Source organism: Marinovum sp. PR37, from assembly GCF_028807375.1.
In the GTDB taxonomy this organism is placed as follows: Bacteria; Pseudomonadota; Alphaproteobacteria; order Rhodobacterales; family Rhodobacteraceae; genus Marinovum; species Marinovum algicola.
Map to the genome: position 1 here is coordinate 1 of NZ_JARAML010000006.1, position 53147 is coordinate 53147.

Consider the following 53147-nt stretch of genomic DNA (forward strand, 5'->3'; position numbering starts at 1 on the left):
GTCTCGCAAAGCCCCCGACGAACACTTATGGGTAACTGCAAGCTAAATCGGGCGGTTACCAGCGCACGCAGGGCTGTACTTCCTGGTATGGCCGGAGGGGCTTTTCGTCGGCGCAAAAGCCTTTCCAGGCGGAGGGCGCGACCCATTCGGAAAAACTGTTCCAACCATAGCCCCGGCTTATTTGCGCAAATCCTGCGTTCGGTGTTTCTTCGGCGACAATAATCGCTCAACAGGAGACCCGAACATGACATCCCCCTTCCCCTTGATCCGCACCGGCCTGCTGGCGGCCTGCCTTGCCGGGCTGGCGCCCGTCGCCGCCCTGGCTGCCGAAGTTTCGGTGCGTCTCGGCCACGTCCTGCCCGAGAGCCACAGCTGGCATGTCGCGGCCACCGGTTTTGCCGAGGAGGTCAACCAGCGCACCGACGGCCGGGTTGCCATCGAGGTCTTCCCTTCGGGCCAACTCGGCAGCGAAAAGGAAGTGATCGAAGGCATGCAGTTCGGCTCGGTCCAGGCCGGTCTGATCGGTTCGGGGTCGTTCCAGGGGATCGAGCCGCGGATGGGCATCATCGAAATGCCCTATGCCTGGGGCGCGCGCGATCAGGCCTTTGCGGCGCTTGACGGCGAACTGGGCGCCGAACTGGCCGGCATGCTCGACGCCAAGGGCATCAAGGTGCTCGGCTGGTGGGAAAACGGCTTCCGCAACATCACCAACAACGTCCGTCCGATCGAGACCCCCGAGGATCTCGCCGGCCTGAAAATCCGCGTCACCCCGGACAAGGTGCGCCTCGCCACCTTTGAAGGCCTGGGCGCCGAGCCTGCGCCGCTGTCCTTCGGCGAGCTGTATTCCGCGCTGCAACAGGGGTTGTTCGACGCCCAGGAAAACCCGCTGGCGATCATCTATTCGGCCTCCTTCTTCGAGGTGCAGAAATATGTCTCGCTCTCCGAGCACATCTGGGGCGCGGCGACGCTGACCATGTCGAACGCCACGTGGAACAAGATCGCGTCCGAGGATCAGGAGATCGTCATGGAGGCGGCCACGTCCTGGGGCCTGCAACAGCGCGACATGGTCGCCGCCGCCAATGACGAGCTGATCGCCAAGCTGAAAGACAAGGGCATGCAGTTCAACGAAGTCGACAAGGCTGCGTTCATCGACGCCGTGGCGCCGATCTGGGAAAGCCAGAAGGATGTCTATGGCGAAGAGCTGCTGAGCGTGCTCGACCAGTACCGGAAATGAGCCTGCGGCCGGAAATAACAGAAGTTGCATCGGTCGAGCCGGTGCAACTCTACGACTTTTCGCAGAAAGTGCTGTTTTCTCCGGCGGCGCGCGGCGAGGGCTTTCTCAAGCTGACCGTGACCACCGGCCGAAAGGGCGCGAAATCCACCGCCCACAGCCATCCCCGCGACGAGGTGACGCTGACGTTGAAAGGCGAGGCGATCCTGCGCGCCGGGGGCGAAACTTACCACATGACCGAAGGCACCGCCGTGCGCCTGCCGCCCGGGCTCGACCACACGGTCGAGGTGATCTCGGATGAATGGGTGGTTGTGGCCGCCTATTGCGACGAATGCACGCTCTGCCGCGGCCCCGAAGGATTTCTGAACCCATGACATTGAAAGACGGGTCGCTGCGCGCGGCCGGAACCATCGACCGCGCCGCGCGCTGGTCCGGCGCGGCACTGGTGGCGGGGTTCGCCGCGATGGTCGTCTATGTGGTGATCTCGCGCTACCTGTTTTCCTCGACACCGCGCTGGGCCGAAGAACTGCCGCGGCTGGCACTGGTCTGGCTGACCTTTGTCGGCGCGATCTCGGGCTTCGTGCGTGGCTCGCATTTTCGCGCCGGGCTGCTCGACCTGATCGCCTTGCCACCGCTTCTGCGCCGCGGGCTGGCGATTCTGGCCTGGCTGGCCAGCGCTGTCTTTCTCGGGGTGTTCATCTGGACCGGCGCCCGGCTGACCGGAATAACCTGGAGCCATCAGACCACCGCGCTCTCACTGCCGGTCGGCCTGTTCTACCTGTCACTGCCGGTCTGCTGCGGGTTCGCGCTGCTGGGTCTGATCCTGAAAGGGGGGCGGGAATGAGCCTTGCGCTTGCACTTCTGCTGATTGTCTTTGCTGTTCTGGTGCTGCTGGATGCGCCGATCGCCGTGGCGCTTGGCCTGTCATCGATGTTCTACCTGCTGATTGCCGATGCCGCGCCGATGATCGTCGTGGCGCAGCGCGCGGTGGCGGGGATCAACAGTTTCACCCTGCTGGCGATCCCGCTGTTCTTGCTGGCCGGGCTGCTGATGGTCCACGGCGGGCTGGCGCCCAGGATCATCGCCTTTTGCGCGGCGCTGATCGGGCGGCGCACCGGCGGGCTGGCGATGGTGATGATCATCGCCTGCATGATGTTCGGCTCGCTTTCGGGCTCGGGCGTGGCCGATGTGGTCGCCATCGGCACGATGATGCTGCCGGCGATGCGCGATCAGGGCTATGCGTCGGGGTTCTCGGCGTCGGCGCTGGGCTGCGCCGGTTCGCTCGGCACGGTGATTCCGCCGTCGATCGTGCTGATCGTCTATGGCACTGCCACCAACAGCTCGATCGGCCAGCTCTTTGTCGCCGCCATCATCCCCGGCATCCTGCTTGGCCTCGGGCTGATGCTGGTGGCCTGGTGGATTTCGCGCCGCAATGGCTGGCAGGGCGGCGAGCCCTTTTCCTGGGGAGAGTTGGGCCGCGCCGCCAAGGGCTCGATCCTGGCCATGCTGGCGCCGATCATCATCGTCGGCGGCATCCGGCTGGGCATCTTCACCCCGACCGAGGCCGCCGGCATCGGCGTGGCCTATGCGCTGTTCATCGGCGTCTTTGTCTACCGTGCACTGACGCTGGCAACGCTGATGCGGCTGTTGCGGGAAACCACCGAGATGACCGGCGTGATCCTGCTGGTCATCGCCTCGGCCTCGGTTTTCGGCTGGATCCTCGCCGCCGAGCAGGTGCCGCAGATGGCCGTCGCCGGCATCACCCAGGCGACCGAAAGCGGCACTGTCGCGCTCTTGCTCATGATGCTGGTGCTGCTGGTTCTCGGCACTTTCATGGAAAGCATCGCGATCATCCTGATCCTGGCGCCGGTTTTCCTGCCGATCCTGGCGCATTACGGCATCGATCCGGTCTATTTCGGCATCCTGCTGACCATCAACCTCGCCATCGGCGCCAATACGCCCCCGCTCGGCATCGACCTGATGGCGGCCTGCCGTGTCGGGGAAATCCCGCTCAGCGCCTCGTTCCGATATCTTGTCCCGTTCCTCGGCGTGATGGTCGGCGTGCTGCTGCTGCTGGTGCTGTTTCCCGTTCTGATTACCGATCTCCCGGCGATCCTGTTCTGATCCCCGGCTCCTGAAAGAAAGAAGGTTCCCATGCCATTGCTCCCCGATACCCGCGTCGACCTTGATCGTTTCTGGTCGACCATCGAAGCCTCTGGCGCGATCGGCAAAGGCCGGCCCGGCGGGTTGTCGCGGCTGACGCTCAGCGACGACGACCGCAGCATGCGCGACCTGTTCCGCCGCTGGTGCGAAGAGGCGGGGCTGGCGGTCGAGGTGGATGAGGCGGGCAATATCTTTGGCCGCCGTGACGGCAGTGACAACGATCTGCCGCCGATCCTGATCGGCAGCCACCTTGACACCCAGATCAACGGCGGCCGCTTCGACGGTATTGCCGGCGTGCTGGCCGGGCTCGAGGTGATCCGCAGCCTGAACGACGCCGGCCATGTCACCAAACGACCGATTGTCGTGGTCGATTGGACCAACGAGGAAGGCGCGCGGTTTTCGCCGCCGATGGTGGCCTCGGGCTGTTTCATCGGCAAATACGACATCGACTGGGTGCATGACCTGGTGGGCGACGATGGCGCGCGCTTCGGCGATGAACTGGAGCGGATCGGGTACAAGGGCGACCGCACCTGCAAGGCCGGCGAGATCGACGCCTATTTCGAGCTGCATATCGAGCAGGGGCCGATCCTCGATGCCGAAAACCGCCAGGTCGGCGTCGTCACCGGCGGCTATCCGGTGCGCGGCATGCGGGCATCGTTCAGGGGCCAGACCTCGCACACCGGGCCGACGCCGATGGACCTGCGCAAGAATGCGCTGGCGGCGGGCGCCCGCTGGCTGACGGCGGTGGACGATATCGGCTGGGATTTCGCGGTGCATGACGGCAAGGCCACCGCCGCGCGGCTGACCGCTTGGCCGAACAAGCCGGGCATTCTGTCGGACACCGCCGAAGCGGTCTGCGACGTGCGCCACCCCGACCCGATCACCACCCGCGCGATGGCGGAAAAGATGCGCCGGGCGCTGTTTGAATCGGCCGCCCGCTGCGGCTGCGACGCGGTGATCGAAGACGAATGGGAATGGGGCGGCGACATCTTTGACGCCGAGATGATCGACGGCGTGCGCAACGAGGCGATCCGCATGGGCTTCAACTGGCGCGACATTCAGAGCCAGGCGGGTCATGACGCCTATTTCCTGGCCACCCATTGCCCGACGGCCATGATCTTTACCCCCTGCAAGAACGGCATCACCCACAACAACGAAGAGCATTGCGAGCCCGAGGATTTCCTCGCCGGGCTGAACATCCTGATGCATGCGGTCGTCAACCGGGCCGACCGATGAGCGTGATGATCGGACATGACGCGCTCGAGGCCGGGCTGGGATGGCCCGAGCTGATCGCGCAACTGCGGGACTGGTATCGCAGCGATGCGGTGACCGCGCCTGACCGGCAAGTGCTCTCCATCGCCCAGCCCGACGGCAGCGAGGCCTCTTTGCTGATCATGCCGGCCTGGGTGCCGGGGGCGCGCATCGGCGTCAAGGTTGTCAGCTTCTTTCCCGCCAATGCCGCCAAGGGCCGGCCGACGATCAACGCCGGCTATCTGCTGTTCGATGGCGAGACCGGCCAGATGAAGGCGGCGCTTGACGGCGATGCGCTGACCGCCCGGCGCACCGCCGCCGCCTCGGCGCTGGCCGCCGGCTATCTGGCGCGCCGGGATGCGGCGCATCTGCTGGTGGTCGGCACCGGCCAGCTCTCGCGCGCGGTGGCCGAGGCGCATTGCACCACCCGCAGCTATGACCGCGTGTCGATCTGGGGGCGCAGCCGCGACAAGGCGGCGGCGGTGGCGGCAGAGCTGGCCCAGGCTGGCCTGCCGGCCGAGGTGGCCGAGGATCTGGAGGCGACCTGCCGGGCGGCGGATGTGATCAGCACGGTCACCGCTTCGACCCGGCCGATCATCCGGGGCGACTGGCTGAAACCGGGCAGCCACCTCGACCTGATCGGCGCCTTCAAGGGCGACATGCGCGAAAGCGACGATCGGGCGATCGCGCAGGCGCAGGTCTTTGTCGATCTGCGCGCCGGGGCGATGCTGGCCGGCGATCTGTCACAACCGCTGGACGCGGGGCGGATCGAGCCCGGGCATATCCGCGCCGACCTTGCCGAGCTGTGCCAGCAGCGGCATCCCGGCCGCAGCGATGCGGCGGCGCGCACGGTGTTCAAATCCGCCGGCATGGCGCTTCAGGATCTGGCGGCGGCCGATCTGGCAGCCGGTCAGGCCATGTCGGGATAAAGCGCCAGAAGCTCCTGCACGATGGCCACGAACTTCTGCTCTGATGGGGAAAGCTTCTCCATCGGAGCATGCACCAGATAGACATCCGCGCCGATCGGCTCGTCCGAGATCTTGAGCGGCCAGAGGTCGCCGCGCCGCACATCCTCGTCCGAGGTCATCAGCGGCAGCAGGCCAATGCCCAGCCCGGCCACGATCATCCGGCGGATTTCCTCGATATTGGTGCTCAGCCCGTTGATCCTGTTGCCCAGTCGCATGCCCTCGCGCAGCACCGTCATCGGCTCCAGCCCCATGCCCTCAGTGGCGCAGGCGAACGAGATGAAGGGCTCGCGCTGAAGATCGCGAAGATTGACCGAGTCCTGGCCGAACAGCGGATGTTCGGCGCCGCAGAACACGCTGAATTCCTCGCGAAACAGCCGGATCGAGGGCAGGTTGACCAGCGGCCGGGCCAGAAGGCAAAAGCCCAGGGTCGCGCGGTTCTGCTGGATCGAGCGGACAATCGACTGGCTGTTCTTCACCTCGCTCTGGAACACCACCGACGGGTGACGCTGGTGATAGAGCCGCAGCATCTCGTCGAGCATCGGCGAGATCAGGTTTGACACGATCAGATAGCGAACCCGCCCGCGCTCTTCCTCTTCGGCGTCACGTCCCAGAAGGTTGATCCGCTCGGCGCTGTGAAAGATGTCGCGGCATTCCTGAAAGATCTTGTCGCCCCGCGTCGTCAGCTCGAAGTGGCGGCTGTCGCGAAACACCAGCTGACATTCGAGCTGGGTTTCGAGCTTTTGCAGCGCATTGCTCACCGAAGGCTGGCTGAGTCCCAGGCGTTGGGCGGCCTTGGTGATGCTTTGTTCCTTGGCAATCACATAGAACATGCGGAGCAGGTTCCAGTTCAGGTCCGATTGCTGATCCATGCGGGGTCTTAACTTTCAGTTCTGTTCAGGGCCGGAGTGCCTGTTCTTGAGGCAACCGTAACATAAGGCGACTCTATTAATGCCATTCTTTCCGGCTATGAAGCCAGCCTGTAAGGAATGTGCAGGGTCGGCTAAGCTTGCCGAAGTTTTAATCAGAAAGCGAGAAGCATGAGCATTACCCGTCTTCACCCCGGCCCCCGCATGAGTCAGGTCGTGATCCACAACGACACCGTCTATCTGGCTGGTCAGGTCGGCACCGCCGGCGCCGATGTCGCGACCCAGACCCGCGATTGCCTGGCCGCTATCGATACCCTGCTGGACGAGGCCGGCAGCAACAAATCCAAGCTGTTGCAGGTCATTATCTGGTTGGCCGACATGGGCGATTTCCAGGAAATGAACGCGGTTTACGACGCCTGGATCGATCCGGCCAACCCGGCGGCGCGCGCCTGTGGCGAGGCCAAGCTGGCGACGCCGGAGTACAAGGTGGAGTTCATCGTCACCGCCGCGCTCTGAGCGGTGCGAAAGGGGGGTTATGGTTGCCATAACCCCCGACTATTTGACCCTGACCGTGCCTGTGCGTCTTCTCTACGGGCAACCCCAAAGGTCAGGACAGGGCATGACGGCACAAGACGATCTCTCTGATGTGGAAACCGCGACACTCGGGCACTTTCTCGAGTCGGGTTTCATGGCCCCCGCGCTTCAGGCGCTGCTGCCCGAGCGCCGTATCTTCGGCCCGGCGCTGACGGTGCGGATGCCCGGTGACGATGGCTCGATCCTGGTCGAGGCGCTGTCGCGTGCCGAACCGGGGCAGGTGATCGTCATCGATCGCTGCGGCGACTTGCGCCATGCCTGCTGGGGCGCGGTCACCACCTGCGCCGCCAAGGCGCGCGGCGTGGTCGGCACGGTGATCGACGGCTTTGTCACCGACCGCTCGGCGATCCTCGCCGAGGATTTTCCGGTCTGGTGCCGTGGCCGTTCGCCGGTCACCACCAAACCGCGCCGTTTGGGCGGCGCCGTCAATGTCACCATCAACTGCGGCGGCGTCGCTGTGCGCCCCGGCGAGCTGGTGCTCGCCGACGAGAGCGGCGTTGTGGTCATCCCGCCCGGTGAGGCCGAGGCCCATATCCGCCGCGCCCGCCAGATGCAGGCCGAGGAACGCCTGCTCCTGGCGCGGCTGCGCGCCGGGGAAACCCTTGCCGATATCACCCGCGCCGCCTGATCCCGCCAGAGACCGGAAAACCGGCCGGCCTTCCCCCTCCCCATCAGCCAACCAACAGAGAGAAACATGACTGACATCTTCAAGACATCCCTGACCGGACTGGCGGCGCTGGCCGCCTGTACCGCCCTGACGCTTGGCACGCCGGCCAGCGCCGACAAGGCCAGCAACACGCTGAACGTCGCCTTCGCCGCCGAGCCCGAGCCGCTCGACACCTACAAGATCGCCGGCCGCCAGGGCCTGATCCTGGCGCGGCACATCTACGACGGCCTGCTCTACAAGAACCTCGACACCGGCGAGATCGTGCCCGCGCTGGCCGAATCCTGGGAATTCACCGGCCCGCTGACCATGGAATTCACCCTGCGTCAGGGCGTCAAGTTCCACAACGGCGCCGATTTCACCGCCGATGACGTGGTGACGACGCTGAACACCGTGATCACCCCGGAATACGGCACCCGCTATTCGATCTCGGTCGACTGGATCGAAAGCGTCGAGAAGCTGGACGATTACAAGGTGCGCATCAACATGTCCAAGCCCTTTGCCGGCGCGGTCGAGATGCTGGCCGATGCGCTGCCGATCTACCCGCATGACTTCTTTGCCGAAAACGGATCAAGCGGCATGGCGGCCACGCCCATCGGCACCGGCCCCTACAAGCTGGTCAGCCAGGAGCCGGGCATTCGCTATCAGCTCGAGCGGTTCGAGGACCATTACGCAGGCAGCCCCAAGGCCGGCGCCACCATCGACGCGATCACCGTGCGCACCATCCCCGAGATGAACACCCAATATGCCGAGCTGATGTCGGGCGATCTTGACTGGATCTGGCGGATTCCGCCGGATCAGGCGGCGCGGCTCGAAGGCCGGGTGCAGATCATCAGCGCGCCGATCATGCGCATCGGCTATGTCGGCTTTGCCCCCGAGGCGCTGGCCGGCGACAGCCCGATCGCCGACAAGAAGGTGCGACAAGCGCTGATCCACGCCACCAACCGCGGCGCGATTGTCGAGGCATTTGCCGGCGGCGCGTCGAAAGTGCTCAATACCCCCTGCAACCCGGCGCAATTCGGCTGCGAACAGGATGTCACCGCCTACGACTTCGACCCGGAAAAGGCCAAGGCGTTGCTGGCCGAAGCGGGCTATGCGGACGGCTTCGAGATGGAGATGGTCTTTGCCGCCATGCCGCGCCCGACCGCCGAGGCCGTGGCCGCCGACCTGGCCAATGTCGGGGTGAATCTGGAGCTGAACGAGCAGCAATATTCCTCCGGCATCGGCAAGTGGCGGGCCCGCGAGCTGCCGGCGTTCTTTTCGAACTGGGGCAGCTACGGCATCGGCGACACCGCCTTTATCCTGTCGAATTTCTTTGGCGGCGGCGCGGATGATCTTGTGCAGGACGCGCAGTTGGCCGAATGGCTGACCGAGGCCGACACCGCCTCGGATCGCGCGGTGCGGGCCGAGAATTATGCGATGGCGGTCAAGAAGATCGCGGAAGAGGCCTATTGGATGCCGATGTACAACTTCAACGTCAATTATGGCCTGTCCAACGATCTAAACTTCACCCCGCACCCGGATGAGTTCGCCCGTTGGTGGATGGCAAGCTGGAAATAGGCTGACCTCACTGACGACCTGTGCCGGGCGGAGCGCTTCCCGCCGCCCGGCACGCCATGAACGGAAAGACCCCATGCTCAGCTTCCTCTCCCGGCGTCTCTTTGTCGCCTTTTGCGTCTGCGTCACGGTTTCGGCGCTCAGTTTCGCGCTGATGTTCCTCTCGGGCGATCCGGCGATCGCCATCGCCGGCGCCGGTGGCCGCGCCGAGGACGCCGAGGCGATCCGCATCGCCTATGGCTTCGACCGGCCGCTGATCGTGCAATATCTCGACTGGATCGGCAGCGCGGTGACCGGCGATCTGGGGCAGAGCATCTATTTCAATCTGCCGGTGACCGAGATCATCGGCAACCGCGTCGGGGTGACGCTGACGTTGGGCTTCATCTCGTTCCTGGTCGCGCTGGCGGTGGCGGTGCCGCTGGGCATCGCCGCGGCACTGCGCCCCAATGGCTGGATCGACCGCATTGCGCTGATCATCGCCGTGTCGGGGCAGGCGATCCCCAGCTTCTGGCTCGGGCTGATGGCGATCGTGGTCTTTGGCGTCTGGTACGGCATGGTGCCGATCTCGGGTGCCGAAAGCTGGCAGGGTTTCATCCTGCCGGTCATCGTGCTGAGCTATTACGCCGTGCCGGAACTGATGCGGATCACCCGCTCCGGGATGATCGACGTTCTGGCCACCGATTACGTGCGGGCGGCGCGGGCCAAGGGGCTGCCGATGCATCTGGTGATCTCGCGCCACGCGCTGCGCAATGCGGTGCTGCCGCTGGTATCGCTGGCGGCGGTTCAGCTCGGGCAGCTTCTGTCCGGCTCGATCGTGATCGAAAGCGTCTTTGCGCTCAACGGGCTGGGGCGGCTGGCCTGGGAATCGCTGTTGCGCAGCGATCTGCCGGTGGTGCAGGCGATCATTCTGGTGCTGTCGCTGCTCTATGTCCTGCTGACCACCTGCGCCGACATTCTGAACGCGGTGCTCGATCCGCGGCTGAGGGGAGCGGCCTGAGATGACCGAAGCAACCATGGAAACAGCGCGCCCCTCGGCCTGGCGCAAGATGCGCGGCAACACCGGGGTGATGATCGGCGGCACGCTGCTGGCGGTGATTGTCGCGATTGCGGTGCTGGCCCCGGTTCTGGCGCCGCATGACCCGCTGGCGCAGGATCTGACCCGCCGCCTGCTGCCGCCGTTCTGGCATGACCGCGCGGTGCCCGAGCACATCCTCGGCACCGATCACCTGGGCCGCGATTACCTGTCGCGGATGATCCATGGCGCCCGGGTGTCGCTGGGTGTCGGGCTGGGCGTGATCCTTGTGTCGGGCGCCATCGGCATCACCCTGGGGTTGCTGGCCGGCTATTTCGGCGGCTGGATCGACATGGTGATTAGTTTTGCCATCACCACCCGGCTCTCTCTGCCCATCGTGCTGGTGGCGCTGGCGGCGGTGGCGCTGGGCGGGGCCTCGCTGACCACCCTGATCACGGTGCTGGGCCTGCTGCTCTGGGACCGCTTCGCCGTGGTGACGCGGGCGGCGGCGCAGGGCCTGCGGCATCAGGAGTTCATCATGGGCCTGCGCGCTATCGGCGCCTGCCGCGCGCGCATCCTGTTTCTCGAGATCCTGCCCAACATGCGGGCCACGATCCTGGTCGTGGTCTCGCTCGAGGTGGCCAATGTGATCCTGCTCGAAGCGGCGCTGTCCTTTCTCGGACTGGGGGTGCGGCCGCCAACGCCGTCCTGGGGACTGATGATCGCCGAGGGCCGCGACAATATCCTGTTCGACCCCTGGCTGATCGCGCTGCCGGGCTCGGCGCTCTGCCTGCTGGTGCTGGCGGTCAACCTGTTTGGTGACGGGCTGCGCGACATCACGGGGCCGGCACGGAAATGACTGACATGATGCTCGATATCCGCGACCTTCGGGTCTCCCTTCCGACCGAGCGGGGCCTGCTGAACGCCGTGCGCGGCGTCGATCTGCAAATCGCGCGGGGTCAGACGCTCTGTCTTGTCGGGGAATCCGGCTGCGGCAAATCGCTGACCGCCACGTCGATCATGGGGCTTCTGACGCGTCAGGCGCAGATCACCACCGACCGGTTCGAAATGGCCGGGCAGGATCTGACCCGCAAACCGGCCGCCGGGCTGGCCCGGATGCGCGGCCGCGACGTGGCGATGATCTTTCAGGATCCGACCAGCGCGCTGAACCCGACGCTGACCGTCGGGCGGCAGTTGACCGAAGGGGTGATGCGCAGCGAAAAGCTGAGCCGCAGGGCGGCCGAGGCCCGCGCCGTAGAGATGCTCGAGCGGGTGGGCATTTCCAATCCCGCGGCGCGGCTGGCGCAATATCCGCACGGCTTTTCCGGCGGCCAGCGCCAGCGCATCATGATCGCCTCGGCGCTGATGGGCCGCCCGAAACTGCTGATCGCGGATGAGCCGACCACCGCGCTCGACGTCACCATCCAGGCCCAGATCCTTCAGTTACTAGGCGAGTTGCAGGCCGATCTCGGGCTGTCGATCCTGCTGATCACCCATGATCTCGGGGTGGTGGCGGCCATCGCCGATGATGTGGCGGTGATGTATGCCGGGCGGATCGTCGAACGCGCCCCGGCCCGCGATCTCTTTGTCCGTCCGCGCCATCCCTACACCCGCGGTCTGCTGGCCGCGATCCCGGTGCCGGGGGTCACGCCGCGCGGCAGCGCCTTGCCGGCGATCCCGGGGCGGGTTCCCGGGCTGATCGGCACGCTGCGGGGCTGCGCCTTCCGCGACCGCTGCGCCCAGGCGGCGCCGGATTGCGCGGCCGATCCGGTGCCGCGCCACGGGATCGGTGCGGGCCGCTTTGTCGAATGTGTCAACCCCGAGGAGGCCAGCACATGACCGCCCCGATGATCCGCCTGCACAACATCCGCAAGGCCTATCGCCTGCGGCGCGGCATGTTCGCCCCGGTCGAAGAGCTGGTGGCGGTCAACGATCTGTCGCTTGAGGTGGCCGAAGGCGAGACCCTGGGGCTGGTCGGCGAATCCGGCTGCGGCAAGAGCACGGCGGTCAGCATCATGCTGGGCCTGCAATCGCCCGACAGCGGCGCGGTCGAGATCGCCGGGCAGAAGATCGGCGCCATGCCGGTGGCCGAACGCGTCCGTCTGATCCAGCCGGTGTTTCAGAATCCTAACGCCTCGCTTAACCCGGTCAAGCGCATCCAGAGCCTGATCGGCCAGCCGCTGCGACTGCACGGTGGCGGCAACGAAGCGGCCGAGGTGGCGCGGATGTTCGATCTCGTCGGCCTGCCGTCGCGGCTGGCCGATTCCTATCCCTCGGAATTGTCGGGTGGCCAGCGCCAGCGGGTGGCCATCGCCCGCGCGCTGATCCTGAATCCGCGAGTTCTGATCTGTGACGAGCCGACCTCGGCGCTGGATGTCTCGGTCCAGGCGCAGATCATCAACCTCTTGCTGTCGCTCAAGCAGGAGCTGGGCCTGACCATGGTCTTTGTCAGTCACAACCTCGCCGTGGTCGAGCATCTGGCCGACCGGGTGGCCGTCATGTACCTCGGGCAGAAGATCGAAGAGGCCGCCACCGACGCCCTGTTCGACCGGCCACGGCATCCCTATTCGCGGGCCTTGCTGGCGGCGACGTTGCTGCCCGATCCCGCGCTTGGCATGCCCGAGCAGAAGCTTGGCGCCGCGGCGGCGGACCCCTTTGCGGCGCAGCGGGGCTGCCTCTTCGCGCCGCGCTGTCCCGAGGTGCAGAGCAGCTGCGCCGGCACGCCACAGCACCTGCGGCAGCTGGCCGAAAGCGCGGTGCGCTGCGACCAGGCGGTCTGACGGCCGCTGGGGTCAGGCGGCATCCGCCGCGATGCGCTGGATCGCCCGGAAGCCTTCGAAGCGGGGATGGCCGTCGTGCAGCGTGGGGCCGGTGCCGGCGCGGGCATGGGCCACGCGGAACTGCGGGCTGCGGGTCCAGGCGGTGAAATGCGCCTCGGACTGCCAGAGCGTATGCGAGGCATAGAGAATCCTGCCCGCCTCTTCGGGGCCTTTCAGCATGTGGAATTCGACGAAACCCTCCATCTCATGCAGCCTGCTGTCGCGGCTCAGCCAGAGCTCTTCGAAATCGGCGGCGTTTTCCAGCGGCACGGTAAAGCGGTTCATGGCAAGGAACATCTGTGGTCTCCTGTTTAAGTCATTCGGCGGCAAGCGTCGCGAGGTGCGGCAGGACAAAGGGCGTGCCCGGCGGGGGAATCTGCCCGACATTCAGGGCACAGCCATAGGCGCGGTTCAGGATGTCGCTGGTCATGACGTCGCCGGGCGTGCCCTGGGCATGACAGGCGCCGGCGGCCAGCAGGATCACCTTGTCGGCGCAGATGGCGGTCAGATTGAGGTCATGCATGACGGCAACCACGCCGCCGCCGGCGCTGGCAAAGTCGCGGGCGATGCGCATGACCTGAAGTTGATGGGCGATGTCGAGGGAGGACACCGGTTCATCGAGAAACAGCCAGCGCGGCACCCCGTCCGCCACCGGCTCCCAGACCTGGGCGAGCACGCGGGCGAGTTGCACCCGCTGCTGTTCGCCGCCCGAAAGCTCCTGGTAGCTCCGGTCGGCATAGGCGCCGAGATCGACCCGGCCCAGCGCCGCTCGAATGCGTTCTGATTGCGCGCCCGAGGTGCCGCGATGCAGACCGATCTGCACCACTTCGGCCACGGTGAAGGGAAAGGCCAGGGTGCTGGCCTGCGGCAACACCCCCCTGAGGGCGGCGAGCTCTCGCGGGGAGAGCCGGGCGATGTCCTGCCCGCCGAGAGCGATGCGCCCGGCAAACGGCAGATCGCCGGTGATCGCCCGCAGGCAGGTGGTCTTGCCCGAGCCGTTCGGGCCGACGATGCAGGTGATCTGGCCAGGGCGGGCGGTCAGGGTCAGCCCGTCGAGGATGGTTTTGCCTCCGAGGGAGACGCGGAGATTTTGCACGTCGAGCATGTCAGAGGTCCACCACGCCGCGTTGCCGCAGCAGGATCCAGAGGAAGACCGGCGCGCCGAGCACGGCAGTGACGATACCGATCGGCAATTCGGCCGGCGTGATGATCACTCGCGCGATCATGTCGGCGCCGACCAGCAGCGCCGCGCCCAGCAGCGCCGAGTTCAGCAGCAGCGCCCGGTGGTCCGGTCCGGTGGCCAGCCGCAGCAGATGCGGCACCACGATGCCGACAAAGCCGATCCCGCCAGAGATGGCGACGGCGGCGCCGCTGGCGGCGGCGACGCAGAGGATGGCGGCGTTCTTCATCCGCTGCACCGGAATGCCGATGTGATGCGCCGTGGCCTCGCCAAGCGCCAGGCCGTTCAACCCGCGCCCCAGGCAGAGCGCCCCGGCGATGGCGGTCAGGATGATCGGCGCAGCGGCTGTCAGCTTGGCCCAGTTGGCGCCGGCGAGCGAGCCCATGTTCCAGAAGGTGAGGTCGCGCAGCTGCTGGTCGTCGGCCTTGTAGATCAGCACGCCGGCCAGCGCCCCGGCCAGGGCGGTCAGGGCGATCCCGGCGAGCAACATGGTGGCGACCGAGGTGCGCCCGGCGCGGGTCGAGACGCGGTAGAGCAGGATCGTGGTGGCCCAGCTTGCGACAAAGGCGGCGCAGGGCACCAGATAGGCGCCGGTCAGCGCGCGCAGCGCTGCGGGCAGCAGGCCGCCCAGAACGATCGCCAGAATCGCGCCCAGCATGCCGCCGGCGGTGACGCCGACAATGCCGGGATCGGCCAGCGGATTGCGGAACAGCCCCTGCATGACGGCGCCGGAAGTGGCCAGCGCCGCTCCCACCAGAAGCCCCATCGCCAGCCGTGGCAGGCGAATGTCCAAGAGCACGACGGATTCGGTGCGGCTCAGCGCATCGCCGCGCAGGCCCTTGGCCAGCACATCGCCCAGCGAGAGGCCGGTCGCCCCCACGGTCAGGCTTGCCAGTGAGACCAGAACCACCAGCAGGGCCAGCAGCAGATGCAGTCGCCGCGCCCGGTCCAGTCGGCGGGGCGGGCGGGTGCCGGGCAGAACGTCGGACAGCGCCACCATTGTGTCAGCCTCCGTAGAGCAGGGTGTTGAGCTCGGTCACCGCCTCGGCCGTGCGCGGGCCGAAGCCGAGCAGTTTCAGCCCGTCGATCTTGATCAGAGTCCGGGTGTCGGCGGCAGGGGTGATCGCCAGCGCCGGCAGCGAGAACAGCACATCGGCGGTGGTGCCATGATCGCCGCCGCGTTCCATCATCAGGATCACGTCGGGCGCGGCCACCGCCGCGGCCTCGTCGGTAAGTTGCTTGTAGCCGTCAAACCCTTCGGCGGCATTCACGCCGCCGGCCAGTCGGATCACCGCATCGGCGCCGGTTTCGGCGCCGCCAACCGTCAGCTTGCCTCCTGCGGCGCTGAGCACGAAGAGCACCCTCTTGCGCGGGTCAGGATTTGCGTCGGCCCGGGCCTTGGCGGCCGCCAGCGCCGTGGTGACCTCCTGCGCCAGTGTCTCGGCCTTGCCGGGCACTCCGAGCGCGTCGCCTATGGTGCGGATCTTGGCGGCGATGGCGGCGCCATCGAATCCGCCGGTAACCTCGACAAAATCGATGTCGGCGGCGCGCAACACATCGAGGGTCTCGGGCGGGCCGGCGCCCTCGGCCGAGAGGATCAGCGACGGCCCGACCGACAGCACGCCTTCCGGCGACAGGGCGCGCATATAGCCCACGTCGGGCAGGTCGCGCGCCGCTTCGGGCCAGGTCGAGGTGCTGTCGCGTGCCAGCAACCGGTGGCCCTGGTCTAGCGCATAGACGATTTCGGTCACGTCGCCGCCGATCGCCAGCACCCCGGCCGGCGGCACGGGCCCGGCGACCGGCTGATCCGCGCTGGCCGACCCGGACGCGAAGACACCGGAGACCGCCACCCAGAGCGCCATCACGGCGCCAAAGCTCTGCCGTTTCATTCCGCCGCCTCCGTGGCCCGCGTTTCCAGCCCGGCGACGATCTCGCGCCACCGCGGGCGGCTGTCATTGGTCTCTTTCGACACCGGGAACGCCTGAAAGATCACCGTGCCCTCGGCATCGAAGGCCTCGACCGACAGTGCCGCGCCGCGCTGGGTGGGTTTCTCGACCGCATAGACCTCGGCGATGTGATCGCGGCGCAGGTGCATGTCGAAGCCGGGATCGAGGATGTTCAGCCAGGGGCCGGTTTCCTGAAGCCGTTTGACCGGGCCACTGTGGATCTGGATGCAACCGCGATTGCCGACAAAGAACATGAAGTCGATGCCACTGTCGCGCAGGCCTGTGAACATCTCGTCCACCGCGCCGGGGGGCAGGGGCCGCACAAAGGGGTTGCCCGGCATGCGATAGGCGCCAAGCCGGTTCATCTTGAGCTTGACGCAGAGCCGCAGGAACTGATGCGTGTCGGTCAGCCGGGCCCATTTCTCGAACAGGATCTCGCGTTTCTCGGGCCGGGTCTTCGGCGCTTCGGCCGGTTTGCGGGCGGCCACCTCCAGCGCGTCGGATTGCGCCTCCAGCGCCAGCGCGGCCTTGATCCTCTCCCAGGCCGCCAGATCGGATGCCGGGCGCAGATGGATCTTGTGCACCGCCTCGCCGGCCGCGTCGAACACCTGCAACGACCGCCGTGTCCCGCCCGCCGTCTGTTTCTCGACCGCAAAGGCGCTCACCCACCAAGCCGGAAAGATCCGCAGGTCGATCTCTTCGGCCAGCACCATCGCCGCATGTTCGCCAGACCGGTAGTTGCTGTAACAGCCCACCTTTTCATGCACGCAAGAGGCATTGCGCGTCAGCGCCATAACCTCGCCCAAGGCCTCGGCGGCGGGGATCAGCCGGTCGGGGTGGGCGGCGATCCTGGTGGCGCTGTGGCCGACCCGAGCGGCAACAAGCTGGGCCTCGGCAATGCCCAGCCTCTCGGCCAGATCCCGTTCTCGCATCTTGGAATTTTCGGCAATGGCCGCGCGGATTTCGGCCGCGCCCGGCGTCTCTTGAGCCATCAGGTCCCTCACTTCGTGTCGACAAGGTTGCAACGCGTGGCTGGGCGCTCGGGAGAGATCGCTGGCGGGCATCTTTTTCTTGACTGTTTTAGTAGGTTAACTTAACTGCCGCAACCATGTTTTGCGCCGCCGCCCCGTGGCCGCCGCGCCCGCCAGCCCCCACGCCAGCGCCTCATCCCGAAAACACCTCACTTCATAAAGGGGACAGTCATGTTCATGACTCCGCTTCGCAGCTCGACCGCGCTGGTCACACTGCTCTCTCTGGCCGCGCCCGTCGCGGCGCAGGCCCAGGACACCCCCGGCGCCGGGTTCCTCGGAACGCTGTTTCTGACCTTCGGCAAACGCGACATCGCCGTCGGCTCGGCGGTGGCGCAGACCGTCGTCGATCAGGACGAGATCGAGGACCGACAGGCAGGCACCATCGCGCAGCTGATCGATTCCGTGCCCGGCGTGACCCTGGTCAACGGCAACACGCCGCAGGGCTCGGGCATCAACATCCGCGGCTTTGGCGCCAACAACACCTATGGCACCGATCAGAAGGTGGCGATCCAGATCGACGGTGCTTCGGTCGGTTCGGAAGAGCTGTATCGCATCGGCACCCAGCTCTTTACCGATCCGCTGCTCTATCGCGAGGCCACCGTCCTGCGCGGCACCATCGGCAGTTTCGCCTATGGCTCCGGCATCGTCGGCGGCGTGGTCAAGCTGGACACCAAGAACGCCGCGGATTTCACCGGCGGCGAACATGGGCTCGCGGTCGGGCAGACGGCGGAATACAGTTCCAACGGTGAAGGTGTCAGCAGCTCGACCACGCTGGCCTGGCAGCCGAACGATCAGGCCGAATTCCTGCTCAACTTCTCCTATCGCAGCTATGACGACTATCTTGATGGTGATGGCGACGTGGTTGGCAATACCGCCTTTACCACCCCGTCCGGGCTGGCCAAAGCCCGGTTCACCTTTGGCGAGATGGGCGATCAGAGCCTGACTTTTTCGGTCTCGCGCACCGTGGCGGATGACAAGGACGTGCCGTATGATCAGTTTGCCACCACCGGCGGCAGTTTCGGCAATGTCGACCGGCTGACCGATACCACCCAGGCCAGCGTGGAATATGGCTACAATCCGCTGGGCAATGACCTCGTCGATTTCACCGCCAACCTGTCTTATGCCGATCAGAAGATCGAATATGACTATGTGCCGGGGTCTTCGCCACTGGAAGGCACGCCGAGCTTCCCTTTCCTTGTGGGCACGGTGAATGCCGATCAGCGGTATGAGACGACCAAGCTGAAACTGGCCAATACCGCGCGGTTCGGCACCGACGGGATCGGCCACAGCCTGGAAACCGGCGTCGAGGTGCAGGAACGCCGGCGCAAGGACAATGAGGCCGCAAGCGCACCGGGCGGCACCGATGACCGTCTGGCGGTCTATGCGATCGACGAGATGCGTCTCGGCCGGCTGACCGTCACCCCGGCGCTGCGGTTCGAGAGCGCGCGGGTCACCCCCGCCAATGACAGTTTCGACAGCTACGAGAACGATGCGCTCATGGGCGGTCTGGCGCTGGCCTATGAATTCGACAACGGCTTTGCCGTCTTTGGCAGCGCGGCCTATACCGAAGGCCTGCCGATCATCGACGATCTTGGCGACACCGCGGCCGCCATCGACAAGATGACCACCAGCGAAAAGTCCGAGACCTACGAGCTTGGTGCCTCTTTCGGCGGCGCCGATGTCTTTGCCGCGGGTGATACGCTGGCGATGCGGGGCAATCTCTACCGGACCGAGCTCTGGGACATCACCAGCTACGCCTCGCTCGAGCGGGTCAATGTCCAGGGCTTCGAGCTCGAGGCCTCGTACGGGCTGCAAAACGGGCTGTATGTCGATCTCAATGCGCATGTCGGCCATGGCGAAGAGACCGACACCGCCGGTGATACCGAGCGCTGGCGCATCCAGGCCGCCGACACCGTCAACCTGACGGTGGGCAAGCGTTGGAATGACCGCCTGGATCTGAGCTGGGAAGTGGTGCATGGCACCGACCGCCGCGATTCCACCGTCGAGGCGCTGCCCGATGCCACGGTGCACAACCTGCGTGCCACTTTCCGGCCAGAGCAGGGGGTGTTCCAGGAGACCGAGTTTCGGGTCGGGCTGGAGAATGCCTTCGATCTCGACTACGTCGGCCATCTTTCGTCGCCCGAGCGAAAGGCCCCGGGCCGAACCTTCAAGTTCGGCGTGACCAAGGTGTTCTGACACCGCACGGGCCCGGCGCCCTGTCGCATTTTCCTGATTGTTTCAGTCGGATTTCGGGTTGCAGCCGCGCCGCGCAATCCGTTAACACCGCTGCACACCCGCGAAGCCAAGCCGACCCGCCAGCCACGCGATTGCACCCAGAACAGGAGCGATCCATGCGCATGACCCTTTTCGGCGGCCTCATCGGTGCCGCGCTTGCCGTGCCGGCGCTGGCCGGCGATGTTACTGTCGAGACCGCCACCGGCCCGGCCCCCGTGCCCAGCCACCCCGAAACCATCGCCGTTTTCGACATTGCCGCCGTCGACACGCTTGTCGCGCTGGGCCAGGAGATCGACGGCCTGCCCGACAAGGTCTTTCTCGACCATCTCAAGCCCGCCGCCGAGAGCGCCGAGGTGGTCGGCACCTTGTTCGAACCGGATTACGAAGCGCTGGCGGTGATGCAGCCTGACCTGATCGTCGCCGGCGGCCGCTCCTCCGCGCAGGTCGAAAACCTGGCGCAGATCGCGCCGACCATCGACATGACGATTTGGGGCGACGACCTGCTCGAACAGGTCGGTGCCCGGATCGCCGCCTATGGCACGATATTCGGCGTCGAAGACCGCGCCGCCAGGCTGACCGAGACGCTCGAAGCCCGGCTGCAAGAGGCCCGCGCAGCGGTGGACGGCAAGGGATCGGCGCTGATTCTGCTGACCAACGGCGGCAAGATCTCGGCTTATGGCGCCGGCGGCCGCTTTGGTTGGCTGCACAGCGCGCTCGACCTGCCGGAAGCGGCCGAGAACGTCGAGGCCGAAACTCATGGCGAAGCGGTCTCGTTCGAATTCGTCGCCGACATCGACCCCGAATGGATTCTGGTGATCGACCGGGGCGCCGCGATCGGCGCCGAAGGCGAAGCGGCGGCGGCCACGCTCGACAATCCGCTGATTGCCCGCACCAAGGCGGCGCAGGACGGCCACATCGTCCATCTCGACGCCGCCTCGCTTTACATCGCCTCGGGCGGTGCCGGTGCGGTGATGCAGGTGCTGGACGAAGTCATTGCGGCCTTCGGCCGCGCGGACAGCTGATCCTTGCGCCGGATTTGGCCTCTGGCATGGGCCGTGCTGGCCGGGTTGAGCCTGCTCAGCCTGATGATCGGCGCGGCCTCGCTGTCCGACGGGGACGGGGGCTGGCTGTTGATGGTCAGCCGCATTCCGCGCACGGCGGCGGCGCTTCTGGCCGGCGCCGGGCTGGCTCTGGCCGGCAAGATGCTGATCGCTGCCGGGGCCGCGTTGGCCGGCATGGCCGGGTTCATCGCCCTGGCCGAACGGGTGCCGCGGGCCGATCCGATGATGCTGCCCATCGTCGGCATGATCTATGGCGGCATCCTGGGGGCCATTGTGGTCTGGGCGGCCTGGATGACCGACCTGATGCAATACCTCGGCACCTGGCAACTGGGCGAATTCTCGGGCGTGATGATCGGGCGCTATGAATGGCTCTGGGCGGTGGCGCTGCTGGCGGGGCTGCTGTACGCGGTGGCCGACCGGATCACCATCCTGGGGCTGGGCGAGGCACAGGCGCGCTCTCTGGGGCTGAATTACACCCAGACCCGGGGGCTGGGGCTGGTGATCGTCTCGACCCTGACGGCGCTGGTGCTGGTGACGGTCGGCGCCTTTCCCTTTGTCGGGCTGGTGGCGCCGAACCTGGTGTCGCGCTGGCGCGGCGACAACCTGCGCACCAACCTGCCGCTGATCGCGCTGGGCGGCGGCGGGCTCGTTCTGGCGGCGGATGTCATCGGCCGGGTGATCCGCTATCCCTTCGAAATCCCCGCCGCCACGGTCTTTGGCGTCTTTGGCGCCGGGGTATTCCTTTGGCTGCTCTACGCCGCCCCGAGGCGCGCCCATGGCTGAGCGACATCTGCCGCTGCTCGCTTTGGCGCTCTGCGCGCTTAGCGCGGCCTTCCTGGGGTGGCATCTGCGCGCGCCTTTCGGGTTCATCCTGGAATTGCGCGCCACCAAGCTGGCGGCGCTGATCTGTGTCGGCGCGGCCACTGGTGCCGCAACGATCCTGTTTCAGACCGTGGCGATGAACCGTCTGCTGACGCCGGGGATTGTCGGCTTCGATGCGCTTTTCGTGCTGCTTCAGACGCTTCTGGTGGTCGCCCTCGGCGGCGTCGGCGCGGCGCAGATCCCGGGGGCCTGGCGATTTGTCCTCGAGGCGGTGTTCCTGATGGCCGCGGCGACGGCGCTCTTTGGCCTGCTGTTGCGCCGGGATGCCTCGGATGTGACGCGGATGATCCTGACCGGCGTGGTGCTCGGCGTGCTGCTGCGCGGGCTGGCCTCGATGGTGCAACGGATGATGGACCCGTCGGAATTCTCGGTGGTGCAACAGGCGATGTTCGCCAGCTTCGGCCGGGTCGACGGCGGACAGCTGGCCGCCGCCACCGGGCTGCTGGCGGCGGCTCTGCTGGCGGCGTTGCGACTGGCGCCGGCGCTGGATGTGGCCGGGCTGGGGCGCGGCGCGGCACGCGCGCTCGGGCTCGACCATGACCGGGTGGTGTTGGTTTCGTTGATGCTGGTGGCGGCGATGATCTCGGTCTCGACCGCGCTGGTCGGGCCGATCACCTTTCTCGGGTTGCTGGCCGCCAGCCTCGCCCGGCACCTGACCGACAGCCATCGCCACGCGGTGCTGATCCCGGCGGCGGCGATGATCGGGGCGCTGATCCTGGTGACCGGGCAATTCCTCTTCGAACGGCTCATGGGCAGCCAGTCGGCGCTGGCGGTGGTGGTCGAATTTTTGGGCGGGCTGCTGTTTCTCGGGCTCGTGCTGCGCAGGGGGCGCCAATGATCGAGGTTGACGGGCTGAATTATGAGGTGGCTGGCACCGCCATCCTGCACCAGGTTGGCCTGGCGCTGGAACCCGGCGGCATCACCGCGCTGATCGGGCCGAACGGGGCGGGAAAATCCTCGCTGCTGCATTGCATGGCGGGGCTGAACCGGCCCGTGGCCGGGCGGGTGCGGATCGACGGGCTCGACCCGTTCACCGCCCCGGGAGAAGAGCGGGCGCGGGCGGTGGCGCTGTTGCAGCAATCGCCGGTGGTGGTCAGCCGGTTGAAGGTGCGCGATCTGGTGGCCTTTGGCCGCTGGCCGCATCACCGCGGCCGCCCCGGCGCGCGCGATGCCGCGCAGGTCGAGGCGGCGCTGGCGGCGTTTTCCTTGCAGGGTCTCGCCGAACGCCCCTTGGAAACTCTCTCCGGCGGCCAGCGCCAGCGTGCCTTCATCGCCATGACCTATGCCCAGGACACGCCCTGGATGCTGCTTGACGAGCCGCTGAATGCGCTCGATCCGCGCCATGCCCGCGACCTGATGGCGCGGCTGCACGGGCTGACGCGCGGCGGCGGGCGCAGCATTGTGATCGTACTCCATGACATCAACGCCGCCGCCGGTTGGGCCGACCGGATCGTCGCGATGAAGGACGGCCGGGTGGTGGCGCATGACGCAAGCGCCGCGCTGCTCACCTCGCAGATGCTGGCGGATGTGTTCGACACGCCCTTCGAGGTGCTGTCGCACAGGGGGCGCGCGGTGGTTGTGGCGCGTTAGGCCGCCCCCTCAGCGCCCCTGTATCCTGATCGAAAAGCTCCGCCGCGCGCCTGCGGGCGGCCGGGGAAAGGGGGCGGCATTGCGCACCACCGCCAGCGCCGCCTGGTCGAAAGCCGCCGTGCCCGAGCTGCGCGCGATCGAGATCGCCGACAAACCGCCGCCCGGGGAAATCGAAAAGGCCACCACCGCCGCGCCCCGGGCCCGCCCCTCGGGCCGGCCGGCGCGCGCGATCCTGCGCATCACCAGGCCCGGGTAAGTGCTGGCGGCCGCCGTACCGGCGCTCTGCGCCGCGCCGCCACTGCCGCTGGACCGGGCGCGGGCGGTCGCGGTGCCGGCGTTGCTGCCGGCGCGGGTCTCCTGCCTGGCTTCGGCCGGCGCCGACTTGGCCTGTCTGGGCGCCGGTTGGGCTTGGGGTTTGCGCGCTTGAGAGGTCGGCTGGGGCCGGGCCGTCTGGTGTCTTTGCTCGAATGCGGCGCTGCGCTGCGCCGGCCGGGGCGAGCGGGCGAGCGTTGCGGTGTCGGGCGTCTCGCCGCTTACGACCTCGCGGGGGCGGGTTGGTGCCAGGTCGGACGCCGGCGCCGCCTTGAGCAGGGAAATGCCCGGCACCTGCGGCGCGGGCAGGACATTGGGGCGCTCTGCCGTCACGGGCGCAACCTCTGGCGCCGCGTGCGCCACCGTATCCCGCGCCGTCTGGGCCGAGAGCGCCCCGGCGGCCATATCGGCAAAGGCATTGCCCAGGCGCACCTCGGCGGCACCGCCGCTGCCTTCGGTCATGGTTTCACCGGGGGCGGCCAGCGCCAGGGCGATGGCGGCATGGGCGAGGCCCGCAAATGACAGCGCCGCGAGCTTGGCCGTGCGCGACGACGCGATCATGACGCCAGACCCCGTTCGGTGACCAGCACCACCCGCGCGGCCCCGGCGGCGCGCAGCGCGCGGCCGATGCGCAGCAGATCGGTGGCTGGCAGATCGCGGTCCGGCACCAGGCGCACCAGCGCCCGGCTCTCGGGCGGTTGCGCGGCAAAGAATGCCTCGGGCGAGGCGGTCTCGGCCCCGCGCCAGGTGAGCCGGCCGTCGGCATGGATCACCAGCGCGTCGGCCGGAGCGGTGCCGGCAAGATCGGCGGTGCGCACCAGCGTCAACTGTTTGTCCAGCGGCCGCGCCAGGGTGCCGGCGACGAGAAAGAAGATCAGCATGAGAAAGACGATGTTGATCAGTGCAATGGTCGGTTCGCCTTGGCTGCGTGGGCGCGGTTTGCGGATCATGACGTCTCCAGTACCGTGACAGTGAGGCCCGGCACCCGGCGCAGGGTGGCCAGAAGGTCGGTCAGGCGCTGCGCCGTTACCGCGCCGGTCAGGGCCACGATGACCGGCAATGCGCCATCGGTCCGCTGCTGCGCCTTCAACGCGGCGGGCAGGCCGACCAAGGTACGCTCGGCCCCATTCAGGCTGAGCCGCTCCGGCGACAGCCGCAGGAACACCGGTCGACCGGTGTTGCCGGCCCCGCCGCCGGTGCCGCCGGCGGCCAGCTCGATTTCGGCAAAGCGGGTGAATGTCGAGGACAGCATGAAGAACAGCAGCAACAGGAAGATCACGTCGATCAGCGAGGTCATCGACAGCCTGCGCCGCCGCCGGAGCCTACGCATGGGCGGGCGCGACCCGGGTTTCGGGGGCGAGGATGCTGTGCAGCGCCTGTTGCGCAAAGACCCGCTCGCGGTCCATCCGCGATTCGAACCAGCTCAGGATCAGCGCGGTTGGCATGGTGACGGCAAGCCCGACGGCGGTGGTCAGCAAAGCGACCCAGATGCCGCCGGCAAGGATCGACGGATCGACCTGCGCGCCGGCCTCTTGCAGCGCCTGAAAGGCCGAGATCATCCCCAGAACGGTGCCGAACAACCCCAGAAGCGGCGCCAGCTGCGCCACGCTGTCGAGCAGGCGAAAGCCGCTCTCGAGCCGGGCGAAACGTGCCTCTGCCTCGGCCTCCAGCCGGTGCGGATCGGATTGTTCCGAGAGCGCCATGTCGATCACCGGCCGCAGATAGCTGCGCGACCGCCCGAGATGGTCCCGCGCCGCGCCGGGCTCGCCCGCGTCCCAGGCGGCGACCGCCAGTTTCAGGGCGCGGTGGCTGCCCACCCGGGCGGCGGCGAACTGCCAGAGCTTGTAGAGCACGACGGCGCAGACCAGCACCGACAGCGCCGCCAGCAGCAGAACCACCGGGCCGCCGAGATCGGCGATCCGCGTGACGGCCTGTTGCAGCGCGGCGATCATCCCAGCACCTCGACGCCGGCGCGGCTGCGCAGTTCGAGCCCCTCGCTACAGGCCGTCGGGCTCAGCCCGTCGCCGGAGCAGGTTTCGGCGCCGTTGAACAGAACCTGGCCCAGCGCCGCGCAGTCCAGATCGGGCACCACGAATTGCCGCACCCTTGGCCGGGCCGCCGGAAGTTCGCCGAAATCGAACAGGGTCAGCCGGTCGACCCGGCCCTGATCGTCGAACAGCACCGCTTCGAGCACCGCCTGGCGGATGTCGCTGGCGTGGCCGTTCTGGATCAGAAAGCTCATCCGGCAGGCGGCATCGACCGGCACCACGGCATTGAGCTCGATGGTGACATGGGCGCCCAGATCGGTTTCGGCTTCGGCGGCGGCCGGCCCGGCGAGCGGGACAAGGGCGGCCCAGACTGCCAGGGCGCGCGGTGCAAGGCGGATCATGGCCTTCGCTCCTGAGATTGTTTCACTTGGAACGTCTGGCTCGGGCGCCCGGCACCGCTGGCTGACTTGGCCGGTTTGGTACCAGCTTGCGCCGCGCTCGGCAATACCAGACAAAAACACTATGATTTGGCCGCCGGTGGGCCGCAGCGCGGAAAAACACCGGCGGTCTGGCTCAGGGAAGGTGGAAGACCTCTTCCATCGGTGCCCACCATTCACCCTCTGACCGGCTGTCGAGCGGGCTTTGCATCGGGCCGCAGATCTTCCACCAGTCGCGGGTGACGGGATCGGCGGCGATGGCGGCGGAATCGGCTTCGAAATCAGTGCCGGTATACTCCCAATAGCTGAACATCAGCATTTCCGGCTCGCGCAGGAAGATCGAGTAATTGGTGATGTTGGACTGCCGCAACCGTGCCAGCACATCCGGCCAGACCTCGGCATGAAGGCGTTTGTATTCCGCTGTGTGCTCCGGCTTCAGTCCGATGACCTGTCCCATGCGTTTCATTGAATTTCTCCCTCTTGATCAAGCGCGTAGATGCGGCGCGCGGTATTGCCGAACAGCGCCTCGCGTTCGGCCAAGGTCAGCTCTGCCGCCATTTCCTGCGCCGCCGCGTGCCATTTGGCATAGGTGCCGGCCAGCTCCAGCACCGGCCAGTCGCTGCCCCACATCACCCGCTCGGGCCCGAAACAGGCGAACACATGATCGAACACCGGGCGCAACCTTGGGGCGGACCAGCCGGGACCGAATTCATTGGCCAACCCCGAGAGCTTGCAGCTGACCTGCGGATGGCGGGCAAGGGCCTGAATGCCGGCGCGCCAGTTGTCGCCGGGATCGCTGCCGGCAAAGCGCGGCTTGGCGCAGTGGTCGATGATCAGCGGCAGCTCCGGCAGGGCGCGGGCGAGCCTGTCGATCAGCGCAAGATGGCGCGGCGTGATCAGCGCGTCCATGCGCAGCCCGGCTTCGGCCACCTGGCGCAACCCGGTCAGCACGTCATCACGCAGAATCCAGTCGGTTTCGGGGATGTCCTGAAGCATCGGCCGGATGCCCCGCAGCCGCGGATGCGCCAGGCGGTCGATCTGGCGCGGCACATCCCCGGTCAGATCGAGCCATCCGACCACGCCGCGGATCAGCGGCGTCGTGTCGGAGAGCGACAGCAGGAATTCGGTCTCTTCCAGCGTCGGGGCGGCCTGAACGGCCACCGTTCCGGTCACCCCGGCGGCCTGGGCCAGCGGCGCGAGATCGGGCGGCAGGAGGTCGCGGCGGATCGCGGCCACGCTGTCATCCATCCACGAATAGTCGCCGCGCGCGATGCGCCAGAAATGCTGGTGGGCGTCAATGGTCACGGAATTTCCTTGCATGCTGCATTGTTCTAAATAATAACAAACCAAATCGGGAGACTCGTCAATGGCAATTCCAACCGTCCTGCAATTCGGCACCAGCCGCTTTCTTCAGGCGCATGCCGATCTGTTCCTTGCCGAGGCCATGCCAGAGGCGCGCCCCGTCGTGGTGGTGCAATCGAGCGGCGATCCGGCGCGCGCCGGGCGGGTCGCGGCGCTGGCACAGGGCTATGACGTCAGGATCCGCGGCTTGCAGGACGGCAAGCCATTGGACGAAACCCGGCGGGTCACCTCGGTGGCGCGCGGCCTGTCGCTCGGCCCGGATCTGGACGAAGTGGCGCGCCTGGTGGCGGGGGATGTGGAAATGATCCTGTCGAACACCGCCGATGCGGGTTTTGCGCCGCAACCGGCCGACGCGGGGGCGCGGTTCGACATGGCGATGTCGTATCCCGCCAAGCTGGCGCATCTGTTGCGCGGTCGGTTCGAGGCTGGCGGCGCGCCGGTGCAGATCATGCCGACCGAGCTGGTGCGCAACAATGGCAGGGTCCTGCGCGATCTCGTGCTGACCGCCGCGGGCGCCATGCCGGCGGGCTATCGCGACTGGCTGCGTGACGAGGTCGTCTGGGTCAATTCGCTGGTCGACCGCATCGTTTCCGAGCCGCTGCATCCGGCGGGGGCGGTTGCCGAACCCTATGCGCTCTGGGCGATCGAGGCGCAGCCGCGCCTGCGGCTGCCCTGCACCCATCCGGCGATACGGGAGGTGCCCGATCTGGGGCCGATCGAGCGCCGCAAGCTCTTCGTGCTCAACCTCGGGCACAGCTGGATCGTGGCCGACTGGCTGGCGCGCGGGCGGGCCGGTGCCACCCATGTGCGCGACGTGATGGCGGATGCTGATTGGGCCCAGCGTTTGCGCGACCTTTATGCGCAGGAGGTGCTGCCCGGCTTTGCCGCGGCGGGGGAGGGCGAGGGCGTGGCCGAATATGTGGCGACCACGCTGGAGCGCTTTGCCAACCCCTACCTCGATCACCGTCTCGAAGACATCGCCCAGAACCATGCCGAGAAGCTCGCGCGTCGGATCGGCGCCTTTCTCGATTGGGCCGAGGCCAACAGCGACACTGGCGCCAAACCGCAGCTGCGCGCTGCCCTGGAGGGGAAATGACCATGAAGACACGACGCATCGGCACCACGGATCTTTCGGTCACCGAGGTCGCTTTCGGCTGCGCCAGTATCGGCAATCTCTATCGCGAAACCAGCGAGGCCGAGGCCGAAGCGGTGTTGTCGCGCGCCTGGGAGGCGGGCATCCGCTATTTCGACACCGCGCCGCATTACGGCCGCGGCCTGTCCGAGATGCGTCTGGGGCGGTTCCTGAAATCCCGCCCCGAGGCTGTCGTGTCCACCAAGGTCGGGCGCATCCTGTCGCCCGCCGGATCGACGATTGCCGAGGCCGACGGCTATGTGAGCCCGGCCCAGAACGACGTGCGCTACGATTACTCCGGCGACGGGCTCGAAGAGAGCTTCGAGCAGAGTTGCGAACGGCTCGGGCGCACGGAGATAGATATTCTCTATGTGCATGATATCGGGGAATATACCCATGGCGCCGAAGGTAATCGCCCGCACCGCGAGGCGTTTCTTGACACCGGCTATGCGCGGCTCGTTCGGCTTCGCGAGCAAGGGCGGATCAAGGCCTTTGGCCTTGGCGTCAATGAATGCGAGGTCTGCCTCGACCTGATGCGCAATGCCGGGCCGATCGACGTGATCCTGCTGGCCGGCCGGCTGACGCTGCTGGACCGATCCGCCGAGGCAGAGCTGGTGCCCGCCTGCACAGCGGCGGGGACAAGCCTGGTGCTCGGCGGTATCTTCAATTCCGGCATTCTGGCGACCGGCCCGGTCGAAGGCGCGACCTATGATTACGGCCCGGCCCCCGAAGAGGTGCTGAACCAAGTGGCCGAGTTGCAGGCCAGGTCCGAGGCGCTGGGCGTGCCGCTGGCGACGGCGGCGTTGCATTTCGCCATGCAGCATCCGGCGGCGGCTTCGGTGCTGCTTGGCACCGCGAAACCGGCCTCGCTGACCCGCAATCTCGACGCGCTTGCGACACCAACGCCGCGCGGCCTGCAAGCGCTCTTTGGCTGAGCGCGCTCAGCCCAGGTCGTGGTGTCGCAGCGAGGACAGCAAGGTTGTCTTCGAGGTCCGCAGGTGGCGCAGGGCGGCGTCGCGCGCGGCCTCGGCATCGCGGGCCTCGAGCGCGTCGATGATCGCCAGGTGCTCATCGATGGCGGCGGCATTGCGGTGTTTCTCTTCGGTCTTGTCCCACATGTAATGGTAGTGAAAAATCAGCGAGATCACCTTTTGGAACTCGGCGATAAAGCGATTTCTGACCACTGAATTGATGGTCTGGTGAAACCGTTCGTCAAGCTTGGAGAATTCGTGGAAATCGCGGTCGATGGCCTGTTTCAGGGCGAGGTGGTCGGCGCGCAGCTGCGCCAGCCTGGCCCAGACCGGATGGTCCACCGGCGCCTCGACGACCTGGCTCACGGCGTTCTGTTCCAGCACCGAGCGGAAGTCTGACAGCTCGATGGCGAAATCCTTGGTAAAGCCCAGCAGCATCCAGCCGCCCTGCGGCCGGCGCGAGACCAGGCCAAAGCGGCTGAGCCCGGCAAGGAATTCCTTGAGATCGTATTGCGGCACCTCGAAGGTGCGCGACAGTTCCGCCACCGACAGCGGCGTATTCGCCGGAACGTCGAAGCGCAGCACCCAATCGAGAAAGCGCTGTTCGAGATCGCTGGGGTCGGCCGCGGCCTCGGGCACCGCGATCCGGTCTTCGGCGCAGGGCTGGCGCAGCAGATGTTTGTCGCGGCCCTGCCAGGAAATCAGGCCGAGCTCTTCCAGCCGCGTCAGGCAGCGCCGGATCACCGTGCGGCTGACGCCGGCAATCTCGGCCAGCCGGGTTTCCGAGGGAATCGGCGCCTTGGGCGGCAGGGTCTCGCAATAGGTGAGGATCCGGTTGTAGGCCTCCCGATACCTGGTGTCGCTGCGCGCCATGTCACTGCCTTTCCTCGCGTCCGCCCCGGGGCGGTTCTTGTATTTGTACGATATTATAAAAAACAGTTGACGGAATCAAGAGAGGCTTGTTTATGTACTAAATAATTAAATGCAAGACAGCGAGAAGGGGAGGCGCATGTCTGACGCAACCAAACCCGCGGATCGGCGCGCTGCGACGCCGCTGGCGGCCCTGATGCCGGATGCGGCCAAGATCCACCGGCTCTCGGCGGTTCTGACGCTGCTGCTTCTGGTGGCCGGGTTTTCGCTGGCCAGCCAGGCATTCTTTTCGGTCAACAACGGGCTGACCATCCTGTTGCAGACCTCTGTCATCGGCCTGCTCGGCATCGGCATGACCATGGTGATCATCACCGGCGGCATCGACCTCTCGGTCGGCTCGGTTCTGGCGCTCTCCGGGGTCGGCACGGCGATGGCGGTCAAGGCCGGGCTGCCGGTGGCGCCGGCGATGGCCCTCGGCGTTCTGATCGGCGCCGGCTGTGGCGCGGTCAACGGTCTGGTTGTCACCCGGATGAAGATCCCGCCGTTCGTGGCGACGCTGGGCATGATGCTGATGGCGCGGGGTCTGGCCCTGCAACTGACCGGCGCGGCGCCGATTTCCCAGCTTGGCGAGGCCTTTGGCCGGCTGGGCAACGGGGCGCTCTTTCGCATGGTCGAGATGCAGCCCAACGGTTTTCCCAAGGTGATCTTTCCCGGCATTCCCTATCCGGCGATCCTGCTGCTGCTGGTGGCAATGGGCGCGGCCTACATGTTGCGGCGCCGCCGCATCGGCCGCCACATCTATGCCACCGGCTCCAACGAAGAGGCGGCGCGGCTTTCCGGCGTGCGCGTCGATCAGACCAAGCTCTATGCCTATGTGATGTCGGGCGCGCTGGCCGGGCTGGCGGGCAATGTGCTGATGTCGCGTCTGGTCACGGCGCAGCCCAGCGAAGGCGTGATGTACGAGCTTGACGCCATCGCCGCGGCGGTGATCGGCGGCGCCTCGCTCTCGGGCGGCGTCGGCACCGTCTCGGGCACGATGATCGGCGCCTTCATCATCGGCATCCTGCGCAACGGGCTGAACATGGCCGGCGTCTCGGCCTTCATCCAGCAGATCGTCATCGGCGCGGTGGTGATCGGCGCGGTGTGGATCGACCAGATGCGCAACCGGCGCTGACAGGGGTTCTGTCCGGTGCCGGCCATGGCCGGACCGGGCGTCCAATAAGACCAAGACCCAAAATCTCAACTGAGGAGGAATGAGATGAAGACCTACAAGCTTGGAATGCTGGCGTCGGTGATGGCGCTTTCGGCCGGGATGGCCACGGCCGGCGAGATCGCGGTGATCGTCAAGACCACCAGCTCGAACTTCTGGCAGAACGTCAACAAGGGCGCGGAAGCCGCGATCGCGGCCCAGTCCGAACACAGCTTCAGTTTCGATGGCCCGGCCACCGAAAGCGCCGTCGCCGATCAGGTCAACCTCGTCGAGAACGCGATCAACCGCGGCGTTTCCGGCATCGTGCTGGCCCCCTCGGACCCCGAAGCGCTGGCCCCGGTGGTCAAGCGCGCCTATGAGAGCGGCATTCCGGTGGTGATCATCGACAGCGCCCTGACCGACGGCGCGAAAGGCACCTATCAGGCGTTCCTGTCCACCGACAATTGCGCCGCCGGCGAAGAGGTGGCCAAGCGGATGATCGACGAGGCCGGCACCGAGGGCAAGGTCGCCGTGATGTCCTATGTCGCCGGTGTCGGATCGGAAATCGGCCGCGTCGGCTGTTTCTCGGACTATCTGACCGCCAATTCGGATCTGGAAATCGTCGGCCCCTATTATTCGCAGAGCCAGATGGCGCAGGCGCTGAACCAGACCACCGATATCCTTGCCTCAAACCCCGATCTCGTCGGCATCTTCGGCGCCAACGAGCCCACCGCCGTGGGCATGGGCCGCGCCATCATGCAGGCGGGCAAGGCCGGTCAGCTGGTCGCGCTGGGCTTTGACGGCAACGAAGACCTACAACAATTCGTCCGCGAGGGGCTGATGGAGGCGACGGCGGTTCAGGGCTCTTTCGCGATGGGCGAAAAGGGCGTGAACGCGATCATCGACATCCTCGGCGGTGAAAAGGTCGAGCCCTTCATCAACACCGGTGTGGTGCTGGTGGATCAGGAGAACATCGACTCCGACCAGGCGAAAAACGTGCTCTACTGAGCCGAAATCGCGGCGGGCGCGCCAGGTTGCGCGCCCGTCGATCAGACAGCAGCAGACCCCCGGCAGAAAGGCGCCCCATGTCACAGCCCCCCCTCGTAGAGATGATCGGTATCGAGAAGCACTTCGGTGGCGTCCGGGCCGTCGATCACGTCTCGCTTGATCTGTTTCCCGGCGAGGTGGTCGGCGTGCTGGGCCACAACGGCGCCGGCAAATCCTGCCTGATGCGCATCCTGGCCGGCGCGATGATCCCCAATGCCGGCGAAATCCGCGTCAACGGCAGCCCGGTGAGCTTTGCCGATCCCAACGACGCCCGCGAAGCCGGAATCGAGACGATCTATCAGACGCTGGCGCTGGCCGATCACCTGGATGCGCCGTCGAACCTGTTTCTCGGCCGCGAGCTCAAGACCCGTTTCGGCAATCTCGACGATGCCCGCATGCTGGCGGAAGCGCGCAAGGTGCTGGCCCGGCTCAACCCGAATTTCAAGAACCTGCAAGACCCGGTTTCGTCGCTTTCGGGCGGCCAGCGGCAGGTGATCGCCATTGCCCGGGCGATCTATTTCGACACCCGTGTTCTGATCATGGACGAGCCCACCGCCGCGCTCGGCCCGTCGGAGACCGCGATGGTCGCCGATCTGATCCGGCAATTGCAGTCCGAGGGCATCGGCATCCTGCTGGTCAGCCACGACATGCACGATGTCTTTGACCTCTGCGACCGGGTGGTGGTGATGAACAAGGGCCGGCTGGTCGGCGCCCACCGCATCGACGAGGTGACCAAGGACGACGTGCTCAGCCTGATCGTCAAGGGCGAACTGCCGGCCGACTGGACGGCGCGCAATCTGGAGGCGGCGCAATGAAGGACGTGATGCAAGAGACAATGGCCTGCGGCACCTGTGTCGAGCCGGGCACTTTCGCGCTGCAAGAACGTGCCAAGCCGCGCGAGGCGCCAGAAGGTCACCGACTGGTGGATATCGCCGCCATCGGCATCTGCGGCACCGATTACCACATCTTCGAGGGCAAACACCCGTTTCTGAACTACCCGCGCGTGATCGGCCACGAGCTCTCCGGGCATCTGGCCGACGGGCCGGACGCCGGCAGGCTGGTGGTGGTGAATCCCTATCTGTCCTGCGGCACCTGCCGGGCCTGCCGACGTGGCAAACCCAATTGTTGCAGCGATATCGCGGTGCTAGGGGTGCACGCCGATGGCGGCATGTGCGCCCGGATCGTTGTGCCGGAACAGAACCTCTATCCCGCCGAAGGGCTGACACCGGAGCAGGCGGCGATGGTCGAGTTCCTTGCCATCGGTGCCCATGCGGTGGCGCGCTCGGGGTGCGGGGCGGGCGACCGGGTGATGGTGACCGGCGCGGGGCCGATCGGGCTCGGCACGGCGCTTTTTGCCCGGATCGCGGGGGCCGAGGTGCATCTGATGGATCTGAGCGCCCAGAGGCTTGCCAAGGCCGCCGAACTCTTCGGCTTTGCCAACACCCATCAGCCGGGCAGGGATATCCTGTCGGGCGATCTGGCCGAGGGGTTCGACCTGGTGTTCGACGCCACCGGCAATGCCAAGGCGATCGAGGCAGGCTTTCCACTGGTGGCGCATGGCGGTAGCACCGTGCTGGTCAGCGTGGTCAAGGAAAGCATCACCTTCGCCGACGCCGAGTTTCACAAGCGCGAATCCCGCATCATCGGCAGCCGCAATGCGCTGAAAGAGGATTTCGACTGGGTGATGGCGGCGATCCGCAGCGGCGCGGTGTCGACCGAGGCCATCGCCTCGGCCATCGTGCCGCTCAAGGATCTGCCCGCGCGGTTCGCGAACCTCGCGCATGACCGTGATCACCTGATAAAGGTCATCGTGACGCCGTGAAGGATACAGAAATGACCGACCAGCCCTTTGCGCTTTGTCTGCACGCCGGCGACAACGTTCTTGTCGCCCTGCGCGCCGTGCCGGCGGGCACCCGGTTGCCCGGCGATGTGACCGCGCAAGAGGCGGTTCCGGCGGGCCACAAGATCGCGCTGCGCGACCTGCGGCGCGGCGAGAATATCCTGAAATACGGCCAGATCATCGGCGCGGCGAGCGCTGACATTTCCGCTGGCGCGCATGTTCATGTGCACAACCTCGGCATGGGGGCGCACAAACAGGATCACGCCTTCGGCACCGCCGCGCAGCCCCTGCCGAAAGCGGAGGCGGCGGCCGAATTCCAAGGCTTTCACCGCCCCTCCGGCCGGGTCGGCACACGCAATTACATCGGCATCCTCACCTCGGTGAACTGCGCCGGTTCGGTGGCGCGGTTCATTGCCGAAGGCGCGGCCGCGGCGGACATTCTGGCCGAATTTCCCAATGTCGACGGCATCGTGCCCATCGTGCATGGCACCGGCTGCGGCATGGCCGGCAAGGGCGAGGGCTATGAGACGCTGTTCCGCACCCTTGCGGGCTATGGCCACAGCGCCAATTTCGGCGCCATCCTGATGATCGGGCTGGGCTGCGAGGTCATGCAGATCCCCGATCTGATCGACCGCAAGGCGCTCAAGGACAGCGCGCGGTTCCGCTACATGACGATCCAGCAACAGGGCGGCACCCGCGCCACCGTCGACAAGGGCGTGGCGATCCTGCGCGAGCTGGCGGCCGAGGCCGACAAGGCCCGCCGCGCCCCGGCCCCGGCCCGCCACCTGGTTCTGGGCATGCAATGCGGCGGCTCGGACGGCTATTCCGGCATCACCGCCAATCCGGCGCTGGGCGTGGCCTCGGATCTTCTGGTGCGCCATGGCGGCACCTCGATCCTGTCGGAAACTTCCGAGATCTACGGCGCCGAACACCTGCTGACCCGCCGCGCCGTGGATGCGCCGACCGGCCGCAAGCTGATCGACCTGATCGACTGGTGGGAAGATTACACCGCCCGCAACTTTGGCGAGATGGACAACAACCCCTCGCCCGGCAACAAGCGCGGCGGGCTGACCACCATTCTCGAGAAATCGCTGGGCGCGGTGGCCAAGGGCGGAAGCGCGCCGCTCTCGGGTGTGTACAAATACGCCGAACCGATCGATCAGCCCGGCTTCGTCTTCATGGACAGCCCCGGATATGATCCCTGTTCGGTCACCGGGCAGATCGCTTCGGGCGCCAATCTGGTCGCCTTTACCACAGGCCGCGGCAGCGTCTCGGGCTATCAGCCGGTGCCGGCGATCAAGATCGCCTCGAATCCCGATCTCTGGCGGCGGATGGAGCCAGACATGGACGTGAACTGCGGTGACATCCTTTCCGGCACCAGCCTCGAGGCTAAGGGGCAGGAGATTTTCGATCTGCTGCTTCAGGTGGCCTCCGGCAGCCAGACCAAGAGCGAGGCGCAGGGCTTTGGCGCGGTGGAATTCGTGCCCTGGCAAATCGGCGCCGTGATGTGACGGCGCGCAAGGGAGACAAGATATGACAAGCGATCTGACAGGCCAGCGCGTGCTGGTGACGGCCGCCGCCCAGGGCATCGGCCGCGCCACGGCCCGGGCCTTTGACCGCGCCGGCGCGCGGGTGCTGGCCACCGATATCAACGCGCCCGGCCTGGCCGGGCTCGATGGCTGCGAGACCGCGCGGCTCGACGTTCTGGATGCGGAATGCGTCGCCGAGGTCTGCGCCCGGGCCGGAGCGGTCGATGTGCTGTTCAACGCCGCCGGCGTGGTGCACAGCGGCACGGTGCTGGACTGTTCCGAGGCCGAGCTCGACTTTGCCTATGACCTCAACGTCAAATCGATGGTGCGGATGGTGCAGGCGGTGCTGCCGGGCATGCTCGAGCGCAAGTCGGGCACGATCCTCAACGTCTCGTCGGTGGCCTCGTCGGTCCAGGGCGTGCCCAACCGTTTTGTCTATTCCACCACCAAGGCGGCGGTGCTCGGCCTGACCAAGGCGATTGCCGCCGATCACGTGGCGCAGGGCATCCGCTGCAATGCGATCTGCCCCGGCACGGTGCAATCGCCCTCGCTCGACGATCGGCTTGCGGCGGGCGGCGATTACGAGGCCGCCCGCGCCGCCTTTGTCGCGCGGCAGCCGATGGGGCGCATCGCCGCGCCGGAAGAGATCGCCGATCTTGCAGTCTACCTGGCCGGCGCCACCTTCACCACCGGCCAGGCCTGTTGCATCGACGGCGGCTGGACCCTCTGATTTTCCTCAAGAAAGACGACAAATGAAACTGCTTCGCCATGGCGCTCCGGGCGCCGAAAAACCCGGCCTGATGCACAGCGACGGCACCATCCGCGACCTCAGCGGCCTGATCGACGATCTCGCCGGCGCGGCGCTGTCGCCCGAGAGCCTGGCCAGGCTTGCCGCAGTCGATGCCGGCGGGCTGCCCGAAGTCGCGGGCAATCCCCGGCTCGGGCCGCCGGTGGCGGGCACCGGAAAATTCATCTGCATCGGGCTGAACTATGCCGATCACGCCGCCGAAAGCGGCATGGAGGTGCCGCCCGAGCCGGTGATCTTCATGAAGGCGACCTCGGCGATCTGCGGCCCGAACGACCCGATCATCCTTCCGCGTGGCTCGGAAAAGACCGACTGGGAGGTCGAGCTTGCGGTGATCATCGGCAAGGCCGCGAAATATGTCAGCGAGGCCGAGGCGCTGGACCATGTGGCCGGCTACGCGGTTACCAATGACGTTTCGGAACGGGCCTTCCAGGCCGAACGCGCCGGTCAGTGGACCAAGGGCAAGAGCTGCGACAACTTCGGCCAGATCGGCCCCTGGCTGGTCACCCGGGACGAGGTCTCCGATCCGCAGGACCTCGCCATGTGGCTCACCGTGAACGGTGAGACGATGCAGGACGGCTCCTCCAAAACGATGGTCTATGGCGTCGCGCATCTAGTGCATTATCTCAGCCAGTTCATGACGTTGCACCCCGGCGACGTGATCTCGACCGGCACCCCGCCGGGCGTCGGGCTGGGGATGAAGCCGCCGCGTTACCTCAAGGCCGGCGACGTGGTGGAGCTTGGCATCGCCGGGTTGGGCCAGCAGCGCCAGGACGTGATCGCCGACTGAGCCCACCGAGGGGGACGGCACCGTCCCCCTCGATCCCGCCCGTCGCTTTGACCGGCTCCCGCCCGCCCGGCGCCGGCATCCGCTTTGTGGCTTTGCACCTGCCTCGTTATGCTCTAAGGCGACGGTCCGGGCCCCCCGGACCGACACCCGACGCTCCCGGCTTCCGAGCCGGCGGTTGCGTGTCATGCTGCTTCCAGACGCTTGACCCGGCGGCGGATGCGGTCACACTCCGGCCGGGGTGCCACAGAGTCAGGCCATACAGGCAGGAGCGCAATGACCGTACCAACGACCCGCATGCAGGACCACCAGGCCTTTCTCGGGGGAAACCACGACTTTCAGGCCGATATCGAGCTGATTGCCGGCAGCGAAACCGTGAGCGTCATTCTCGAAACCGTGCGCCTGGCGACCGGCATGCGCTTTGCCGCCGTCTCGCGGGTGACCGCGGATCGCTGGGTCGCCTGCCGCACCTCCGACGATATCTCGTTCAATCTGGCCAGCGGTGATGAGATCGCCATCGGCAGCACCTTTTGCCAGACCGCGCGCGACACCGGCGAACCGGTGGTCTTTGACGACGTCAACACCGACGAGGCCTTCGTGGATCATCCGATTGCCCGGCAATTCAATATCGTGAGTTATGTCTCGATCCCGATCTACCGCGACGATGGCAGCTTCTTCGGCACGCTCTGCGGCATCGACATCGTGCCGCGCCGGGTCAAGCGGCCCAGAGTGCAGGCGATGTTCCGGATGTTCGCCGATCTCATCGGCCGCAGCCTCGATACCGAAATGCGGCTCGAGGCGCAGGAACAGCTGGTCGAACATGAACGCCGACTGGCCGCCGCGCGCGAGGAATTCGTCGCCATCCTCGGCCATGACCTGCGCAATCCGGTGACCGCCTTTGGCGCCGGCCTGCGGCAGCTGCGCGGCGAGGCCCTCTCGGACCGGGCGGAACAGACCGTCGCGCTGATGCGGGCGGCGGTGCTGCGGATGGAAGATCTTATCGGCAACATGCTGATCCACGCCAAACAGCGGCTCGGCGGCGGGATTTCGGTCTCGGTGGTCGCGGATGCGCCGATCCGCCAGGCGATCAGCCAGGTGGTGGAAGAGGTGCGCATCGCCCATCCCGCGCATGAGGTGAGCCTCGATCTCGAGATCGACCGTCCGGTGAGCTGCGATGCGCCGCGGGTGGCGCAGGCGGTGTCGAACCTGCTGGCGAATGCGGTGCAGCACGGGCGCGAGGGTGGCCCGATCCGGGTTGCGGCCTTCTGCGACGATGCGGGCATGACCATCGCGGTCACCAACGCCGGCCCGGCGGTCTCGGACGATTTCGCCCAGAAACTATTCGAGCCCTTCCGCCGCGCTGCCGGGTCCGGCGGCGATGGTCTCGGACTTGGGCTCTACATAGCTTCGGCCATCGCCACGGCGCATAACGGCCATCTCGAGGTCAAGAGCGGCGAGGGAGAGGTCACCTTCTCCTTTCGTCTGCCGCTCTTCGCCTGAGCGTCAGCCACCGGCTGATCACGTATTCCGATTGAAAATACCGCGGACCGGAGGGTCGCCCCCGGTCCGCGGCCGGCGATCCGCGGCGGTCAGCCCCGGACCATGCCGACAATGTCATAGGCCCGCTCGAGGATCGGCGCCGCGATGGCCCGCGCACGGCCGGCGCCATGCGCCAGGATACGGTCGATCTCGCCGACATCGCCCATCAGCCGCGACATCTCGGTCGAGATCGGCGAGAGCTTGGCCACCGCCAGATCGGCCAGCATCGGCTTGAACTCCGAGAATTGCCGCCCGCCGGCCTCGGCCAGCACCTCTGCCACCGTCTGGTTGTTCAGCGCGGCATAGATATTGACGAGGTTGCGCGCCTCGGGCCGGTCCTCGAGCCCCTCGGCCTCCGAGGGCAGCGCCTCGGGATCGGTCTTGGCCTTGCGGATCTTCTTGGCGATCATGTCGGCATCATCGGTCAGGTTGATCCGCGAGGCGTCCGAGGGATCGCTTTTTGACATCTTCTTCGACCCGTCGCGCAGCGACATCACCCGCGTCGCGGTGCCCTCGATCACCGGTTCGGTGATCGGAAAGAAATCGACGCCGAAATCGTTGTTGAACTTGATCGCAATGTCGCGGGTCAGCTCGATATGCTGCTTCTGGTCTTCGCCCACCGGCACATGGGTCGCGTGATAGGTCAGGATATCGGCCGCCATCAGCGCCGGATAGGCGAACAGGCCCAGCGAGGCATTTTCCTGGTTCTTGCCGGCCTTGTCCTTCCATTGCGTCATGCGCTTCATCCAGCCCATGCGTGCCACGCAGTTGAAGATCCAGGCAAGCTCGGCATGGGCCGAGACCTGGGACTGGTTGAACAGCACCGACTTGTCGGGGTCGACGCCCGAGGCGATGAAGCCCGCCGCCAGCTCGCGGGTGGCGCGGCGCAGGTCGGCCGGATCCTGCCAGACGGTGATCGCATGCATGTCGACCATGCAGAAGATCGATTGAACGCCGCTGTCCTGGCTGTCGGCAAAGCGCTTGAGCGCGCCGAGATAATTGCCGAGATGCAGGTTGCCCGAGGGCTGGATGCCCGAAAAGACGCGCGGGGTGAAGGCAGATGGGGTTTGGACGCCCTCTGTCATGGGATTTCTCCGTCTGGATTTTCGATCGTTCAGCGCTTACCCATGGCATCCGAGGCCGTCAAGCCGAAGGCCCGGAGCCACAGCAGGAGCGCCCATGTCCGATCCGTTCAACCATCCGCCGGTCAACCCGTTGCCGCCGGCCATCACCGGGCTGTTCCTGGTGATCGCCGGGATCGAGCTGGCCTTTCAGGCCGGCACCCAGGGCTTTGTCGGTGGGCCGCAGGCGGTGGGCTGGCGGCTGAACGCGATGCAGAACTTCGCCTTTTCCGGCGATATCTTCGACTGGATGCTGGCCAATGGCATCTACCCGCCCGAGCAGCTTCTGCGTTTTGTCAGCTATCCCTTCATCCAGGCCAATTTCACCCATGCGCTGTTTGTCGGCGTGATGCTGCTGGCGCTGGGCAAATGGGTCGGCGAGGTGATGGGTGGGGCGCGGGTGATCGCGCTGTTTTTCTTTGCCTCGGTGGTCGGGGCGGCAGCCTATGGCCTGCTGCTCGACGATCCGGTGCCGTTGATCGGCGGCTTTCCGGGTGTCTACGGCATTATCGGTGGCTTTACCCTGCTGCTCTGGCGGCGACTGGGCGAAGAGGGCGCGCCGCAGGCGCGGGCGTTTTTCCTGATCGGCGCGCTGCTGCTCATCCGGCTGGTGTTCGGCCTGCTTTACGGCACCGATGCCACCTGGGCGGCCGATTTCGCGGGCTTTGCCGCAGGTTTTCTGCTGGCCGGGGTGCTGGCGCCGGGCGGCTGGCGCGCCGTTCTGGCGCGGATCCGGCGATAGGGCTCAGACCTCGGGCGTGGCCGATGTGTTCTTGGGCGACGGCGCCGCCGCGGCTTCGCCCGGAACCTCCCCTTCGAAGACGTCGAGCATGACCAGCAGGATCGCCAGCATCGGTATCGCCACGATGGCCCCGATCGGCCCCCAGAGCCAGAGCCAGACCACCAGAGAGACAAAGATCAGCAGCGGGTTTATCGCGATGTTCTTGCCGACCAGCGCCGGCGTGACGAACTGCGCCTCGATCAGGTTGAACAGCAGATAGAGCACCGGCGGCAGGATCACCATGATGCCGTCGAAGGCCAGCAGCCCGGCGAGGCTGAGCCCGAGAACCATGCCGATCGGACCGATATAGAGGATGTAGTTCAGCATTGCCGCCGCCAGCCCCCAGATCACCGGGCCAGGCAGGCCGATCAGCGCCAGCGCGCTGCCAACCGCCGCGCCAAGGCCGAAATTGATCGTGGTGATCGTCAGGAAATAGCGCGAGACGACGCGTTCGGCGCGGGTCAGGCGGCGCATGATCTCGGGCGTTTCCGCCGAAGAGCCGATCTTGCGCGACATGTAGACATAGATGTTCTTGCGGGTGAACAGAAAGAAGAACAGCGCCCCGACAAAGATCAGGAATTGCGCCAGGAACACCGGCGCCAGCAGGATGGCGCTGGTCAGATTGGGCATCACCGGGTCACCTTCGGCGTCGGTCTGGCCGTTGCCGTCGCCGCCGAGGGCCTGTTCGACCTCGCGGTTGACGTCCTCAAGGCCGCGGATCAGCCCGCGGAGCTCCTCGATGAAGCTGCGCAGTTCGAGCCGGATGCGCGGCACCTCTTCGGCGACGCGCCAGACCACGGGTTCCACCAGGATGACAAGCACCCCGATGCCGCAGACCCCCGCAAACAGCACCAAGGCCGAGGCCAGCCCGCTTGACAGCCCGAGCTTTTCAAGCCCGTCGGTCACCGGCGCCAGCATGACGCCGGTAATTGTCGCGAGCGTCAGCGGCGCAAAGATGTCTGCCCCCGCCTTGAGCGTCGCGAACACAAGGATCGCGGCGATGACGATGACGGCGGACCGCAGGATCGGGTCGGGATTTTTGTATCGATGAGCCACAGGTCAGCAACCCTGTGAACCCGGGCCGGGTTCCCGCCAGTGGGCGATATTGTTGCCGGGCTTGCGGGTCTGCGTCGCTGCCGCGACGGGCGCGGTCGCGGCCGATGTCAGATCAGCGGGCGGGTGATCTGCTCGCGGTCGGGTTCGAGCTGCGCCAGTTCGCAGAGCGCGTCGTATTTCCGGACCGTCAGCATCCCGTTCTGCCAGGACGCCAGGCCACGTTCGCGCAGGCGGGTGAGCATCTTGTTGGTATGCACCAGCGACAGCCCCAGCGCATCGGCGAGATCATGTTGTTTGTAGGGCAGGGGCAGCCGGTTTTTTCGGACGAGGCCCTGCGCACTGCCCCGGTCGTAAAGCCGGACAAAGGCCCGCGCGATGCGCTCGAGGCCATTCATCCGGCCAATGACCGCCAGGCTCTCGCCCAGGAGATGCTCTTCGACCGCGGCGACCCAGGTCAGGTCAAAGGCCCGGTCCGGGTGGTCCGCGAACAAAGACCACAACGCCTTGCGGTCAAAGACGCAGAGCCGCATCTGTGTCGTCGCCTCGACCGAATGCTGCATTTCGGACATCACGCCCGCCTGCAAGCCAAGGAAATCTCCGGGGAAAACGAAATTGATCACCTGACGTTCGCCGCCCGACAACGTCTTGTAGCGCAGGCCCATGCCTTCGAGCACGGTAAACAGCTGCGGGCTGTTCGACCCTTCCATCATCAACGTCGCGCCGCCCTCGATGGCCAGCTCGCCGGATTTGAACTCCTGCATGAAGGCCAGTTCTTTCTCGGTCAGAGGATCGAAAATCGGCCACTTTCGCAGCGGGCAGCTTCGGCAAGGCGTGGTCATGGCAAGAAACCTTGTCTTGGTATGTCATATTTTAATGCAAGGGTTGGGCGAAGGAATCAATATGCTTTCATGAGCAGAGGGGAATCGATGAAAGACAGCGTTGAGCCAAGCGGCCTCGCGCACCAGGATGCCGCGCCGGTGATCCTGGTTCTCGAGCGGGATCCGCTCATTGCAGAGGATATCATCGGATCGCTTGGCGCTGTGTGTGATTGCCGGGTTGTTCATGCCAGCCAGCTGGAGGAGTTTTTGGCCAAGCTGGTGGAAGAAGCCCATGTTCTGGCTGCCTTTCTTGAGATGCGCTTGTCCAAGGTGGTGGAAAGTGGTCTTGACCAGACCCTTGCCCAAAAGGGAGCCGGCATTGTTCTGACCGTAGGGGAGGACGATCAGAAACAGGCGCAGGAGAAGGGCTGGGGCATGTTGGTCCGGCCCTTCTCCGATCAGATGATCGGCGAGGCATTGCGCTCGGTCGTGCGGCCGGAGGCCGGTCAGGTCAGCATTCCCTGAGCCTGCATCGGATGAAAGGGCGCAGCCTGTGAGCACCGCTCTCGCGGTCGGTGACGATATCCAAGAGCATCGTCGCCAGCATGTTCGTGACCGGATGCGGCAATTCTTCGAGCAACATCGGACCGGGTCCGGTCTTTTTCGTCCTGGGCGAGCGCGCGATTTTCTGTGTCCGTCCGAACACCGTGCGCGTGCGGAAATTCGGCGCAGGGGGCTGTGACTGGGAACTTGCCGGGCCGTCAGGCGTTGGTCCGGGAACCCGAGAGGTGGGCCTGCGGACCAAAAGCATCGCCTGCCTTCCACATCACCGAGACCAGCGGAGACGGAAGATGAGCTCACCCGACACCAACCTGAAAAAACAAAAACGCCGCCACAGGGGGCCGCTGATCGGCATGGCCGTCGTGGCGGTCTTTGCCATCGGCCTGATCCTGTTCTGGATCGGCGAGGTCTTTGTCACCGCACCCGGCCCCGAGAGCGAGCCGGCGGAGGCCGCCACCGAGCAGGTTTCGCCGACCGAGCTTGAGACAGGCACCGTCGACGTGCCGCCCGAGGCCCCGGTCGAAGAGGTCGCCCCCGGCGATACCGACGTCGAAGTCGAACAATAAGCCTGACGGGCCCCCGCCGCGAACCGGCGGGGGCTTTGCCTACAAGGTCCAGGCCGCCCAGGAAATCGTGCCCAGCACCAGAACCGCCAAGATCGGCCAGAGGATGCGGTGCCAGGGAAAGGCTGCTTGGTCCGCCTGCGGCGTGTCCAGCACTGCCCGGGCAGTGTCTTGGCCCGGCTTTTGCGCCACCACCTTCGGGGCTGCCGGGCGTCTGCTGTCCAGATAGATCACATTTTGGAGGTGCGGCGCGCCGGCCGGGTCTTTCTGCGGCTGTCCCATGGGCTGGCATTCCTTCGCATGACGGTGCCGTTCACTCAGTCGTGAACACCGCCGCGACCATAAAGTTCCCGAAATTCGACAGTCTGGAAGCAAATGATTTTTCGGCGGATTTTCACATCCGCCGGGAACTCGCCTGTAACGCCGGCGTTTACATTTCAGTACGCAAAGCGAACAGGAGGACATTATGAACTGGGACCAAATCGAAGGCAATTGGAAGCAATTCAAAGGTCAGGCGCAAGCCAAATGGGGTGACCTCACCGACGACGAATTGCAGCGCGCCAAGGGCAACCGGCAGGAGATGGCCGGTATCATCCAGGAGAAATACGGCAAGACCCGCGAAGAAGCCGAGCGGGAAGTCGATGCCTGGGCCAGTACGCTCTGAGGCCGCGGAATGTCGATGACAGACAAGGTGCGCGCAGATGCGCGCACCGCCCTGTTCGACGTGTTGAGCGACACCGGCACCGGCATGCTCGGCGTCAAGAATGCCGATCCGCACATGCAGCCGATGACCCATCACGCCGACCGTGACACGGCCGAGCTTTGGTTCATCACTTCTTCCGACACCGATCTGGTGCGGGCCATGGGGCGGGGCGCCGAGGCGCACTACTGCCTGACCAAGGGAGACGGCACGTTTTACGCCTGCCTGTCCGGCCGGTTCGAACCCAGCGTCGACACCGCCAGGCTGGATGATGTCTGGACTGCTGCGGCCGCCGCTTGGTTCGATGCGGGGCGCGACGGGTTCGACGTGAGGCTTCTGCGCCTCGCGCTCAGGGACGCCGCGATCTGGACCGCAACCGACAGCGCCGTGACCTTCGGGCTCGAAATCGCCCGGGCTAGGTTCGACGCCGACAAAAAACCCGATCTCGGCGCTCGCCGGATCGTCACCTTCGCGGACGCATAACGCCTCGGGCCCATGCCACCGCACGCGGCCCGGCCGCCGGTCTCCAGAAGTGTCGGACCCGCACAGAAACCGGGAGCCCACATCATGACCCAGACCGACAAGACCCAAGACAACCCCGATCCACAAGCATCGCCGCCGATGGCGGACAGCGCCTCCGACGTGTCGCTCGGGCGCGGTGAATTCGCGCGCGGCCCGCGATGGGCGCTGGTGGCCATTGGCGTCGCCAGCATCATCGCCGGGATCGCGGCGATCCTGTTGCCGTTCTTCGCCTCGCTCGCGGCCGTCCTGACCGTTGGCTGGTGCCTGGTTTTTTCCGGGGCGGTCGGCCTTTTCGCCGCGTTCCGCCGGCACGAGACCTGGGAAATGGCCAGCACCTTTGCGCTCTCGGTTCTCGCCATCGGCGTCGGCATCCTGATGATCCTTCAGCCCTTTGTCGGCATTGTCGCGCTGGCCACGCTGATCATCGCCTGGCTGGGTGCCAGCGGGGTGCTGCGGCTCTGGTACGGTCTCAAGCGCCGCCGCGAACCCGGCGCCATCTGGATGATGCTCTCGGGGCTTGCCGCCTTTGCCGTGGCCCTGCTTCTGTGGTTCGGTTTCCCGTTTAACGCGATCTGGCTGCCCGGCGTGGTGCTGGGATTCGACCTCATGCTCTGGGGCGCGCTGCTGATCGTGCTGTCGCGCAAGCCGGCAAGGGCCAGCGGCGCCGACCGCGGCGGCACGACGGAACAAAGCTCATGAAACCGTGTTGAGACGTGAGACGGCCGTGAGGCCAGGCAACCAAGGGAGGCAGCCATGCATGCCATTATTTATCTCGTCGGACTGATCGTCATCGTGCTTGCGATCGTGAATTTTGTTCTGTGACCCCTGCCGAAAGGATTTATCATGAGTACCCAAAACTTTGACGGCACAACCACAACGCGCAAAAGCGACCCGGAAACGGCCCGGACCGAGACCGACGCCCTGCGCAAGGATGCGCAAGAGACCGCCCGCGACATGAGCGAAACCGTCGTCGGCGAGGCCCATGCCCGGGCCGATGCCGCCAAGGAGGGCGTGGCCGATGAAATCTCGTCCGTGTCCCGGGCGCTGCGCAAGGCCTCGGACGAGCTGCGCGACGGCTCGGCGCAAGAGCGCACCTTCGGCGCCGCAGCCTCCTCGATGGCCGATTTCGCCGACACCGTGCGCGACAAGGATCTCGGCCAGATGGTGGATGATCTGGGCGATTTCGCCCGGCGCAATCCGGTGGCCTTTCTCGGCGGTGCGGCGCTTCTGGGCTTTGCCGGCGTGCGCATGGCCAAGGCATCGCGCCGTGCCCGGCTGAGCGACGAGGCCAGCGGGCGCCCCGGCGATGGCCAGCCCTCTTATGGCGGCAGCCAGGGCGTGGCCTCGGCCAGCGCCCACCCCAGCATGACACGCACCGGGAAAGGAGAGACATCATGACCAAGTCACCGAATGAAAGCACCTCCAGCCTGCTCGGCGATGCAATGGCCCATGTCAGCGCCCTGGTGCGCGGCGAGGTCGATCTGGCCCGCGCCGAGATCGACCAGAACCTGCGCCGGGCGGGCACCGCCATCGGCTTGCTGGTGGCCGCGCTTGTGGTGGCGCTGACCGCGCTCAACGTGCTTGTCGGCGCCATTGTCGCCGGGCTGTCCGAAGCCGGGATGGATCCTGGATGGGCCGCCTTTGCCGTGGGCGTCGTTCTGGTGATCGTCGCCTATGGCTTCGTCCAGAAGGGCCTGAACGATCTGAAACTGAGCAGCATCGCTCCGAGCCGCGCCGCGGCCAACGTGCAGCGCGATGTCGAAGCCGTCAAAGGAGCCGCAAATGCCAAATGACACCCGCACGCCCGATCAGATCGAACGAGACATCGAACGCGAACGCTCCGATCTGGCCAGTACCGTCGATGCCCTGCAAGACAAGTTTTCGCCCGAGGCTGTGATTTCCGAGATCGCCAATGGCGTCCGGCGTCATGGTGGCGAGTTCGGCGATGCCGTCGGCCGCTCGGCCAAGCAGAATCCGCTGGCGCTGGCCGTCACCGGCGTTGGCCTGGCCTGGCTGATCTTTGGCCGGTCGCACGACGACCCGGCCGAGGACGTCCGCCGCAACGGTGTCACCCATCACAGCAGCAATCATGACCGTCGCGTGCCTGGCTACGCCGCCGGGCCGATGCGCGAATTCGCCGGGCGCGACCGCTATGCCGGGGCCGGATATGGCACCACGACCGAGCGCGAAGCGCGTTACGGCTCGAGCTATGCCGGCTATCCCGAATGGGCGCGTCACGATCTCGACGAGGGTTGGGACGACGAGGATAATGACCGTTCGCTGACCGACCGTGCCACCGACACCGCCAGCGCTGCCGGCGAGACCGTGCGCGACGGCGCCGCCAGTGTCGCCTCGGGCGCAAGTTCCACCGCCGAGGCCGTGGGCTCGGGCGCCAGCGCCGCAGGGTCTGCCGTGGCCGGGGGCGCGCGCAGCGCCGCCGATGGCGTCAGCCGCGCCGCACGCGGCACCGCCGACCGTGTGGGCCGCGCCCGCGAGCGGCTTGCCCGGGGTACCGAAGACCTGAGCGACGCCGCCCGCGAGCGGATCGTCACCGCCCGGGCGCGCGCGCTCGACATGGCGCACAAGGCCGATGAAGCGGCGCGGCGCAACTATGCCCGCGGCCGCGACGCCACGGCGGATTTCGTCGAGGAGCAGCCGCTGGTGGCCGGTGCCATCGCGTTGGCCGTCGGCGCCGCGTTGGCCGGCGCCCTGCCGCGCACCAAGCGTGAGGACGAGCTGGTGGGGCAGACCCGTGACGAGCTTTTCGACGAGGCCGAGCGCATTTTCCGGGAAGAGCGCGACAAGGCCGAGCGTGTCGCCCGCGCCGCAATGTCCGAGGCCGAAAGCATCGCCGAAGAGAAACGCGATGCCGCCGACACTGCCGCGCCGGGCGACAAAACCGCTGTCGAGGCCGCGGCCGACGAGATGCGCGACGCCGGTCAACGGGTTGCCGATGCCGCCAGAGACAAGGCGGACGAGGAAAACCTCGGCAAACCGAAAGGCTGAGCGATGTCGGATATTCCCGGCCGCCATGCCACCCGGCCGCGCGACATTCCGTTGCGCGGCTGGAAAATGATCTTTCTGCGCGCCTGGCGCAAGATGAACGAGGACCACGTCGGCCTGATCGCGGCCGGCGTGGCCTTTTACGGTCTGCTGGCGCTGTTTCCTGCGATCACCGCTCTGATGGCGATTTCCGGCCTGCTCTTCGATCCGCAGCAATTCACCGGTGAACTCGAGACCGTGACGGCCTTTATGCCGGAAACCGTGGCCGAGATCGTGCTCCGCCAGGCCATCGAGGTGGCCGGAAGCCAGGAAGGCGGCCTCGGTCTTGCCGCGCTGTTCGGGATCGGCGTCGCGCTCTATTCCGCGTCGAAAGGGGTGGCGAGCCTGATCGAAGGCATGAACGTGGCCTACAACCAGCCCGAGACCCGGGGCATCGTCAGCCTCACGCTGATCAAGCTGGCGCTGACGCTGGGGCTTCTGGTCGGGCTGATCGCGGGCTTGGGCGCGGCGCTCGTCCTGCCTGGCATCCTGTCCATTCTGGCGCTGGGGCCACTGACCGAGATGCTGATCGGCCTGGCCCGCTGGGTGATCCTGCTGGCGATGACCATCGGCGGCATTCTTGTTGTCTATCGCACCGCGCCCGATCGGGCACCGGCGCAATGGATCTGGCTCTGGCCCGGCGCGGTGCTGGCCTGCGTCACCTGGATCGCGGCGTCGTTCGGCTTTTCGGTCTATGTCGAAAACTTCGGCAGCTACAACGAAAGCTTTGGAGCCCTTGCCGGGGTGATCGTGCTGCTGATGTGGCTGTGGATCTCGGCCTATGTCCTGCTGGTCGGCGCCGAGGTCAACGCCGAGGCCGAGGCCCAGGTCCGGCCCGACAGCACCACCGGCCCCGGCATGCCGCTTGGTATGCGTGGCGCGGTCAAGGCCGACGAACTGGCCGGCGGAACCGAACCGCAGGCGCGCGACGCCTGACAGCCTTTGCTAGGCGCGATGCGAAGCCGCCGGGGTGCGCCACACCCCGGCGGTTTTGTTTCCGATGTCGGGTAAGAAGCCCTGGCGGCCCTGGCGCAATAGAAAAAGCCCGCCGTGGGGCGGGCTTTTCCGAACCGGGTGAACGGTTTGCTCAACCTTCGTAGTCGGGCATTGCCTTGAGCTCTTCCTCGGTCATCGAGATATAGACGCGGATGTCACCGCCGCCTTCGGTACGCAGGATGTCGATCTGCGACAGTTCCAGCTGCACCGGCTTTTCGCCAATGCCGAGGAAGCCGCCAACATCGACGATCACCGAGCTCACTTCGCCGCTGTCGGACAGGATGATCTCCGAAACTTCGCCGATGTGGTCGTCGGTGCTGTCATAGGCCGGCGCCCCGGTCAGGTTCTCGGAGGTCAGCTCTTCCAGCGGTGCCGTGGCATAGCCTTCGCGCTCGATCAGCCCCGCACCATAGCTCAGAGGTCCGCCGGCCGGATCAACCGGCTCGGCGCCATCTTGGAGGTCGGTGGTCACCTCGGCGTCGGTTTCGGTGGCGACCGTCGCGGGCTGTTCGCCCTCGGCGGCGTCCATCGCGCCGTCAACTTCGGTCTCGACTGCGTCCATGGCACCTTCCATGGCTTCGCCGGTCTCCTCCATCGCGCCTTCAACTGCGGCGCCAGTCTCTTCCATCGCGCCTTCGACCGCGGCGCCGGTCTCTTCCATGGCGGTATCCGCGTCCATCATGGCATCGCCCATTCCGCCCGTATAGGCCGGCGCCTCTTCAAGCGCGGCGACCGGGGCGTTCAACACCAAGAAGAAGTCGGTTTCGTCCTCGGCCGTGGCATCATCCGAGACGAAGCGGACGGACCCCATGTCGACGGCGACACGGTTTTCGCCAATGCCAAGAAAACCGCCGATGTCGACGAGCACGGAGTCGATCTGGCCATCGCGGGTCAGCACGATGTCGTGGATTTCGCCGATGTCGTCCCAATCGTCCTGAAGGCCGTCGACCGCGTCGGTGTCGGTCTCTGCGCGATACACGCGCATGCCGATGAAGTCGGAGGCATGGATTGCGTTCGGGTCTGCTTCGGTACGGAACATGCCGTCAGCACCCTGCGCCATGACCGCGCCGCTGGTCGCTGCAACAAGCGCAGTGGAAATCAAAAGCCGTTTCATGTCTAGGTCTCCTTGTTAACCCACAAATAGCGCTCATGCGCGCCTGTTGAGACAACGTGCGTCCAGCCTCCGGGTTCCCGCAGGCGCCTAAATCTTGCCGGAGATTTCGGCGGAAAAATGCCGAGACCCACGCACAACGGCTCCAGTTTTTATTGATTTTGTCCAGGCACTTGCCCTCTGGGTGCCACAGGTTGCGGCATCGAGGTCCGGGGCAGGAATGTCTGCCCGGCTTCGGCCGGAGCACGCTCAGAGCAGCCGGCTACCGATCAGCCAGCCCAACCCGGCATAAGGCAGCAGGGCGAGCAGGAAAAACAGGCCATCGCGGGTCAGCAGTGACAGTGCGAGAAAGCTCACCCCGATGGCGGCGACAGAGGAGGAAAACGGAATGAACTCGAGGAAGGGCATCATCATGCCGGACAGCAGGCTCAGTATCACGGGCAGGTAAATCAACGGCCGGTGAAACAGAACCGACAGTCGGTTGTGGCTGTGCCGGTCGATCCAGGAAATCACCGGCCGCGCCGACCGCAGGGCCTTGTCCAGGGATTTGCCGTCAACTGTCTGGCGCAACAGCCGACGTGGCAGCCAGACCTCCTCGACGCTCATGAGAAGCTGAAAGGAAATGATCGCAATCGCCACGCCGGCGACCATCGAAACGCCTGGAATACCGGACAGCGGCGTCGCGCAGAGCAGGGCGGGCACGAGCAGCAGGGGCACAAGGCTGCGATGGCCCACCGCATCGACGATTTCATCCACCGACACCTTGTCGCGATCGCTGACCGAGGAAATGCTGTCGGCCAATTCGCCGAGCGTTCTGGGCTGTTGTGATGTCAAGGACAGGTACCTCCTGCCTCGCCAACCGGATGTCTGTGGCATTGTTCCCGCTGTGGCAGGAAAGCCGCATCGGGGCAGCGCCCGGACCTGTGTCTATCCGCGATGGAACCGCAGGGCACCACCGATGGTTAAGCCCCCGAACCAGAATAGGAACAATGACCCGGACGTCCGAATATGCCTGAGAATGACAACAACACAGAGGATTGGGTGCAGAACCAGATCGACAGCAATCTCAAGCGGATCTATCGCCAACCCTCTGAGGGCAAATTGCCCGACCGCATGGCCCAGCTTCTGGACCAATTGCGGGAAAAAGAGGCCGCCCGAAGCTAAAGCGGCCGGCCCTGACAGGCCTTATCCGGTCAAGAACGCCCCGACCTTCCCGGCCTTGCCGGGGAGATGATGCCGCTTGGCCGCGCGCGGCGTTCATCCCCAAGAGCACATTTCAATCTGCCCACAGTCACTTAACTGTGCGGAATGTCCCGGAACCTACCGACTGGTTTGGTGGTTGATTATCCACTTGGTAAAGAGTGATGAAAGGAGGCGTCCATGTTGTATTGGGCACTCATCTTCCTGATCGTGGCGCTTGTTGCCGGTCTGCTGGGGTTTGGCGGCATCGCATCGGCCTCGGCCGGGATTGCGCAGATACTGTTTTTTGTTTTCCTCGTTCTCTTTCTCGTGGCGGTCGTGCTGCGCATCATGCGGGGGCGCGCACCCTGAGACGTGACGGCCAGAAGATCAACGAGATGCAAGATGTGAAAAAGGCGTCCCGATGGAAATCGGGGCGCCTTTGAAGTGCGAGGTATTATGCTTTCAACGTCTGGGTACTGGAGAAGAACATCGCCTGGCTGACGGCCGATTGCACCTGCTCCTCGGTATAGGGCTTGGCAATAAGGAAGGCGGGTTCTGGCCGTTCGCCCGTCAGAAGTCGCTCGGGGAAGGCGGTGATGAAGACCACCGGCACCTCGCCCAGCTCTGACAGGATGTGATTGACGGCATCGATCCCCGAGGAATTGTCGGCCAGCTGAATATCGGCCAGCACCATGTCGGGCCGGTCACGATGCGCCAGGGCGACGGCTTCGTCACGGGTGCGGGCATTGCCGGTCACCACATGGCCCATGCTTTCGACGATGGCCGAGATATCCATCGCGATGATCGCCTCATCCTCGATCACCAGGATGCGGCCGCGGATCGCGCCCGACATTTCCCTGCGCGCGATGACCACCAGATCGCCGGCTTCCTGTTCCGGCACGTCAAGGATGGCGGAGATTTCGGGGATGGTGAATCCCTCGATCGAATTCAGCAGCAGCGCCTCGCGGGTGTTGGCCGTCAGCCCTGACAGCCGCCACTGGGCGCGCGCCTCGGGCGAGCTTTCTTCGTCCAGCTCTTCCACCGGCGAGCCGGAGGAGGCCCAGATGCCATGAAAGGCCCTGAACAAAGCCACCTTGGGGTGTTGCGTGCCGCTCAGAACGCTGTCATCAGTCAGAAGCGCCTCGAGCGTCGCAGCGGCATAATGATCGCCCGTCTGCTGATTGCCGGTCAGCGCCCGTGCATAACGACGCAGGTAGGGCAACTCGGTCGCGATCTGTCCGGTCACATCAGTCTGTGTGTGGCTTTCAGTCATGTGGTCCTCGAAAAATTTGATGAGCTGGGAACAAAAACGCATAACTCGGTGTTAAGTTCCAGCCTAGGTGCGAAGAAGCATCCACGCGGCGTTGATTAACCTGAAGGGCATGATGGCAAACAACAGTAAGACAACCAAGCTTGATCGGCAAATCGATGAAAATCTTCGGCGGGTCTATTCCGATCTGTCCGAAGAGCCGCTGCCCGATCGTTTCTCACAGCTTCTTGAAAAACTGCGCCAGCAGGAAGAGGCGAAAACCGGCTCGCAGCAGCCCAAGGATGACGCGTGACCCAACCGAAAGACCCGAGAGACGAGCTCGTAGAGCATCTGCCTGCCATGCGGGCCTTTGCCATGAGTCTGACGCGCAACAGCGCGGCGGCAGACGATCTGGTGCAGGATGCCGTGGTCAAGGCCTGGTCGAATTTTGACAAGTTCAAGACCGGTACCAACCTGCGTGCCTGGCTGTTTACCATCCTGCGCAACACCTATTACTCGCTGTATCGCAAGCGCAAGCGCGAGGTCGAGGATCCCGATGGCATCATGGCCGGCAAGCTTTCGGAAAA

At 66.0% G+C, this 53147-nt stretch carries 63 protein-coding genes (1 of these 63 running past the window's edge); 42 read left to right on the top strand and 21 right to left on the bottom strand.

The features are described from left to right. Positions 1-244: 244 nt before the first annotated feature. Genes PVW49_RS06790 through PVW49_RS06815 form a run of 6 tightly spaced genes read left to right on the top strand, consistent with a single transcriptional unit; the run spans position 245 to position 5574 of the window. A complete protein-coding gene (locus PVW49_RS06790) occupies positions 245-1234 on the top strand; it encodes a TRAP transporter substrate-binding protein (RefSeq protein WP_274590182.1) in 990 nt (329 codons plus the stop codon). Further along, positions 1231-1605 carry a cupin domain-containing protein gene (locus PVW49_RS06795; protein ID WP_244526494.1) on the top strand — a complete coding sequence of 125 codons (375 nt, stop codon included), beginning with the start codon at positions 1231-1233 and terminating at the stop codon, positions 1603-1605. The genes PVW49_RS06790 and PVW49_RS06795 overlap by 4 nt, the downstream gene beginning before the upstream one ends. Continuing rightward, positions 1602-2075, top strand: a complete 474-nt coding sequence (locus PVW49_RS06800) for a TRAP transporter small permease (protein ID WP_274590183.1) — start codon at positions 1602-1604, stop codon at positions 2073-2075. Before PVW49_RS06795 ends, PVW49_RS06800 begins: the two co-directional genes overlap by 4 nt. After that, the gene (locus tag PVW49_RS06805; protein ID WP_274590184.1) at positions 2072-3355 is read left to right on the top strand and encodes a TRAP transporter large permease; all 1284 of its coding nucleotides are present in this window, start codon (positions 2072-2074) and stop codon (positions 3353-3355) included. The genes PVW49_RS06800 and PVW49_RS06805 overlap by 4 nt, the downstream gene beginning before the upstream one ends. A 30-nt stretch (positions 3356-3385) precedes the next feature. Then, a complete protein-coding gene (locus PVW49_RS06810; RefSeq protein ID WP_048529200.1) occupies positions 3386-4630 on the top strand; it encodes a Zn-dependent hydrolase in 1245 nt (414 codons plus the stop codon). Positions 4631-4635: 5 nt separating this feature from the next. Then, positions 4636-5574 carry an ornithine cyclodeaminase family protein gene (locus PVW49_RS06815; protein ID WP_274590185.1) on the top strand — a complete coding sequence of 313 codons (939 nt, stop codon included), beginning with the start codon at positions 4636-4638 and terminating at the stop codon, positions 5572-5574. On the opposite strand, the gene PVW49_RS06820 is transcribed toward PVW49_RS06815, so the two are convergent. Next, positions 5556-6482, bottom strand: coding sequence for a LysR family transcriptional regulator (locus PVW49_RS06820; protein ID WP_074836825.1), 927 nt, complete (start codon positions 6480-6482; stop codon positions 5556-5558). The genes PVW49_RS06815 and PVW49_RS06820 overlap by 19 nt on opposite strands. 168 nt (positions 6483-6650) lie before the next feature. Here PVW49_RS06820 and PVW49_RS06825 point away from each other — a divergent pair, with 168 nt between their 5' ends. The 7 genes from PVW49_RS06825 (at position 6651) to PVW49_RS06855 (ending at position 13086) form a co-directional block, all read left to right on the top strand. Continuing rightward, positions 6651-6995, top strand: a complete 345-nt coding sequence (locus PVW49_RS06825; RefSeq protein WP_170850544.1) for a RidA family protein — start codon at positions 6651-6653, stop codon at positions 6993-6995. 103 nt (positions 6996-7098) lie between these two features. After that, entirely contained in the window at positions 7099-7701 is a 603-nt protein-coding gene (locus PVW49_RS06830; protein ID WP_274590186.1) for an RraA family protein, read from the top strand. A 66-nt stretch (positions 7702-7767) separates the two neighbouring features. Beyond that, entirely contained in the window at positions 7768-9297 is a 1530-nt protein-coding gene (locus PVW49_RS06835) for an ABC transporter substrate-binding protein (protein ID WP_274590187.1), read from the top strand. Between the two features lie 73 nt (positions 9298-9370). Then, positions 9371-10291, top strand: coding sequence for an ABC transporter permease (locus PVW49_RS06840; protein ID WP_274590188.1), 921 nt, complete (start codon positions 9371-9373; stop codon positions 10289-10291). A gap of 1 nt (position 10292) precedes the next feature. Further along, a complete protein-coding gene (locus tag PVW49_RS06845) occupies positions 10293-11165 on the top strand; it encodes an ABC transporter permease (protein WP_274590189.1) in 873 nt (290 codons plus the stop codon). Between the two features lie 5 nt (positions 11166-11170). Then, positions 11171-12145, top strand: coding sequence for an ABC transporter ATP-binding protein (locus tag PVW49_RS06850; protein WP_083416037.1), 975 nt, complete (start codon positions 11171-11173; stop codon positions 12143-12145). Then, a complete protein-coding gene (locus PVW49_RS06855; protein WP_274565888.1) occupies positions 12142-13086 on the top strand; it encodes an oligopeptide/dipeptide ABC transporter ATP-binding protein in 945 nt (314 codons plus the stop codon). The genes PVW49_RS06850 and PVW49_RS06855 overlap by 4 nt, the downstream gene beginning before the upstream one ends. A 12-nt stretch (positions 13087-13098) precedes the next feature. Here PVW49_RS06855 and PVW49_RS06860 read toward each other — a convergent pair whose 3' ends face one another. From PVW49_RS06860 to PVW49_RS06880, 5 genes are read right to left on the bottom strand one after another with little or no spacing between them, the layout of a single operon-like run. Next, on the bottom strand, positions 13099-13422 hold the full coding sequence (locus PVW49_RS06860; protein WP_274565886.1) for an antibiotic biosynthesis monooxygenase family protein: 324 nt from the start codon (positions 13420-13422) through the stop codon (positions 13099-13101). Between the two features lie 19 nt (positions 13423-13441). Beyond that, positions 13442-14230, bottom strand: coding sequence for a heme ABC transporter ATP-binding protein (locus PVW49_RS06865; protein ID WP_274565885.1), 789 nt, complete (start codon positions 14228-14230; stop codon positions 13442-13444). A 1-nt stretch (position 14231) separates the two neighbouring features. Next, positions 14232-15305: a FecCD family ABC transporter permease gene (locus PVW49_RS06870; RefSeq protein ID WP_074836840.1), complete on the bottom strand. Its 1074-nt coding sequence runs from the start codon at positions 15303-15305 to the stop codon at positions 14232-14234. A gap of 4 nt (positions 15306-15309) precedes the next feature. Further along, complete coding sequence (locus PVW49_RS06875; protein ID WP_274590190.1) at positions 15310-16194, bottom strand: heme/hemin ABC transporter substrate-binding protein; 885 nt, start codon at positions 16192-16194, stop codon at positions 15310-15312. Next, positions 16191-17243: a hemin-degrading factor gene (locus PVW49_RS06880; protein ID WP_274590191.1), complete on the bottom strand. Its 1053-nt coding sequence runs from the start codon at positions 17241-17243 to the stop codon at positions 16191-16193. Before PVW49_RS06880 ends, PVW49_RS06875 begins: the two co-directional genes overlap by 4 nt. A 210-nt stretch (positions 17244-17453) precedes the next feature. Here PVW49_RS06880 and PVW49_RS06885 point away from each other — a divergent pair, with 210 nt between their 5' ends. The 5 genes from PVW49_RS06885 to PVW49_RS06905 all read left to right on the top strand — a co-directional run bounded on the left by PVW49_RS06885 (position 17454) and on the right by PVW49_RS06905 (position 23050). Beyond that, the gene (locus PVW49_RS06885; protein ID WP_274590192.1) at positions 17454-19478 is read left to right on the top strand and encodes a TonB-dependent receptor plug domain-containing protein; all 2025 of its coding nucleotides are present in this window, start codon (positions 17454-17456) and stop codon (positions 19476-19478) included. Between the two features lie 155 nt (positions 19479-19633). Next, entirely contained in the window at positions 19634-20539 is a 906-nt protein-coding gene (locus PVW49_RS06890; protein ID WP_274590193.1) for a siderophore ABC transporter substrate-binding protein, read from the top strand. Between the two features lie 3 nt (positions 20540-20542). Beyond that, positions 20543-21361: an iron chelate uptake ABC transporter family permease subunit gene (locus PVW49_RS06895; protein WP_371398839.1), complete on the top strand. Its 819-nt coding sequence runs from the start codon at positions 20543-20545 to the stop codon at positions 21359-21361. Beyond that, positions 21354-22298, top strand: coding sequence for an iron chelate uptake ABC transporter family permease subunit (locus tag PVW49_RS06900; protein ID WP_274590194.1), 945 nt, complete (start codon positions 21354-21356; stop codon positions 22296-22298). The genes PVW49_RS06895 and PVW49_RS06900 overlap by 8 nt, the downstream gene beginning before the upstream one ends. Next, complete coding sequence (locus tag PVW49_RS06905; RefSeq protein WP_274590195.1) at positions 22295-23050, top strand: iron ABC transporter ATP-binding protein; 756 nt, start codon at positions 22295-22297, stop codon at positions 23048-23050. Before PVW49_RS06900 ends, PVW49_RS06905 begins: the two co-directional genes overlap by 4 nt. Positions 23051-23059: 9 nt before the next feature. On the opposite strand, the gene PVW49_RS06910 is transcribed toward PVW49_RS06905, so the two are convergent. The 7 genes from PVW49_RS06910 to PVW49_RS06940 form a co-directional block, all read right to left on the bottom strand. Beyond that, positions 23060-23923: an energy transducer TonB family protein gene (locus PVW49_RS06910; RefSeq protein WP_274590196.1), complete on the bottom strand. Its 864-nt coding sequence runs from the start codon at positions 23921-23923 to the stop codon at positions 23060-23062. Further along, a complete protein-coding gene (locus PVW49_RS06915) occupies positions 23920-24312 on the bottom strand; it encodes an ExbD/TolR family protein (RefSeq protein WP_274590197.1) in 393 nt (130 codons plus the stop codon). Before PVW49_RS06915 ends, PVW49_RS06910 begins: the two co-directional genes overlap by 4 nt. Beyond that, on the bottom strand, positions 24309-24659 hold the full coding sequence (locus PVW49_RS06920) for a biopolymer transporter ExbD (protein ID WP_371398840.1): 351 nt from the start codon (positions 24657-24659) through the stop codon (positions 24309-24311). The genes PVW49_RS06915 and PVW49_RS06920 overlap by 4 nt, the downstream gene beginning before the upstream one ends. 25 nt (positions 24660-24684) lie before the next feature. After that, a complete protein-coding gene (locus tag PVW49_RS06925; RefSeq protein WP_274590199.1) occupies positions 24685-25314 on the bottom strand; it encodes a MotA/TolQ/ExbB proton channel family protein in 630 nt (209 codons plus the stop codon). Continuing rightward, positions 25311-25751: a hypothetical protein gene (locus PVW49_RS06930; RefSeq protein ID WP_274590200.1), complete on the bottom strand. Its 441-nt coding sequence runs from the start codon at positions 25749-25751 to the stop codon at positions 25311-25313. The genes PVW49_RS06925 and PVW49_RS06930 overlap by 4 nt, the downstream gene beginning before the upstream one ends. 172 nt (positions 25752-25923) lie before the next feature. After that, positions 25924-26253: an L-rhamnose mutarotase gene (locus PVW49_RS06935; RefSeq protein ID WP_074836860.1), complete on the bottom strand. Its 330-nt coding sequence runs from the start codon at positions 26251-26253 to the stop codon at positions 25924-25926. Then, complete coding sequence (locus PVW49_RS06940; protein ID WP_074836861.1) at positions 26250-27092, bottom strand: amidohydrolase family protein; 843 nt, start codon at positions 27090-27092, stop codon at positions 26250-26252. Before PVW49_RS06940 ends, PVW49_RS06935 begins: the two co-directional genes overlap by 4 nt. A 61-nt stretch (positions 27093-27153) precedes the next feature. Between PVW49_RS06940 and PVW49_RS06945 the strand changes: the two genes are divergently transcribed. Both PVW49_RS06945 and PVW49_RS06950 read left to right on the top strand, forming a co-directional pair. Next, positions 27154-28245, top strand: coding sequence for a mannitol dehydrogenase family protein (locus PVW49_RS06945; RefSeq protein ID WP_274590201.1), 1092 nt, complete (start codon positions 27154-27156; stop codon positions 28243-28245). A gap of 2 nt (positions 28246-28247) precedes the next feature. Further along, positions 28248-29216 (top strand): aldo/keto reductase, encoded by a 969-nt coding sequence (locus PVW49_RS06950; RefSeq protein ID WP_274565873.1) that lies wholly within the window; start codon positions 28248-28250, stop codon positions 29214-29216. Positions 29217-29222: 6 nt separating this feature from the next. Here the strand turns inward: PVW49_RS06950 and PVW49_RS06955 are convergent, their stop codons facing one another. Beyond that, positions 29223-30125 carry a GntR family transcriptional regulator gene (locus PVW49_RS06955; RefSeq protein WP_274590202.1) on the bottom strand — a complete coding sequence of 301 codons (903 nt, stop codon included), beginning with the start codon at positions 30123-30125 and terminating at the stop codon, positions 29223-29225. A gap of 136 nt (positions 30126-30261) precedes the next feature. Here PVW49_RS06955 and PVW49_RS06960 point away from each other — a divergent pair, with 136 nt between their 5' ends. From PVW49_RS06960 to PVW49_RS06995, 8 genes are all read left to right on the top strand, one after another. Further along, on the top strand, positions 30262-31296 hold the full coding sequence (locus PVW49_RS06960; RefSeq protein WP_274590203.1) for an ABC transporter permease: 1035 nt from the start codon (positions 30262-30264) through the stop codon (positions 31294-31296). Positions 31297-31380: 84 nt separating this feature from the next. After that, positions 31381-32319 carry an ABC transporter substrate-binding protein gene (locus PVW49_RS06965; RefSeq protein WP_048529259.1) on the top strand — a complete coding sequence of 313 codons (939 nt, stop codon included), beginning with the start codon at positions 31381-31383 and terminating at the stop codon, positions 32317-32319. Positions 32320-32396: 77 nt separating this feature from the next. Continuing rightward, a complete protein-coding gene (locus PVW49_RS06970) occupies positions 32397-33173 on the top strand; it encodes an ATP-binding cassette domain-containing protein (protein WP_274590204.1) in 777 nt (258 codons plus the stop codon). Further along, a complete protein-coding gene (locus PVW49_RS06975) occupies positions 33170-34180 on the top strand; it encodes a zinc-binding alcohol dehydrogenase family protein (protein ID WP_274590205.1) in 1011 nt (336 codons plus the stop codon). The genes PVW49_RS06970 and PVW49_RS06975 overlap by 4 nt, the downstream gene beginning before the upstream one ends. Positions 34181-34191: 11 nt before the next feature. Then, positions 34192-35709: a UxaA family hydrolase gene (locus PVW49_RS06980; protein ID WP_274565870.1), complete on the top strand. Its 1518-nt coding sequence runs from the start codon at positions 34192-34194 to the stop codon at positions 35707-35709. A 22-nt stretch (positions 35710-35731) separates the two neighbouring features. Next, a complete protein-coding gene (locus PVW49_RS06985) occupies positions 35732-36457 on the top strand; it encodes an SDR family oxidoreductase (RefSeq protein WP_274590206.1) in 726 nt (241 codons plus the stop codon). Between the two features lie 22 nt (positions 36458-36479). Next, positions 36480-37322, top strand: a complete 843-nt coding sequence (locus tag PVW49_RS06990; protein WP_274590207.1) for a fumarylacetoacetate hydrolase family protein — start codon at positions 36480-36482, stop codon at positions 37320-37322. Between the two features lie 273 nt (positions 37323-37595). Beyond that, positions 37596-38819: a GAF domain-containing sensor histidine kinase gene (locus PVW49_RS06995; RefSeq protein WP_048529271.1), complete on the top strand. Its 1224-nt coding sequence runs from the start codon at positions 37596-37598 to the stop codon at positions 38817-38819. 89 nt (positions 38820-38908) lie between these two features. Here PVW49_RS06995 and trpS read toward each other — a convergent pair whose 3' ends face one another. Continuing rightward, positions 38909-39943 carry a tryptophan--tRNA ligase gene (gene trpS / locus PVW49_RS07000; protein WP_048529275.1) on the bottom strand — a complete coding sequence of 345 codons (1035 nt, stop codon included), beginning with the start codon at positions 39941-39943 and terminating at the stop codon, positions 38909-38911. Positions 39944-40037: 94 nt separating this feature from the next. On the opposite strand from trpS, the gene PVW49_RS07005 reads away from it, so the two are divergent. Further along, positions 40038-40721, top strand: a complete 684-nt coding sequence (locus PVW49_RS07005) for a rhomboid family intramembrane serine protease (RefSeq protein WP_074836880.1) — start codon at positions 40038-40040, stop codon at positions 40719-40721. Positions 40722-40724: 3 nt separating this feature from the next. On the opposite strand, the gene PVW49_RS07010 is transcribed toward PVW49_RS07005, so the two are convergent. Both PVW49_RS07010 and PVW49_RS07015 read right to left on the bottom strand, forming a co-directional pair. Then, positions 40725-41816, bottom strand: coding sequence for an AI-2E family transporter (locus PVW49_RS07010; RefSeq protein WP_274590208.1), 1092 nt, complete (start codon positions 41814-41816; stop codon positions 40725-40727). 107 nt (positions 41817-41923) lie between these two features. Next, positions 41924-42655, bottom strand: a complete 732-nt coding sequence (locus tag PVW49_RS07015; RefSeq protein ID WP_048529280.1) for a Crp/Fnr family transcriptional regulator — start codon at positions 42653-42655, stop codon at positions 41924-41926. 87 nt (positions 42656-42742) lie between these two features. Here PVW49_RS07015 and PVW49_RS07020 point away from each other — a divergent pair, with 87 nt between their 5' ends. After that, positions 42743-43159, top strand: a complete 417-nt coding sequence (locus PVW49_RS07020) for a hypothetical protein (protein ID WP_048529284.1) — start codon at positions 42743-42745, stop codon at positions 43157-43159. Between the two features lie 326 nt (positions 43160-43485). Then, the gene (locus PVW49_RS07025) at positions 43486-43761 is read left to right on the top strand and encodes a hypothetical protein (protein ID WP_048529285.1); all 276 of its coding nucleotides are present in this window, start codon (positions 43486-43488) and stop codon (positions 43759-43761) included. A 39-nt stretch (positions 43762-43800) separates the two neighbouring features. On the opposite strand, the gene PVW49_RS07030 is transcribed toward PVW49_RS07025, so the two are convergent. Further along, complete coding sequence (locus PVW49_RS07030; RefSeq protein WP_074836883.1) at positions 43801-44040, bottom strand: hypothetical protein; 240 nt, start codon at positions 44038-44040, stop codon at positions 43801-43803. A 184-nt stretch (positions 44041-44224) separates the two neighbouring features. Here PVW49_RS07030 and PVW49_RS07035 point away from each other — a divergent pair, with 184 nt between their 5' ends. The 7 genes from PVW49_RS07035 to PVW49_RS07065 all read left to right on the top strand — a co-directional run bounded on the left by PVW49_RS07035 (position 44225) and on the right by PVW49_RS07065 (position 48958). Continuing rightward, positions 44225-44422 carry a CsbD family protein gene (locus tag PVW49_RS07035; RefSeq protein ID WP_048529290.1) on the top strand — a complete coding sequence of 66 codons (198 nt, stop codon included), beginning with the start codon at positions 44225-44227 and terminating at the stop codon, positions 44420-44422. A gap of 9 nt (positions 44423-44431) precedes the next feature. After that, a complete protein-coding gene (locus PVW49_RS07040; RefSeq protein ID WP_074836885.1) occupies positions 44432-44941 on the top strand; it encodes a pyridoxamine 5'-phosphate oxidase family protein in 510 nt (169 codons plus the stop codon). Positions 44942-45025: 84 nt separating this feature from the next. Beyond that, a complete protein-coding gene (locus PVW49_RS07045) occupies positions 45026-45679 on the top strand; it encodes an HdeD family acid-resistance protein (protein ID WP_074836887.1) in 654 nt (217 codons plus the stop codon). Between the two features lie 144 nt (positions 45680-45823). Next, positions 45824-46378, top strand: a complete 555-nt coding sequence (locus PVW49_RS07050; protein ID WP_074836889.1) for a hypothetical protein — start codon at positions 45824-45826, stop codon at positions 46376-46378. Continuing rightward, on the top strand, positions 46375-46773 hold the full coding sequence (locus PVW49_RS07055) for a phage holin family protein (protein ID WP_048529297.1): 399 nt from the start codon (positions 46375-46377) through the stop codon (positions 46771-46773). The genes PVW49_RS07050 and PVW49_RS07055 overlap by 4 nt, the downstream gene beginning before the upstream one ends. Beyond that, on the top strand, positions 46763-47986 hold the full coding sequence (locus PVW49_RS07060) for a DUF3618 domain-containing protein (protein WP_274590209.1): 1224 nt from the start codon (positions 46763-46765) through the stop codon (positions 47984-47986). The genes PVW49_RS07055 and PVW49_RS07060 overlap by 11 nt, the downstream gene beginning before the upstream one ends. Positions 47987-47989: 3 nt before the next feature. Further along, positions 47990-48958, top strand: coding sequence for a YihY/virulence factor BrkB family protein (locus PVW49_RS07065; protein ID WP_274590210.1), 969 nt, complete (start codon positions 47990-47992; stop codon positions 48956-48958). A 151-nt stretch (positions 48959-49109) separates the two neighbouring features. On the opposite strand, the gene PVW49_RS07070 is transcribed toward PVW49_RS07065, so the two are convergent. Together PVW49_RS07070 and PVW49_RS07075 are read right to left on the bottom strand one after the other, a co-directional pair. After that, complete coding sequence (locus tag PVW49_RS07070) at positions 49110-50132, bottom strand: PRC-barrel domain-containing protein (protein WP_274590211.1); 1023 nt, start codon at positions 50130-50132, stop codon at positions 49110-49112. A gap of 246 nt (positions 50133-50378) precedes the next feature. Then, the gene (locus tag PVW49_RS07075) at positions 50379-50963 is read right to left on the bottom strand and encodes an exopolysaccharide biosynthesis protein (protein ID WP_274590212.1); all 585 of its coding nucleotides are present in this window, start codon (positions 50961-50963) and stop codon (positions 50379-50381) included. A 174-nt stretch (positions 50964-51137) separates the two neighbouring features. On the opposite strand from PVW49_RS07075, the gene PVW49_RS07080 reads away from it, so the two are divergent. Both PVW49_RS07080 and PVW49_RS07085 read left to right on the top strand, forming a co-directional pair. Then, positions 51138-51293 (top strand): NepR family anti-sigma factor, encoded by a 156-nt coding sequence (locus PVW49_RS07080; protein WP_148562802.1) that lies wholly within the window; start codon positions 51138-51140, stop codon positions 51291-51293. A 216-nt stretch (positions 51294-51509) separates the two neighbouring features. Next, entirely contained in the window at positions 51510-51680 is a 171-nt protein-coding gene (locus PVW49_RS07085) for a DUF1328 domain-containing protein (protein WP_048529304.1), read from the top strand. An 85-nt stretch (positions 51681-51765) separates the two neighbouring features. Here PVW49_RS07085 and PVW49_RS07090 read toward each other — a convergent pair whose 3' ends face one another. Beyond that, entirely contained in the window at positions 51766-52584 is an 819-nt protein-coding gene (locus tag PVW49_RS07090) for a response regulator (RefSeq protein WP_274590213.1), read from the bottom strand. Between the two features lie 67 nt (positions 52585-52651). Between PVW49_RS07090 and PVW49_RS07095 the strand changes: the two genes are divergently transcribed. Beyond that, entirely contained in the window at positions 52652-52873 is a 222-nt protein-coding gene (locus tag PVW49_RS07095; RefSeq protein WP_244526496.1) for a NepR family anti-sigma factor, read from the top strand. After that, positions 52870-53147, top strand: the 5' portion of a protein-coding gene (locus PVW49_RS07100; protein ID WP_074836898.1) for an RNA polymerase sigma factor. It continues 277 nt past the right edge of the window; the window shows 278 of its 555 coding nt (coding positions 1-278); the start codon lies at positions 52870-52872; its stop codon lies off the right edge, out of view. The genes PVW49_RS07095 and PVW49_RS07100 overlap by 4 nt, the downstream gene beginning before the upstream one ends.

Excerpts from the sequence above, each read along its gene's own strand:
- PVW49_RS06840 (WP_274590188.1), top strand. The coding sequence starts at position 9,371 with ATGCTCAGCTTCCTCTCCCGGCGTCTCTTTGTCGCCTTTTGCGTCTGC.
- PVW49_RS06830 (WP_274590186.1), top strand. The coding sequence starts at position 7,099 with ATGACGGCACAAGACGATCTCTCTGATGTGGAAACCGCGACACTCGGG.
- PVW49_RS06900 (WP_274590194.1), top strand. The coding sequence starts at position 21,354 with ATGGCTGAGCGACATCTGCCGCTGCTCGCTTTGGCGCTCTGCGCGCTT.
- PVW49_RS06825 (WP_170850544.1), top strand. The coding sequence starts at position 6,651 with ATGAGCATTACCCGTCTTCACCCCGGCCCCCGCATGAGTCAGGTCGTG.
- PVW49_RS07015 (WP_048529280.1), bottom strand. The coding sequence starts at position 42,655 with ATGACCACGCCTTGCCGAAGCTGCCCGCTGCGAAAGTGGCCGATTTTC.
- PVW49_RS07085 (WP_048529304.1), top strand. The coding sequence starts at position 51,510 with ATGTTGTATTGGGCACTCATCTTCCTGATCGTGGCGCTTGTTGCCGGT.
- PVW49_RS06795 (WP_244526494.1), top strand. The coding sequence starts at position 1,231 with ATGAGCCTGCGGCCGGAAATAACAGAAGTTGCATCGGTCGAGCCGGTG.
- PVW49_RS06915 (WP_274590197.1), bottom strand. The coding sequence starts at position 24,312 with ATGATCCGCAAACCGCGCCCACGCAGCCAAGGCGAACCGACCATTGCA.
- PVW49_RS06850 (WP_083416037.1), top strand. The coding sequence starts at position 11,171 with ATGATGCTCGATATCCGCGACCTTCGGGTCTCCCTTCCGACCGAGCGG.
- PVW49_RS07070 (WP_274590211.1), bottom strand. The coding sequence starts at position 50,132 with ATGAAACGGCTTTTGATTTCCACTGCGCTTGTTGCAGCGACCAGCGGC.
- PVW49_RS07025 (WP_048529285.1), top strand. The coding sequence starts at position 43,486 with ATGAGCTCACCCGACACCAACCTGAAAAAACAAAAACGCCGCCACAGG.
- PVW49_RS06890 (WP_274590193.1), top strand. The coding sequence starts at position 19,634 with ATGCGCATGACCCTTTTCGGCGGCCTCATCGGTGCCGCGCTTGCCGTG.
- PVW49_RS07080 (WP_148562802.1), top strand. The coding sequence starts at position 51,138 with ATGCCTGAGAATGACAACAACACAGAGGATTGGGTGCAGAACCAGATC.
- PVW49_RS06860 (WP_274565886.1), bottom strand. The coding sequence starts at position 13,422 with ATGTTCCTTGCCATGAACCGCTTTACCGTGCCGCTGGAAAACGCCGCC.
- PVW49_RS06805 (WP_274590184.1), top strand. The coding sequence starts at position 2,072 with ATGAGCCTTGCGCTTGCACTTCTGCTGATTGTCTTTGCTGTTCTGGTG.
- PVW49_RS06990 (WP_274590207.1), top strand. The coding sequence starts at position 36,480 with ATGAAACTGCTTCGCCATGGCGCTCCGGGCGCCGAAAAACCCGGCCTG.
- PVW49_RS07090 (WP_274590213.1), bottom strand. The coding sequence starts at position 52,584 with ATGACTGAAAGCCACACACAGACTGATGTGACCGGACAGATCGCGACC.
- PVW49_RS06965 (WP_048529259.1), top strand. The coding sequence starts at position 31,381 with ATGAAGACCTACAAGCTTGGAATGCTGGCGTCGGTGATGGCGCTTTCG.
- PVW49_RS06855 (WP_274565888.1), top strand. The coding sequence starts at position 12,142 with ATGACCGCCCCGATGATCCGCCTGCACAACATCCGCAAGGCCTATCGC.
- PVW49_RS06810 (WP_048529200.1), top strand. The coding sequence starts at position 3,386 with ATGCCATTGCTCCCCGATACCCGCGTCGACCTTGATCGTTTCTGGTCG.
- PVW49_RS06970 (WP_274590204.1), top strand. The coding sequence starts at position 32,397 with ATGTCACAGCCCCCCCTCGTAGAGATGATCGGTATCGAGAAGCACTTC.
- PVW49_RS06980 (WP_274565870.1), top strand. The coding sequence starts at position 34,192 with ATGACCGACCAGCCCTTTGCGCTTTGTCTGCACGCCGGCGACAACGTT.
- PVW49_RS06945 (WP_274590201.1), top strand. The coding sequence starts at position 27,154 with ATGGCAATTCCAACCGTCCTGCAATTCGGCACCAGCCGCTTTCTTCAG.
- trpS (WP_048529275.1), bottom strand. The coding sequence starts at position 39,943 with ATGACAGAGGGCGTCCAAACCCCATCTGCCTTCACCCCGCGCGTCTTT.
- PVW49_RS06885 (WP_274590192.1), top strand. The coding sequence starts at position 17,454 with ATGTTCATGACTCCGCTTCGCAGCTCGACCGCGCTGGTCACACTGCTC.
- PVW49_RS07040 (WP_074836885.1), top strand. The coding sequence starts at position 44,432 with ATGTCGATGACAGACAAGGTGCGCGCAGATGCGCGCACCGCCCTGTTC.
- PVW49_RS06985 (WP_274590206.1), top strand. The coding sequence starts at position 35,732 with ATGACAAGCGATCTGACAGGCCAGCGCGTGCTGGTGACGGCCGCCGCC.
- PVW49_RS06910 (WP_274590196.1), bottom strand. The coding sequence starts at position 23,923 with ATGATCGCGTCGTCGCGCACGGCCAAGCTCGCGGCGCTGTCATTTGCG.
- PVW49_RS07065 (WP_274590210.1), top strand. The coding sequence starts at position 47,990 with ATGTCGGATATTCCCGGCCGCCATGCCACCCGGCCGCGCGACATTCCG.
- PVW49_RS06820 (WP_074836825.1), bottom strand. The coding sequence starts at position 6,482 with ATGGATCAGCAATCGGACCTGAACTGGAACCTGCTCCGCATGTTCTAT.
- PVW49_RS06935 (WP_074836860.1), bottom strand. The coding sequence starts at position 26,253 with ATGAAACGCATGGGACAGGTCATCGGACTGAAGCCGGAGCACACAGCG.
- PVW49_RS07055 (WP_048529297.1), top strand. The coding sequence starts at position 46,375 with ATGACCAAGTCACCGAATGAAAGCACCTCCAGCCTGCTCGGCGATGCA.
- PVW49_RS06975 (WP_274590205.1), top strand. The coding sequence starts at position 33,170 with ATGAAGGACGTGATGCAAGAGACAATGGCCTGCGGCACCTGTGTCGAG.
- PVW49_RS06845 (WP_274590189.1), top strand. The coding sequence starts at position 10,293 with ATGACCGAAGCAACCATGGAAACAGCGCGCCCCTCGGCCTGGCGCAAG.
- PVW49_RS06880 (WP_274590191.1), bottom strand. The coding sequence starts at position 17,243 with ATGGCTCAAGAGACGCCGGGCGCGGCCGAAATCCGCGCGGCCATTGCC.
- PVW49_RS06960 (WP_274590203.1), top strand. The coding sequence starts at position 30,262 with ATGTCTGACGCAACCAAACCCGCGGATCGGCGCGCTGCGACGCCGCTG.
- PVW49_RS06790 (WP_274590182.1), top strand. The coding sequence starts at position 245 with ATGACATCCCCCTTCCCCTTGATCCGCACCGGCCTGCTGGCGGCCTGC.
- PVW49_RS06920 (WP_371398840.1), bottom strand. The coding sequence starts at position 24,659 with ATGACCTCGCTGATCGACGTGATCTTCCTGTTGCTGCTGTTCTTCATG.
- PVW49_RS06875 (WP_274590190.1), bottom strand. The coding sequence starts at position 16,194 with ATGAAACGGCAGAGCTTTGGCGCCGTGATGGCGCTCTGGGTGGCGGTC.
- PVW49_RS06955 (WP_274590202.1), bottom strand. The coding sequence starts at position 30,125 with ATGGCGCGCAGCGACACCAGGTATCGGGAGGCCTACAACCGGATCCTC.
- PVW49_RS06925 (WP_274590199.1), bottom strand. The coding sequence starts at position 25,314 with ATGATCGCCGCGCTGCAACAGGCCGTCACGCGGATCGCCGATCTCGGC.
- PVW49_RS06870 (WP_074836840.1), bottom strand. The coding sequence starts at position 15,305 with ATGGTGGCGCTGTCCGACGTTCTGCCCGGCACCCGCCCGCCCCGCCGA.
- PVW49_RS07020 (WP_048529284.1), top strand. The coding sequence starts at position 42,743 with ATGAAAGACAGCGTTGAGCCAAGCGGCCTCGCGCACCAGGATGCCGCG.
- PVW49_RS06905 (WP_274590195.1), top strand. The coding sequence starts at position 22,295 with ATGATCGAGGTTGACGGGCTGAATTATGAGGTGGCTGGCACCGCCATC.
- PVW49_RS06950 (WP_274565873.1), top strand. The coding sequence starts at position 28,248 with ATGAAGACACGACGCATCGGCACCACGGATCTTTCGGTCACCGAGGTC.
- PVW49_RS07045 (WP_074836887.1), top strand. The coding sequence starts at position 45,026 with ATGACCCAGACCGACAAGACCCAAGACAACCCCGATCCACAAGCATCG.
- PVW49_RS07030 (WP_074836883.1), bottom strand. The coding sequence starts at position 44,040 with ATGGGACAGCCGCAGAAAGACCCGGCCGGCGCGCCGCACCTCCAAAAT.
- PVW49_RS07050 (WP_074836889.1), top strand. The coding sequence starts at position 45,824 with ATGAGTACCCAAAACTTTGACGGCACAACCACAACGCGCAAAAGCGAC.
- PVW49_RS06865 (WP_274565885.1), bottom strand. The coding sequence starts at position 14,230 with ATGCTCGACGTGCAAAATCTCCGCGTCTCCCTCGGAGGCAAAACCATC.
- PVW49_RS06800 (WP_274590183.1), top strand. The coding sequence starts at position 1,602 with ATGACATTGAAAGACGGGTCGCTGCGCGCGGCCGGAACCATCGACCGC.
- PVW49_RS07035 (WP_048529290.1), top strand. The coding sequence starts at position 44,225 with ATGAACTGGGACCAAATCGAAGGCAATTGGAAGCAATTCAAAGGTCAG.
- PVW49_RS06930 (WP_274590200.1), bottom strand. The coding sequence starts at position 25,751 with ATGATCCGCCTTGCACCGCGCGCCCTGGCAGTCTGGGCCGCCCTTGTC.
- PVW49_RS07060 (WP_274590209.1), top strand. The coding sequence starts at position 46,763 with ATGCCAAATGACACCCGCACGCCCGATCAGATCGAACGAGACATCGAA.
- PVW49_RS06815 (WP_274590185.1), top strand. The coding sequence starts at position 4,636 with ATGATCGGACATGACGCGCTCGAGGCCGGGCTGGGATGGCCCGAGCTG.
- PVW49_RS06835 (WP_274590187.1), top strand. The coding sequence starts at position 7,768 with ATGACTGACATCTTCAAGACATCCCTGACCGGACTGGCGGCGCTGGCC.
- PVW49_RS07005 (WP_074836880.1), top strand. The coding sequence starts at position 40,038 with ATGTCCGATCCGTTCAACCATCCGCCGGTCAACCCGTTGCCGCCGGCC.
- PVW49_RS06995 (WP_048529271.1), top strand. The coding sequence starts at position 37,596 with ATGACCGTACCAACGACCCGCATGCAGGACCACCAGGCCTTTCTCGGG.